General features: G+C 36.2%; 39 protein-coding genes and 1 pseudogene (2 of these 40 running past the window's edge). 6 read left to right on the top strand and 34 right to left on the bottom strand.

Features of this window, described 5'->3' with window-relative positions:
* Window positions 1–127: the beginning of a T9SS type A sorting domain-containing protein gene (locus E1750_RS17115; RefSeq protein ID WP_133277937.1), read on the bottom strand. It extends 2996 nt beyond the left edge of the window; only the first 127 of its 3123 coding nucleotides appear in the window; it begins with the start codon at window positions 125–127; its stop codon lies beyond the left edge, outside the window.
* A 900-nt stretch (window positions 128–1027) separates the two neighbouring features.
* Window positions 1028–2464, bottom strand: coding sequence for an MFS transporter (locus E1750_RS17110; protein WP_133277936.1), 1437 nt, complete (start codon window positions 2462–2464; stop codon window positions 1028–1030).
* A 624-nt stretch (window positions 2465–3088) separates the two neighbouring features.
* Here E1750_RS17110 and E1750_RS17105 point away from each other — a divergent pair.
* A complete protein-coding gene (locus tag E1750_RS17105) occupies window positions 3089–3805 on the top strand; it encodes a hypothetical protein (protein WP_133277935.1) in 717 nt (238 codons plus the stop codon).
* 506 nt (window positions 3806–4311) lie between these two features.
* Here E1750_RS17105 and E1750_RS17100 read toward each other — a convergent pair.
* The 5 genes from E1750_RS17100 to E1750_RS17080 form a co-directional block, all read right to left on the bottom strand.
* Window positions 4312–5214 (bottom strand): CPBP family intramembrane glutamic endopeptidase, encoded by a 903-nt coding sequence (locus tag E1750_RS17100; protein WP_133277934.1) that lies wholly within the window; start codon window positions 5212–5214, stop codon window positions 4312–4314.
* Between the two features lie 10 nt (window positions 5215–5224).
* A complete protein-coding gene (locus E1750_RS17095; RefSeq protein WP_133277933.1) occupies window positions 5225–5989 on the bottom strand; it encodes a DUF3667 domain-containing protein in 765 nt (254 codons plus the stop codon).
* 20 nt (window positions 5990–6009) lie between these two features.
* Window positions 6010–6198, bottom strand: coding sequence for a hypothetical protein (locus E1750_RS17090; RefSeq protein WP_133277932.1), 189 nt, complete (start codon window positions 6196–6198; stop codon window positions 6010–6012).
* A 78-nt stretch (window positions 6199–6276) separates the two neighbouring features.
* Window positions 6277–6759: a hypothetical protein gene (locus E1750_RS17085; RefSeq protein ID WP_133277931.1), complete on the bottom strand. Its 483-nt coding sequence runs from the start codon at window positions 6757–6759 to the stop codon at window positions 6277–6279.
* A gap of 992 nt (window positions 6760–7751) precedes the next feature.
* Entirely contained in the window at window positions 7752–7994 is a 243-nt protein-coding gene (locus E1750_RS17080) for a hypothetical protein (protein ID WP_133277930.1), read from the bottom strand.
* Window positions 7995–8399: 405 nt separating this feature from the next.
* Here E1750_RS17080 and E1750_RS17075 point away from each other — a divergent pair.
* The 3 genes and pseudogenes from E1750_RS17075 (at window position 8400) to E1750_RS17065 (ending at window position 11477) form a co-directional block, all read left to right on the top strand.
* A pseudogene (locus E1750_RS17075) lies at window positions 8400–9563 on the top strand (IS4 family transposase).
* Window positions 9564–10846: 1283 nt separating this feature from the next.
* A complete protein-coding gene (locus E1750_RS17070; RefSeq protein ID WP_133277929.1) occupies window positions 10847–11269 on the top strand; it encodes a DUF6943 family protein in 423 nt (140 codons plus the stop codon).
* 28 nt (window positions 11270–11297) lie between these two features.
* Entirely contained in the window at window positions 11298–11477 is a 180-nt protein-coding gene (locus tag E1750_RS17065) for a hypothetical protein (protein ID WP_133277928.1), read from the top strand.
* Window positions 11478–11563: 86 nt separating this feature from the next.
* Here E1750_RS17065 and E1750_RS17060 read toward each other — a convergent pair whose 3' ends face one another.
* From E1750_RS17060 to E1750_RS16955, 21 genes are all read right to left on the bottom strand, one after another.
* Window positions 11564–11740, bottom strand: coding sequence for a hypothetical protein (locus E1750_RS17060; RefSeq protein WP_165698068.1), 177 nt, complete (start codon window positions 11738–11740; stop codon window positions 11564–11566).
* Window positions 11733–11993 carry a hypothetical protein gene (locus E1750_RS17055; RefSeq protein WP_133277927.1) on the bottom strand — a complete coding sequence of 87 codons (261 nt, stop codon included), beginning with the start codon at window positions 11991–11993 and terminating at the stop codon, window positions 11733–11735. Before E1750_RS17055 ends, E1750_RS17060 begins: the two co-directional genes overlap by 8 nt.
* A 35-nt stretch (window positions 11994–12028) precedes the next feature.
* Window positions 12029–12451 carry a DUF5675 family protein gene (locus E1750_RS17050; RefSeq protein WP_133277926.1) on the bottom strand — a complete coding sequence of 141 codons (423 nt, stop codon included), beginning with the start codon at window positions 12449–12451 and terminating at the stop codon, window positions 12029–12031.
* Window positions 12452–12486: 35 nt separating this feature from the next.
* Window positions 12487–13245, bottom strand: coding sequence for a hypothetical protein (locus tag E1750_RS17045; RefSeq protein ID WP_133277925.1), 759 nt, complete (start codon window positions 13243–13245; stop codon window positions 12487–12489).
* Between the two features lie 889 nt (window positions 13246–14134).
* Window positions 14135–15019 carry an IS982 family transposase gene (locus tag E1750_RS17035; RefSeq protein ID WP_133277923.1) on the bottom strand — a complete coding sequence of 295 codons (885 nt, stop codon included), beginning with the start codon at window positions 15017–15019 and terminating at the stop codon, window positions 14135–14137.
* A gap of 202 nt (window positions 15020–15221) precedes the next feature.
* Window positions 15222–16589 carry a 3-keto-disaccharide hydrolase gene (locus tag E1750_RS17030; RefSeq protein WP_133277922.1) on the bottom strand — a complete coding sequence of 456 codons (1368 nt, stop codon included), beginning with the start codon at window positions 16587–16589 and terminating at the stop codon, window positions 15222–15224.
* A 53-nt stretch (window positions 16590–16642) separates the two neighbouring features.
* Window positions 16643–18841, bottom strand: a complete 2199-nt coding sequence (locus E1750_RS17025) for a glycoside hydrolase family 3 N-terminal domain-containing protein (RefSeq protein ID WP_133277921.1) — start codon at window positions 18839–18841, stop codon at window positions 16643–16645.
* A 62-nt stretch (window positions 18842–18903) separates the two neighbouring features.
* Complete coding sequence (locus E1750_RS17020; RefSeq protein WP_133277920.1) at window positions 18904–20253, bottom strand: SUMF1/EgtB/PvdO family nonheme iron enzyme; 1350 nt, start codon at window positions 20251–20253, stop codon at window positions 18904–18906.
* Window positions 20254–20270: 17 nt separating this feature from the next.
* A complete protein-coding gene (locus E1750_RS17015; protein ID WP_133277919.1) occupies window positions 20271–22598 on the bottom strand; it encodes a glycoside hydrolase family 3 N-terminal domain-containing protein in 2328 nt (775 codons plus the stop codon).
* A gap of 7 nt (window positions 22599–22605) precedes the next feature.
* Window positions 22606–25128: a glycoside hydrolase family 3 C-terminal domain-containing protein gene (locus E1750_RS17010; RefSeq protein ID WP_133277918.1), complete on the bottom strand. Its 2523-nt coding sequence runs from the start codon at window positions 25126–25128 to the stop codon at window positions 22606–22608.
* 53 nt (window positions 25129–25181) lie between these two features.
* Window positions 25182–26489: a Gfo/Idh/MocA family protein gene (locus E1750_RS17005; RefSeq protein ID WP_133277917.1), complete on the bottom strand. Its 1308-nt coding sequence runs from the start codon at window positions 26487–26489 to the stop codon at window positions 25182–25184.
* A gap of 15 nt (window positions 26490–26504) precedes the next feature.
* Entirely contained in the window at window positions 26505–28064 is a 1560-nt protein-coding gene (locus E1750_RS17000) for a TolB family protein (RefSeq protein ID WP_133277916.1), read from the bottom strand.
* 12 nt (window positions 28065–28076) lie between these two features.
* A complete protein-coding gene (locus E1750_RS16995; RefSeq protein WP_133277915.1) occupies window positions 28077–30545 on the bottom strand; it encodes a CBM96 family carbohydrate-binding protein in 2469 nt (822 codons plus the stop codon).
* A gap of 52 nt (window positions 30546–30597) precedes the next feature.
* The gene (locus tag E1750_RS16990) at window positions 30598–31998 is read right to left on the bottom strand and encodes an agarase (RefSeq protein WP_133277914.1); all 1401 of its coding nucleotides are present in this window, start codon (window positions 31996–31998) and stop codon (window positions 30598–30600) included.
* A 95-nt stretch (window positions 31999–32093) separates the two neighbouring features.
* A complete protein-coding gene (locus tag E1750_RS16985; protein ID WP_133277913.1) occupies window positions 32094–33848 on the bottom strand; it encodes a substrate-binding domain-containing protein in 1755 nt (584 codons plus the stop codon).
* A 28-nt stretch (window positions 33849–33876) separates the two neighbouring features.
* Complete coding sequence (locus E1750_RS16980) at window positions 33877–35196, bottom strand: MFS transporter (protein ID WP_133277912.1); 1320 nt, start codon at window positions 35194–35196, stop codon at window positions 33877–33879.
* A gap of 72 nt (window positions 35197–35268) precedes the next feature.
* Window positions 35269–36450: a Gfo/Idh/MocA family protein gene (locus tag E1750_RS16975; RefSeq protein ID WP_133277911.1), complete on the bottom strand. Its 1182-nt coding sequence runs from the start codon at window positions 36448–36450 to the stop codon at window positions 35269–35271.
* A gap of 1 nt (window position 36451) precedes the next feature.
* Window positions 36452–37489, bottom strand: a complete 1038-nt coding sequence (locus E1750_RS16970; protein ID WP_133277910.1) for a glycoside hydrolase family 5 protein — start codon at window positions 37487–37489, stop codon at window positions 36452–36454.
* A 225-nt stretch (window positions 37490–37714) separates the two neighbouring features.
* On the bottom strand, window positions 37715–38656 hold the full coding sequence (locus E1750_RS16965; RefSeq protein WP_133277909.1) for a sugar phosphate isomerase/epimerase family protein: 942 nt from the start codon (window positions 38654–38656) through the stop codon (window positions 37715–37717).
* A gap of 171 nt (window positions 38657–38827) precedes the next feature.
* Window positions 38828–39049: a hypothetical protein gene (locus E1750_RS16960; RefSeq protein WP_133277908.1), complete on the bottom strand. Its 222-nt coding sequence runs from the start codon at window positions 39047–39049 to the stop codon at window positions 38828–38830.
* A gap of 15 nt (window positions 39050–39064) precedes the next feature.
* The gene (locus E1750_RS16955; protein WP_133277907.1) at window positions 39065–42925 is read right to left on the bottom strand and encodes a T9SS type A sorting domain-containing protein; all 3861 of its coding nucleotides are present in this window, start codon (window positions 42923–42925) and stop codon (window positions 39065–39067) included.
* Between the two features lie 440 nt (window positions 42926–43365).
* Between E1750_RS16955 and E1750_RS16950 the strand changes: the two genes are divergently transcribed.
* Complete coding sequence (locus E1750_RS16950; protein ID WP_133277906.1) at window positions 43366–46179, top strand: Ig-like domain-containing protein; 2814 nt, start codon at window positions 43366–43368, stop codon at window positions 46177–46179.
* Between the two features lie 605 nt (window positions 46180–46784).
* On the opposite strand, the gene E1750_RS16945 is transcribed toward E1750_RS16950, so the two are convergent.
* Complete coding sequence (locus E1750_RS16945) at window positions 46785–47963, bottom strand: T9SS type A sorting domain-containing protein (protein WP_133277905.1); 1179 nt, start codon at window positions 47961–47963, stop codon at window positions 46785–46787.
* 333 nt (window positions 47964–48296) lie between these two features.
* On the opposite strand from E1750_RS16945, the gene E1750_RS16940 reads away from it, so the two are divergent.
* Complete coding sequence (locus E1750_RS16940; protein ID WP_133277904.1) at window positions 48297–50384, top strand: TonB-dependent receptor; 2088 nt, start codon at window positions 48297–48299, stop codon at window positions 50382–50384.
* Window positions 50385–50532: 148 nt separating this feature from the next.
* Here E1750_RS16940 and E1750_RS16935 read toward each other — a convergent pair whose 3' ends face one another.
* The 5 genes from E1750_RS16935 to E1750_RS16915 all read right to left on the bottom strand — a co-directional run.
* Window positions 50533–52671, bottom strand: coding sequence for a glycoside hydrolase family 2 protein (locus E1750_RS16935; RefSeq protein WP_133277903.1), 2139 nt, complete (start codon window positions 52669–52671; stop codon window positions 50533–50535).
* A 126-nt stretch (window positions 52672–52797) separates the two neighbouring features.
* Window positions 52798–53265 (bottom strand): c-type cytochrome, encoded by a 468-nt coding sequence (locus tag E1750_RS16930; protein ID WP_133277902.1) that lies wholly within the window; start codon window positions 53263–53265, stop codon window positions 52798–52800.
* Between the two features lie 3 nt (window positions 53266–53268).
* Entirely contained in the window at window positions 53269–54387 is a 1119-nt protein-coding gene (locus tag E1750_RS16925) for a PQQ-dependent sugar dehydrogenase (RefSeq protein ID WP_133277901.1), read from the bottom strand.
* A 107-nt stretch (window positions 54388–54494) separates the two neighbouring features.
* Window positions 54495–56927 carry a glycoside hydrolase family 3 N-terminal domain-containing protein gene (locus tag E1750_RS16920; RefSeq protein ID WP_133277900.1) on the bottom strand — a complete coding sequence of 811 codons (2433 nt, stop codon included), beginning with the start codon at window positions 56925–56927 and terminating at the stop codon, window positions 54495–54497.
* A gap of 50 nt (window positions 56928–56977) precedes the next feature.
* Window positions 56978–57671: the 3' portion of a glycoside hydrolase family 2 protein gene (locus E1750_RS16915; RefSeq protein ID WP_133277899.1), read on the bottom strand. 1106 nt of this gene lie beyond the right edge of the window; the window shows 694 of its 1800 coding nt (coding positions 1107–1800); the start codon falls outside the window, past its right edge; the stop codon is at window positions 56978–56980.

The raw sequence follows: 57671 nt of genomic DNA, 5'->3' as shown, positions 1-57671 counted from the left end.
AACTTTGAATATCTGTTGGAAAATTCCATGGTCCTTGCGCGAATCCCACATTAGCACACAGCAGCATCAAGCACAAGCTGTACAAGAAGGTGGTTCGTTTTTTCCGATTGTGTAATCGTTTTTTCATAATAATTGTTTTTTGGTTAATAAAATATTGAATTAGTAATTAATAATAGTATTCTCTTTTGGTTTGTGTTTTTGGTTCAGGGGCAGTTTAAAATCTATAAAATAATCTGCCTTCTGCCTTGTACCCTTTATGCTATTATCACAATCAGGACCTCTTTTATCCCCACTATTCTTTATAGTTTTAGGGTAAAAAAATACGATTCTGTTTTTCGAGTCCAAATCAGTAAACAAATCGTTTTTATGATTTTAAGAACTTTAGGCTAATAAATAAACCATATCACTAAAATTATAATGCCAAAATTAGCGTTACTACAATTGTATCGGGTTTCATAATAATCATAAAGAGTATAATTTAAGTCCAATTAAAAAATTCCTCTTTTTCTTTTTTTAAACCCAGAATCCGCGTTAAACTCCGTGAGTAAGCCGTATTGTTAGCAATACCGAAAGCCTCACGGACTATTTTTGAAGATATAATTCAATGGTATGTGGAATTGAAAAATTGAAGAATCAAACGAAGCCTATCTTGACCTCCATAAAATAACTCGTTAGGTGTAAATTATTTTTGATGAAGGTTATTGTTAATTATACCCACCTGCTTAAAATAGCCATTTGAACTAGGTCCTGAATTTTACAAATTGCAAGGCAACCTAAATCGAAATCCTGCATAAAAAATGGTTTTACTAGAAATGTTGTGAAGTTTTTTTACCACATAGTTTTTAGTATGGTTCCGATAGCTAGCAGAATGTAGATTTCATTTATAGAAAGCATTGCTTTTGCATACTATTCATTGCACTATGGCAAAAAGAATTTTCTAGGTCAATCTTTTCAACAATTTCGACCACTTTTCTATGTGGTTTAAATTAATTTCAAATTTATTCAAAACCCGGTAGAACCTAAAAAATTAGTGTCCTCCACTAATTTTGGTATCAAAATCAATCCCTTGATTTCTTAGAATACCACTCACTTTCCAAGCATAAAATGCCAAATAAGCAAAACATATTACCCCGACAATATAACTATTCTGGATTCCTATGCTATCCGAAACAAAACCTTGCAACCAACTTACAATTCCACCACCCATAATCATCATAATCAAAAAACTACTACCTTGACTGGTATGTTTTCCTAATCCACTTACCGCCAAAGTAAAGATACAAGGCCAAAGCGTGCTGCAAAATAATCCAACACTTGTAAAAGCATAAACACTTACCATTCCGCTTGTTGCCATTCCTATAAATAAGGCTACAATTCCCAATGAAGCAAAAATCAGTAACATTCTGGCAGGATTCCCTTTACTAGCCATATCGGCAGCAATTAACACCAAAATAATCAATCCATATACGTAGAAAGGAGTCAAGTCGTGTTTTGCAATGGCATTAACAAGCAAGAAAATACCAAAAGCCAAATACGGTGCCAAGAAACGCAGAATTTTTTGAGTGGTCATATTATCGGTAAAAGCTTCGACAGCTCCAGTCCAACGACCAATCATTAAACTTGCCCAATACAAGGAGATATAAGGAGCAATATCACCGATGGCAAAACCCAATTTGGTTTCCATATAAGCCGGTAAGTTGCTTGCCGTAGAAACTTCGACACCTACATACAGAAAAATGCCAATCATCCCCATAACCAATTGAGGATATTGTAAAGCAGAGCTTTTTGCTGTAGCTGCTTCTTCTGAAGATTCTTCTATGGTTTGAGGATGTTCTGGCAAAGAAGAAAATTTCAACAATACAGCAACTAACAAAAAAGCCAATCCTAAAATTAAATATGGAATTTTTACACTTTCGATACTCATATTCGTGTTTCCGGTAGCAGCAGCTCCAAAAATGGCAAAACTTACAATTAGAGGACCAATAGTAGTTCCAAAATTGTTGATTCCTCCAGCCAACGTCAATCGTTGCGAACCTGTTTTTATTGGCCCCAAAGCAATCGCTAGTGGATTGGCAACCGTTTGTTGTAACGAAAATCCTAACCCAACAGTGAATAATCCAGCCAACATCAACGGATAAGAACCTGTATTGGCAGCTGGATAAAATAATAAAGTTCCAAGAGCAGAAATTACTAATCCTAATGCCAAACCGTTCTTATAGCCTATTTTGTTGACTAAATCTTGTTTCATCAATAAAGAAACTCCCATATATATCAAGGAACCCACGGTATAAGAAATGTAAAAAGCGATGGAAACGAACTGGCTTTGACCTTGTGTCAAATCAAAGGCTTTTTTGAAAACGGGGATTAAAATGTCGTTACTCGCGGCAACAAATCCCCAAAAGAAGAATACGGTTACTAGGGGAATAAATTGTCCCCAATTGGTTTTTGAACTTTCTGAAGTCATAATTGCAAAATGGTTAATGGTTTAATAAAATAAGTTGGATGGAATAGAGCTCAAAAGATGTTTTAATGGCTAAGAAAATTGTAGTTCATAAATGGTAGCATCAAAATAGCTGTGACAAAATTATCCATATCGAGTACTCAATGGGTTTCAAAATAATCACAATAGGTATGATTTAAAACATATTGCTAGTAACCCAAGTTCGATTAGTAGCTTTTAATTAGATCGTTTATGGAAAAATAGGACTTTCAAAATTTTTAGTAGGAGTCTTAATGACTAAGACCTAGTGGGTACAAATTAATTTCAAGGCTAGTTTTTCACATAAGTCAGAAAACAAAAAATATAAATCCATCAAGGCTACTTATTAAAAAATAAAATCCGCAATACCATCCAAAGCAACCCTTAACAATTCTATATCAACCAAACCCTTAAAAAAAAACCGCTCCAGCGCCTGAAACGGTTCAGGTGGCTAGCTTATCCAATAATGTAAACGTAAAATTTCGTTGACTGCTTATTTATAATATGGTATTAAACAAAGTTAAACATTGTGTTAATTTTTTATTTAAGATAAATATAATTTTAGTTTTTTTTATAAATTTGAGTTAATAACCGTTAAAACAACTTATTATGAAAAAATGTTTAAAAAGAATGGGCTTATTTGTAGCAATTCTGGCGTTGTTTCCAGTTGCCACCTCAGCTCAAATTATTACAAAAAAAGTTTCCTTCCCAACGGGTAAATCATCAACAGTAATCAATGGTACTATCGTTGGTGAACAAACTATTGATTACACAGTAGGAGCCAATGCAGGCCAAACTTTAAAAGTAACCTTAAAACCAACCTCTAAAAGCAGTTATTTTAATGTGCTTCCGCCTGGATCTGAAGGGGCAGCTGATTTCATCGGGCAAAATGAGGGCAACACTTGCAGTCTTAATTTGACTAAAAGTGGTACCTATAAAATCAGAGTGTATCAAATGAGAAGCTCTGCCAGACGCGGTGAAAAAGCAACCTATAGTTTAAGTATCAGTATTCCTGCGAGCAGCAACAGTGGTGACGCTAAAGTTTCAGGAACCAATTATAATGCAACAGGCGATTTAAGAGCTGCAAACGGTTCTAAACCTACCTCGGCTAAATTTGGAGTTATTCGCTCTAATGGCGGTGCAGAAGTACACGCTACTATGCCTGGTAAAAGCAAACGAGTATTTGTGTTTTCGCAAGGAGAATGGACTTGCAAATCAACCAACTGTAAATTATCTTTTGCAAAAATCAGCTCAGATGAGTGGGAAATTATCTGCAATGGAACTGAAAAATATTATATTCCAGATGCTGTAATTTACGGTGGATAGTAGGTTGTAAAACATTCTTAAGTTCAACTTACGAATTCATAAAAAAGACCGATACAAAAATTTTGTATCGGTCTTTTTTTTTGGTTTTACTGGAAATGTTGTGAATTTTTTTTACCACATAGTTTCTATTTTTAGAAAGCTATGCTTTTGCATAGTATTCACAGCACTATGTGCAAAAAGAATTTTCTATGTCAATCTTTTTTAACAATTTCGACTACTTTTCTCCTATGTGGTTTAATTTTTTATAATCCATTAATTGAAATTTTGGTTCTACCGAAAATGTTGTGAACATTCATTTTATTTCAAATCATTAAGAACATTAAGTTAGCTTCGCTAGTTTCATTAAGCATACTCAAAACCTTAATTTTCTCAAACCCTTAATGGTTTCAAGAGAAAAGGAACATTGTTTATTATAAACTAACTAAATTGCATAATTTGGTATTAGTTAAGGATAGTCAAATATTATTATTTATACACAAAAAGGCTGCGATTTGATTTCTCCCAAATCAATCTTTTTTGACTAACATCGTCCAAATGGAACGTGATGGATAGCGGTTTTTATACACGATTTCTAAAAAAATTACTAAGAGTATTATTTCGATTGTACTGAATACAATCAAACGATTCACACTTGCTATTTCAGCGGCAAAAGGAGCAATCGAGGTCACTGCATCGCCTTTCGAAGCCACAAACAATGCCAAAAAGGAATTATTGCCAAAATGAAGACCCCAAGCAAAAAATAAAGAACCCGTGCGCCAAGCAGCATAAGCAAAAGCACTTGCGTGCAAAAAATACGGAACTCCTGCCATAAAAGTATCGCCCCAAGCTTTGACGTTGCCAATATGCAACTGACCAAAAAGAAGCGCTTGAAGCCCAATTACTACCGGCAAAAAAGGAATTATTCTGTAGGTAGCTTGCATCAAATAACCTCTGAAGTAGAGTTCTTCACAAGAAGTTTGTATCAAATAACCTACAATGGTTATCATCAAAATAGGAATCTCATTTCCTAAATTTTCTTTAAAACCAATGTAAGAAACTACCTTTTCCGGCATAACGATTACAATTAAAACAATAAAAGTAGCCGAAATTAACCATTGAAATAAAACGCCAAGGCCAAAATCCTTCCAAAGCATTTTTTTAGAGGGACCATAAATACTGAAATAAGGTCTTCCGAAAACGAGCCAACCAAAAAACAGTAAAAAAAATAGTGGAAAAATAAAAGAATACAAAACACCGATTGTGGATAAAGGGTCTATGTTCAAATATTGATAAATAATCATCGAAGGAATGCTTCCCAGCTGTAGAAACAAATACCCTAAAACCACCATAAACAAATAGATCAATACCGAATGTCTACCTAGTTTTGACCAATCTAAATAATGTGCTACTTCTTTTATGGAATCTTTCATTTGCTATTTTTTAAAATATTTTTTGACCTGTAATGGCAAATTCAATTAGCCAATAAATAAACATAAAAATGGTTGAAAACAGCATCCCCAACAGCACGGACAATGCGGTTCTTGAAAAAATACTCAGCTTACTATAGATTTTGTTATCATAAAAGAATTGGTATAAAAACCACACAGAATAACCAAAAACAACGTAGCCAAAAAGATCATTTACTATCTTTAAGAAGGTTAAATTTGAAGTTAGTATAGAAAGCAAAGTCACGATTTTAGTAATAACCAAAACTGCCGATGCTTTATAGACATTCATAATTAAATGCTCCGAAAAATTGAATTTACTTTTCTTAAAAAATAGAAAGGTAAAAACTGAAACCACTGGTATTGTTATAAAAATAAAGGTTTTAGGATTGTCACGAACAAATTCGTAATATTTACTTATTGCCTTAGCACTATCATCATCATTTGTATTTAAAACAGCTTCAGTTACCTTGGCATATTTGTCCAAAAATATTCCAGCAGCCGACAGCAACAAATACAAACTCATATAGTTCATATGATTTACTCGCTTTCCTTCGATATATTCTCGAACAGAAAAACCAGGTCTAGTGGCCAATTCTTTTAAGGTAAAAAAGAGGTCATTTTTGAAAAAGGAATAAAATTTATTGGCAATATCGGTTTTGAAAATGTGCTTAAAAGAAAAACGCGTGGTACTAGTTTTTTGTCCACAATTATAGCAATAAGAACCCGTAGTTTCGGAATTACAATTCAAACAATTCATAAGTGATACTTTTTTAATTATTATTTTTTTCTAAAAATTTGAACTACCGATATGAGTATAAAAATGAGGAGTATTGGGTAAATTAAAGCGAGATCGGCTCTGATGACAGCTGTTTTCTCGGTGGTAGCCCAATATTGAACCACAATTTCCCAAATTAGGTACATTACCAATAATACGACTGTAATCTTCTGTACTGTAGTTAGTTTCATTTGTTTTATAATTAAAGTTAACGATGAAATTATATAAATATTCTAATTAATACTGCTATCTCCGGGAAAAACGACGATTTACTTACACAATGCAGTGGTCCAATTTTCATTATTGGGATTTCTCCAACATTTGTAAGCTTCTTTGATCGAAATTATTTTTTTTCCATTACTGGCATTTTCCAAAACCATTACCACTTTTTGTGCTTTGAGCGCATCGTCCATTAGGCCTTCTTCTATCAAAGTAAGTTGTTTTTTGTTGGCATCAATTTCTTTTGTCTCAATTTCATAACTGTAATTGCCCTCGGCATAAATGTCTTTGGGTTTGTACAACCCCATAATTTCGGATTCCGTTTTGATGTTTTCTTCAATGATTTCTCGATTGAGTCGAGTGACTACAGAATCAGCAACGACTTTGAAATTTTCATCCTGGCTTGCTAAATTTTCCTTAATTTCAGTTGGAGCTTCCTTATTTTCTAGAGGTTGAGTACTGTCTTGTTTGTCTTTGCAAGAACCCAAAAAAAGCAACAATAGAACGGTAATTTTCAAACTGTTTTGCATCATAATACCTTATTTATTACATTATAATTAAAAGCTATTTGGTCTATTTATTCTAATTTACTTAAAGTGTATTTTATGTGTAGTTTTTTTTTAGCCCTAGAATATTCTAAAAATATAGTTTGGTACTACTGCAACTTAATAAAACCGATTGCTAATATAAAAAAATATTCATAAACGGCATTGAAAACCAGTGATTTCTATTGAAAACCCTAACCAGAATTACTCTACTGATAATTAATCCGGTTCATTATTGGTAAAAGTTAGTCCGATACTAAATACAAAATGATAAAAATGATTAAGCATTATTAGATTTTGATAAAAATCAGAATGATAAAAAAAGAAGCCGTCCTCAATGGAACGGCTTCTTCGTATTTTATCAATCTCGAGAGATCTGAAGTTGAATCAATTTTCCTTCGCTATGGAATCTATGAATAATAGTGCTGCCGCTTCCTTTCTGGCTATTGCAATATTATGAAATTCGCAAACGCAACAACTTAATCACATCCTACTCGTGTACTTGACTTTATAAAGATTCTTTTGAAAAACAAGACCATTTTAGTTTTTTCTTCGAAAAATTCTGTCTCATTTTTTTTAATAAATCCAATGGATTACTCTTAAATACTTATCAATAATTTACAATTGGATGTATTGATAAAATTAAATCTTTTCCTTAAGAAAGTACAAGGGCACAATAAAAACACTATTAGTAGTCATTCAAAATAGACCTTGAAGCGCAACAAAATAAAATGTTAAAAAAAACTCCATTTATTTTATAAATCATTGGAAATTAATTAAGTTAATGGGGTTTTAGTTATGAAAAGGAACTGAAATAAAAAAGTTACCACTTAACCCATTGGGTGTAATTAATATACTTTTAATTAATCGATTGAATAAAAAATTAACCACATTGTTCCGATCGCTATGTGAAGTAAGTGGTTAAAAAACTTTACAAATTGAATGCCACCCAGAGGTTTAAGTTGTTGCTATTCAATATTTTATTCAAAAAAATTCAATGGTAGCGCCCGCGAAGGGAGAAGGGCAATTACTTTTCCAATAACGACCATATCTTTTTTCGTTCGGTGGTAAAAAGGACGTTTTACACTTTGATTGGCACTCCTGGCCAACGCTCCTAAAAAAATTGCTGTCACGGTTTTTGCCCAAAAACACGTACACTGCGTGACTCGCGCCAGCAATTTTTTCCCCAAAGCTGTTTTACATAATTGAGTATTATAGTTCATCACAAAGCGTTTTTATTGTTTTTTGGTTTTTGCAATGAAGCTATAATATCAATTATGTAAAACAGCCGCACGGCCAACGCTCCGGTGGTTTGCTCCAGGACAGCTTTTTGAGCAACTCAAAAAAATAATCCAATCTTCAAGCATTCGTTGTGAGCTGCTCAAAAAGCCGCCCTTCACAAACCACTACTATTCCCCCCGATGAATGCATATCTTAATGTAACGATGTTCTCTCGCTGTTTACTTATAATGGTCTTAGCAACTTTGTCGTTATATAGGAAGTCACTAGTGTCCACTATAGATTAAAAAAAGTTCTTTGAAATTATTGTAAATCTGTATTTTAAGTATCATTTTAGAGCGTGACGATTTGAAATGAATCTATTATGTTCGTAAATTAACTTTACGAATATGAATCACGGAAAATATGTCTTTTCTCAATTAGTTGAATTTCTGCCCCAACGTGTTTTTGATAGATTTGTAACAAAGTATGATGGTAACAAAAAGGTTAGACATTTTACTTGTTGGAACCAACTTTTATGTATGATTTTTGGTCAATTATCTTCTCGGGATAGCTTGAGAGATTTGATAATTGTTATTGAAGCACATCAATCAAAATCGTATCATTTAGGTTTTGGAAAAAATGTAACTCGAAGTAACTTAGCCAAGGCAAATGAGAATCGCAATTATAAAATATTCGAAGACTTTGCTAATCATTTAATATTGATTGCTCAAGAAAAAAACAGCAATGATAGTTTTGAGATAAAAGGCAATATTTATGCTTTTGATTCTTCAACAATTGATTTGTGTTTGAGTGTGTTTTGGTGGGCTCATTTTAGAACAACCAAGGCAGGAATAAAACTTCACACACTTTTTGATATTAATACACAAATCCCCGTATTTATTCACATCACCGAGGCAAACGTTCACGATGTTAATGCAATGGACTTAATCAATTACGAACGTTTTGCTTATTATATTTTTGACCGTGCTTATGTTGATTACTTAAGACTTTATCGAATTACAAAATCTTCTGCATATTTTGTTGTTAGAACAAAATCAAATTTAAAATTTAAAAGAATGTATTCCAAGAAGACCGATAAATCCTCAGGAGTTATTTATGACCAAACAGGAAAAATAGATGGCTTTTATACTTCCAAAGATTATCCTTAAAAGATAAGAAAAGTCAAGTTCTTTGATGATGAAAACAAAAAAATGCTAATCTTTTTGACGAACAATTTTGATTTATCAGCCCAACAAATCGCCTTACTTTATAAACAGCGTTGGCAGATTGAATTATTCTTCAAATGGATTAAACAACATTTGAAAGTTAAGACCTTTTGGGGAACAACAGAAAATGCTGTTCGCATACAAATTAACATCGCAATAATAACTTATTGCTTGGTATCAATCATTGCGAAAGATTTAAAAATCAATCGTTCAATCTACGAAATTCTACAAATTTTATCAGCATCATTACTCGATAAAACACCTGTAAATGAATTACTTATGAAATCAGATTACAATAATGTCAATGAACATATTACTAACCAGCTGGTTTTCAACTTATTTTAAGTGGACACTAGTGATAGGAAGTATTTGCATTGATTTTGTAAGTAGCAAAAATGGCTTTGGAGTGCTGTTGATTTGCCTATGGTAAAACCCATTTTTGCTACCCACAAAATCAAAAAGCCAGCAAGAGTATCGTTTTTTTATTTGCCATAAAATCCCCACTAATTGCTTTTCCTGAAAAAGCAGTTGCCACGCCGTTTAATAGGACAATTTTCTGCAAACTGTTCAACTGCAAACTGAACACTTCTTCAGGCACCAGCTTTTCCAAAAAAGCAATCAGAAAACCCCAATAAACAAATAAAAAAAACAATACCCTTGCCTGCGCTACTGCCCCATCGCACTAGGTAAGATAATGCATTGTTTTTGTGAGTGCAGCCCATTACCACCACGTGGATTGATAAATTTAAAATTCCAATAAAGTAATGACCTGCACCCACAAAATCAAATCTAGGAAAGAGTATAAATTTTTAAAACAGAAAAAGATTTGGAATGGCAGTTATAGTGTTTTTCAGTTTTAAAAATTCATACCCTTTCCACAACTATCCGACTAAAAAAAACACTCTTGAATAGGAAAAACATAGGAAGTATTTTCATTGTTTTTGTGAGTGCAGACCATCACTATCACGTTGCTTCCTAAACTTCACTTCCAATAAAGCAATGTCCTGCACCCACAAAATCAAACGAACAGCAAGAGTATCGTTTTTTCATTTGCCACAAAATCCCCACTAATTGCATTTGCGAAAAAGCGGATGCCAAAACGTTCTATAATACGATTTTCTGCAAACTAAACAACTGCAAACTGAACACTACTTCTGGCATCCACTTTTTCACAAACACAATCAGAAACACCCCAGTAAGCAAATAAAAAAAACATTACACTTGCCAATACCACCCGACCTTGAAACAACTTTTTGAATAGAATAAAAAAGAATTTTTGTTAACGAAAGAAAAATAAAAAAAATAAAAAAAAAGAAAGTAAAGGTAAGCTCCAGTTTCAAGAAAGTAAAGTTCGAGCCTCCTGTTTTTATAAAAAAATCTCCACCCTCATCATTTCACAACAGCTTTTGATTATAGAATCGCTCCTCCGTTACAGCAGACGCGTGGGGTAGTATTTTTTTATAAAAAAACTTGACTTTCTTGAAACCTCCGCTTGGGAGATCACTTTCTTTTTTTTCCTTTTTTTTCTTTGAAAAAATTTTATGGTGCGAAGCGCAGCGAAGCAAACCAGTAGTGCAAAGGAAAATTAGCTAAAAATGGAAAAGCCAATCAATTTTAAATCCTAAGCTATGACCAATTTTATCATCAAAACCCACCGAAAAGACACCCTGTACACCAAACCCCATTTATTCATCCTTAACAAAGGGATGAACAGCGGCAAGCCCCAAAAAGAGCCATTTACGAACAGTTTTGTCATCATTTTTTCAAACGAGGAGGACCTTGAAAACATCTTTCTGATCGCTTACAGCTTGTGGCAAACCAAATTTTGGCACCCATTTTTAATCGGTTCCGTGATTCCCTTTTTACGCCTCCCGGACTTCATCAAAGAATTCAACCCCCAATCCAGTCTGATGATGGTCGAACACGAGCAGCACCTTAAAAATGTGGCAGCCCTCAAACTGCTGGAGCAAAAAGAAAACCAACGCAGGGAAGAATTAATGCTTATAAACGACCTCCGCAAGGCTATTTTATACCGCTATTGCAGGAAATAATTTCTTTTTTAACCTAATCACGTCAACTATGAAACTGTTTATCCTTTACCAAACCGACATCTGGAAAACCAAAATCTCCAGAGTCTTTTACGGAATCTTCGACAGCCGCCCAAAAGCCCTGGATTGTGCCAAATACAATGGATTATATTCCAGAAATGCAAAAGTGGTTATTGAGGAAGTGACTTTGAATATTTTCGAAGAAATCTAAAACGAAAAAAGCCCAAACCGCACGGTTTGGGCTCATTTTGTCTAATCCAAAGGTCACCACTCCCGAAACTTCGGGATAGAATTAGACTATTTTTTGTGCTTCTTGATGAGGTATTTGAGTAGCATTGATATTACAAAACTGACAATCGCTCCAAGAGCAGCTAATAGCATCGTTTTTAAAACATCTTCCGAATGTAAATTCGGCAATACACTCAAAAAAGTACCTCCGGCTGTCCCCATTAGAGTATGATTACCGTTAGTCATCTTCTTTGGTTATTCCCTCTTCGGGAATCTGTCCCGATTTTTCGGGAGTTTCCGGATTGGTGGTCAGCTGGCTCACCGCCGAGACCACTCCACCCGCAACAGCCAGATAACCGCCAACAGTTGTCAAAACAACTGGCAAAGCTACTGGCGCAGCCAGAATCGTTCCGCCAATGGCAGCCATAGCCAATCCAATATTTCGAAGCACTTTAAAAAATTTAGGCGTGGGAGCTTTCACTCGTTTTATAATAGTCATCTTTTCTCTTTTTTTCATTCCCGCGAAAGCGGGAATCATTCCTCTCTGTCATTCCCTCGAAGGAGCGAATCTACAATCAATTCCACACTTTCTTGTCTGTCCAACACTTTATAAACCAAGCCTTTCAGCTTGGTAAAAGCTTTTCGAGACATCAGACCCAATCCGGGCCCAGAAAGTTTTGTTACTGGAGCAATACATCCATTCAATTCTCTTAGTGCATTATTGGCTGGGTGAAACAGAATCAAACTTCTGTTTTTTACATCTACTATTTCCAAATGCCATTGGAACTTCTTGCTGTACCGCTTTCTGATAAAATATTTCCCCTCCGGAATACAGGAAACCTTCGTTTCGTTATTCTTCCAAGGCAATTCAATCGTGTTACAGATGAATTTGCCCTCGCATTCGAGTTTACCATTGCACCCTTCAGGGAAATAAGTTCTAGTTAAAAATAGGATCATTACTGAACACTAAAAACTGATCACTGATGACTTTCTTAAACTCCGCCATCCACTTGCACCAACGCCAATGGATTGTAAGCACCATTTTTCAACGGGTACATTTGACCGTTCACTTCTTGGTAAAACTCAATTCCCAAAGCCATAAACAAAGGCTTTGTGCTTGCTGGAGTAACAGTATTCACCTGATTGATGGGTACTGTATCCACTGCATCCCAAGGAAGAATGTCACTTTGTGAATGAGCTTCAACGAAAGTTTCATTCTCAAAATCAATCTCTGCTCCCGCAGATATGATTTTGTAATGCGTGGTTCCAGATGGAGCCGCAATCATATTGATCGGAACAAACGAATCCAAATCAACAGTGATATCACCAGATACTCGGTCAATTCCCGCCACAAATGGCGCAAATAAACTGGTGCCCAGTTTCCCTCTGATATTGAATTCAAAGCCAGCTAACAATTCAGCTTCGCCATCAATCACATTTCGTAATCCTCGAACGCTAGTAACGTCAGCTTGAATTACTTTAACCATTTGTTGAGTCAAGCGGCTCACCATTCTACCGTCAGCAGAATTCAAGAGTAAACCTCTCAAAGCCGTTCTCAAAATCTTGCCAGCGTTCCCTGCTCTTCCAAACTCAGACCCATTCTCACGAGTTCTCTGAAACGCAGGATCATTTTTGATTCTGCTGGCGTCGATGCCTCCTTTTTCGCGAGCCAAATGCCCGTCCTGGGTTTTGTAAAAGGTAATATCCCCGATAGTACCTTTCAACTTAATTATGCCTTTTTGCCTTGCCATAATTCCTAAAATTTAAATTATTAAATCATTTTCTCTCCCTCATTCCGACTCTTCGTTGCAACTAAACCTCGTATGATTTGAACACAAAGTTTAACCGATTTAACAGAATAAAAAAGCGTGCACAGTTCCATATGTCTGAAAACGACCCAAATGACTTAAATCGACACAAATGCGCATAAAAAAACACCCCAGAGAGGTGTAACTTGCATTTATAAATTGTAATCTAAAAACAGTTATATTTGTATATCCACGGTAGGATTAATTTATTAATTTGTATAGTTATTTTAGGATCAGGCCTCTGGCACTTTAGTGCTAGTCAAAGCCTAGTCAAAGGCATAGATAGTGTATGAAAAATGAAAAACAGAGGGTTTGCATTTACCCGAAGGACATACAGCGCATCACAGGCAAAAGTTACCGCCAAAGTACCAGATTAATGCAAAAGGTGAAAACCGACCTCAACAAGCTCGAAAATGAGTTCTTAACGATAGATGAGTTTTGCTTGTACACAGGAATAAAATATGAACAAGTAGCTCACTTGATTTTTGGATAAAATTAGAAAATACTTGTTCAAATTTTAAACCATCGTAGATAAAAATGGTTTTTAATAACTAGTTCATTTTTTAGTATTCTTTACACTTTAAGTTATGATTTATCTAGTTAATTTTGTATTTTTACACTTCACAAGTTAATGGAATTCTAAACGATAAAAAAGGGGGCAAATTCGGTTACCCAATTTTCAATTCAATTATATAATACTGCAATTCAACACCTTATAAACAAGAGCCTAGACCCTCTTTCTCCGCTGAATTAAAACCCTAACAATTGAAAAGCAATTAGTTAGGGTTTTTTATTTGTGATATATCTTAATCAATTAACCCGTTGGGTGTAATTAAATTGTTTGATTCTTAATATTATTTATTGGTCTATCAAAAATAAATTTATTGATGAATTGAACCAATGTTAATGCCGTTATTTTTGCTAAAATCCGTGTTTTAAATCCTTCAAAAGATTTAGCATAATTGTTTCTAATTTTGAACTGGTCACACAATTGTGAAAATAATGTTTCAATTCTTTTTCTTGATTTTCTAAAGACAGAAGGTTGAGGCGTATAGTCTTTTTGATTTGTTCTTTTTGGCGTTTCCAATTTGATATTTACTGTTTGAAATAAATCTAACTGAATTGATTCAGATAAATATCCTCTATCGCCAAGAACCACACAATCAGACATTTGTTCTTTTATATTTTTTAAAAAATTGACATCGTGAACTTCAGCTTTTGTAATATCTAATGAATGAAAAACACCATTTATTGAACAAACACCGTGAAGTTTATAACCATAAAACCAATTGTTTTGTGAGGCACAAAATCCTTTAGACGGAGCAGTTTCAAAATCTTTTTTACAGATTTTAATTCTGTTATGACGAGCAAATTTGCATATCTCCAATGGCATACTATCAACAATAAAATAATTTTCAAATTCTAAAAAATGAGAAGCAAGTTTTACTCTAACTTCCTCTAAAAAGAAAAATAATTTTCTCCTTCTTTTATTGAACTGACTTCGGTCAATTAAGTTAGGAATTTGTTGTTTATTTATCTCTTTAAATAAAGAATTTTCACTGTCAATTGACATAAATTCCGCAGTTAAACTCAATGCAACTATCTCTAAATCAGACATTTTTTGTTTTCTTCCGACGCCAGACTTAAATTCTAATTCACAATTTAAAGAACTTATAACTTCTAAAACTCTTAAATATTTTTTTACTATATTTGACATAAATATTGGTTTGTTTGGCGACTTCAAGATACTGAAATTCAGTATCTTGACCAATATTTATTCAATTTATTTTACTTCAAATAATTACACCCAACGGGTTCAATTATTAATTTTTAAACAAAAAACCACCTTTTATGGTGGTTTTGAAATATGAAATAGATAGAATTTATTCAATATAAAATTTCTAATACAGAAACTTTAATTACGGCAACTCTTTTATTTTAATATTTTTAAAGAACACTTCATTTCCGTGGTCTTGCAATAAAATATTTCCTTCGGCGGCATTGCCAAATTTAGGCCAAACACTATATTTACTGTAGTTTACCAATGCATTCCACATTTGTGTGCCTCGTTCATATTCAACAGTTATCTTGTCGTTCAAATAATGCGTTACTTTATTTCCTTTTACCACAATTCGGGCCGTATTAAAATCCGATTTACGGAAAAACTTGTCTGTTGGAGCCGGAATTAAATCATAAAGTGAGCCTAACATACGGTTTCCTTTGACGCCCAATTTGGCATCGGGATGCAGTTTGTCGTCCAAAATTTGAAACTCACAACCTATGGAAGAACCTTCGCCTTTGTTCAATTCGGTGTCCACAAAATACTTGATACCGCTATTGGCACCGTCGGTAATTTTAAAATCTACCGTCAATTCGAAGTTTTTATATTTTTTTATGGTAACAATGTCACCACCATTAGTTGACTCGGCTCCGTTTGAATTCAAAACTCTCAAAACTCCATTTTCCATAGCCCAACCACCAGTAGGGAAAGTAGTCAGCTTGGCACCTCTCCAACCGTCAGTGGTTTTTCCGTCCCACAACAATTTCCATCCTTCTTTTTGTTCGAAAGACGAAATGGTATTGTCGTTGCAATTGGCTTGATACACCTTTCCATTGTCAGGAGTTTTGGCTTTTTGAAGATTCGCAGTGCAAATTTTTATATTTTTCCATTGCACGGTTTTTCCTTCGTCTTCCGGTTTGTAGATTTCGTGAACTTGCAAGGCGATAAAACCATTGGCAGCTTCTGGTAAATCATCGATTATATTGGCACAAGGAACACCGTTCAACCAAGTTCTCACGGTAGAACCAAAAGCTTCAATACGAATATGATTCCAAGCCGAAGCTTTGTAAGCTGACTTGGCAACTGGATTTTTTTCCATAGTATAAAGCCATCCTCGTCGTTGCTCGTCATAAATTCCGCCGCTCCAAGCTCTCGCAGAAGGATCGAATTCGAATTGGTATCCGTGTACACGACCGTTTTTGTATTCTGCTTTAGATTGGCTACGAAACTGAACTCCAGAATTTAGTCCGTCTTCTATTTTATAATCCAATTCCAGAATAAAGTCTCCATAATTTTTATTGGTTGCCAAAAAAGTGTTGGGCGTACCCGACTTAGACGTGCCGATAATTGCGCCGTCTTTTATGGCATATTCTGCATTTCCAGCAATCTTGGTCCAGCCATTAAAATCTTTTCCATTAAAAAGCATTTCCCATTTTTCTTGTGAAGAAACGGGAGAAAAAACTAGGGAAAGCAACAGTAAAGTAAAAACTTTTTTCTTGGTACTCATTTTTGTATGTATTAATCGTTAATTTAAAAGGGGTTTTAAAGACAAGTTCGTGATTATTCTGTCAGTTCAAACTTAAGGCGTTGATCGTTTATGGTTACATAAAAATCGCCACTTTCCAGGCGCATCATCCCATTTGAATCGGGAAAACTCAGGTCTCGTTCTGGATCAATTTCAAATTTAAATGTCTTTTTTTCTCCTGCCTTCAATTCCAATTTTTCGAAATATTTCAACTCTTTCATAGGTCTCGTAATCGAGGCAACAGGGTCCGAAATGTACCAAAAAGCAATTTCTTTTCCAGTTCGTGTTCCGGTATTAGTAACTTCGACTTCTGCCACTAATTTAGATTTTTTGTTGATTGTATTGGAAGATAATTTTACCGTTCCATAAGAGAAATTCGTATAGCTCAAACCGTGTCCAAACCAATATTTAGGTTCATTAGAAACATCTTTATACCCTCCTATTTTAGGTCTTGCCGGTTGACGCATACTATAATAAATTGGTATTTGTCCAGTTACTAAAGGAAAAGTAATCGCCAATTTTCCAGATGGATTTAAACGCCCCGAAACTAAGCCTGCCAATGGCGTACCTCCAGCAATTCCGGGTTGCCATATTTCTAAAATAGCATCCGAAAGTGATTCCATATCTCCCAATTCAACGGGTCTTCCATTGGATAAAACAAGAATTATTTTTTTGCCTGTTTTTTTCAATTCCGCCAACAATTTATGTTGAATGGCAGGCAACCCAATCGAGGAACGTGAGGTGTTTTCGCCACTCCATTTTTTCATTTCTCCCATACATAAAACAACTACATCCGATTTTTGGGACATCTGAACCGCTGCTGCAAAACCACTTTCATCGGTACCATCAAATTCACTTCCTTTAGCATAATTTATTGTAGCCTTTCCAGAAAATTCTTTGGAAAAACCTTCAAAAATAGTTTCAACAGCGGTGGCAACTCCTTGTCCTTCCCAAGATCCCATCATATTGATGCTGTCTTTTACCATAGGCCCGATTAATGCAATTTGTTTTATATCGTTCGAAAATGGCAAAGTTTGATTGTTGTTTTTAAGCAATACCATCGATTCCTCGGCCATTTGCTGCGCTACAGCCATACTTTCTGGTTGGTAATACCTGTCTTTTTCTGAAAGTTCCTGAACGTAAGGATTATCAAACAAGCCTAATCTAAATTTCAAACGTAAAATTCTTCGAACGGCATCATCAATTTTACTTTCCGGAATTTTTTTCTCCTGAACTAACTGAGCCAGATTTTCAACATACACATTATCGACCATATCCATTTCGACCCCTGATAAAAAAGATTTTAGCCCTGACTCTTTTCGGTCCTTTGCAAATCCTTGGGCAATTAAATTTTCGACAGACCCCCAATCCGAAACTACAAAGCCATCGTGTTTCCATCGTTCTTTCAATATTTCGGTAAGCGTATAATGATTTGCCGATGCAGGAACACCACTAATGTCATTGAAAGCACTCATCAAAGTCGCCGCACCTGCTTTGACACCGGCGTGAAATGGTGGCATAAAAGTTTCCCAAAGTGTTTGTGCTGACACATCACTAGAATGATAATCACGTCCGCCTTCGGATAAACTATAGCCAATATAATGTTTCAAACAGGCTGCAATCGAAAAAGGATCGGACAAATTTTTACCTTGATACCCATTTACAGAAGCCACGCAAAAAACAGAATTAGCATAAGGATCTTCACCAAAACCTTCGGCTACTCTACCCCAACGCGGGTCACGAGCCACATCTACCATCGGTGCAAAAGTCCAATCCACACCTGATAATCGAGATTCTTTTGCGGCAACTGCACAAGCTTTTGTTACCAAATCAGTATTCCAGGAACAGGCTTGCGCCAACGGGATTGGATACACTGTTCGATAGCCGTGAATGACATCAAAACCCATTAATATTGGAATTCCAAGACGGGATTCTTCCATTGCTTTTCGCATAATTTGGTTGCGATACACTGGACTAATGCTGCGATAAATGAGTGAACCTATTTCGGCACGCACTCCTTTTTGAATGGATTCGATATTGTTTTCATTGGCGTTTTTACCGTAGGTCCATTGATTGGTTTGAAGAATTTTTTCTTCCAATGTCATTCTTTTGAGCAAATCGTCAATTCGTTTTTCGATGGGGGCTTTTTTATTTTTATATATTGGTGTCGATTGCTGTGCCAACAGAAGAATTGGCATCAATAAACTTAAAAAAATTGCTGATAATTTATTCATAATGGTAATTTAAAATATATTTATTGGTTACAAAAATCTTTATTCCTTGACCTTAACTTGGTTTACTCTTTCAATTTAAAATCCAAATAATCGTAATTCATATTTCCGTTGTAAACAGTTTTGAGTGTCAAAACGTGAGTTCCTTTCTCTAATTTGAATGAAGCCAAGTTATCGATACGGTTCCAGTGATGCCATTGTCTCCAAGCAACGGTTTCTTTGTTGTGTCTCGTTGAAGGAACCACTATATCTGTAGCCAATTCTTTTCCATCCAATAACAAAGAAATTGCTCCGTCTCCACTTGCCGTAAACATCAAGCCAACAGTATATGTTCCCGATGTATTTACATTTACAGTATAATTAATCCATTCGCCCGGAATCATCCAACCGGCATACAATTCGTCCATAACTGGCTCGACAACATTGTAAGGACTGTTGTCTATATCCCTCGATTTTGTGTAGGAGATATCAACGGCTTCATTAATTCTAAATTCATTAAGAAAAGTACCGTTTGCAGGATTCAGATTTCCGCTTCCGCTGTTGCTGTTGTCGCTGTCGTGATAAGCAATTCCTTCCCCTCCCAAATCGTACCATTCGCATTGAACCTTTCCTGGGATTTGTTGCACTTGATCGTTGTATGGTTTTCCCTTATAATTTTTAAAAAAATTCACATCGCTAGTCAAAGTTGTGGCTGCAAAAATCACTCTGAAACCAACGCTGTTACTAAAATGCTTTGGCTTATTTCCGTAATGTGCCAAAATTTGCGAAGGTTGCTCTCCCGCAAACCAACTTCCGCCCATGTGCACACAAAAATCATCAGCTGTTTTTAATTCGTCATTTCGGCACCATTCCCAAGCATTACCGCTCATATCATAAATTCCTAATGCATTGGGTTTCTTCTCTCCTACTTTATGGGAACGACTATCGCTATTGCCTTTGAACCATCCTACTTTTTTTAGGGTATTGGCACCTGAATATTTAAAATTTTTATTTTTTATTCCGCCATTTGCAGCATAAATCCATTCCATTTCTGAAGGCAAATTGCTGCCTGTCCATTTACAAAATTGTAGTGCTCCATAGTAATTGACCATAACCATCGGATGATTCTCGAATCCTTTTTTAGGTTGCCATTTCCCGTTTGTGAATTCCAATTGCAAATCATTGGAAGCCACATTAATCAATTGGATTTCTTTGAAAATTCCATTGGCACCAACCTCAATTCCATTCAGAAAAAAAGCATATTGGGCATTGGTAATCTCGTATTTTGAAATTTCGAAACTGTTTACGCTAACCGGCTTTTCTTTGTATTGCATCGTTCCGCCTTGAACCCAAATTTTTTCAATGGGAGTGGCTTTAACATTGAAACACATCAATAGCAAACACGCAATCAGGCAAAAAGAAAACTTTTTCAACATTATACCTACTTTTAAAATTAATTTTGCGCAACTACTTCAAATACATCCGACAGGTAGTCTTTTGAACTTTTTCCTATCTGTACTTCAAATTCTCCCGGCTCGACAATACGTTTCATATCAAGACCGTAAAACTGTAATTTATCTGGCGTAATTACAAATGAAACTGTTTTTGTTTCTCCTTTTTTGATAGCTATGCGGGCAAAATCTTTTAATTCGTGAATAGGACGTGTCACGGAACTTACCTTATCACGAATGTACAACTGAACGATTTCTTCGCCATCTCTTTCACCTGCATTAGTCACCTCAACAGATGCTGTAACGGATTGATTTGGATCTATTTTTTTAGTATCCAATTTCAAGTTGGCATACTTGTATTCAGTGTAACTTAATCCGAAACCAAAAGGATACAAAGGTGAATAAGGTCCATCAATGTAAGGACTTTCATGTACATAGGGTTTGCTGTTGTAATAGACTGGCAATTGCCCCACGTGACGCGGAATGGTTACAGCAAGTTTACCTGTTGGATTCACATTCCCGAACACGACATTGGCTACAGCCTCACCTTGTTCTTGTCCTAAATACCAACCTTCGATAATTGCCGGGGCTTTTTCGGCTAAATAATTCACTGACAAAGGTCTTCCGTTGATTAACAGAACAGCGGTTTGTTTGTTGAGTCCCAAAATGGCTTTTGCCAAATCGTCTTGTCGTCCCATCAGGTTTAAATCGTAATAATCTCCAGAATGATTTTTCCAATCTTCGCGGCAGGTCAATTCGTTGCCACCCATTACCATTAATACAGCGTCGCAAGTACTTGCCAAAGCCACGGCATCTTGAATGCGCTTGTTCTCTGCTTCGGTAGTTTTCTCGGCTGCCGTTATGGTGCTGTCATTTTCATAAATTTTATATCCTTCGGAGAAAACGACTTCAAATTTTCCTTTTCCAAAGTCGGTCAATCCTTTCAAGATACTTGTTCCCGGAGTTTTATCGTTCGAATACGTTCCGTAATGCACCTCATCGGCATTGGGACCAATTATCGCCAAACGTTTGATTTTATTTTCATTGAAAGGTAAGGTTTTATTGTCGTTCTTCAACAAAATCATTCCTTGTTCTGCTGCTTTCAAGGCGATTTTTTTGTGTTTGATTTGGTCTTCAAATTTGATTTTATCCGAAACTGATTTGATGTACGGTTGTTCAAACAAACCCATCATAAATTTATTTCTCAATACACGAGTTACAGAAGAATCCAAGTCGGCTACTTTCACTTCACCAGATTTTATTAAGGCTGGCAAAGCACTAAAACAATAGTTTTTCCAATTGCTTGGGCATTCAAAATCCATCCCTGCAGATATGGCTCTTTTTCCGGCTTCTGTTTTGTCCAGACAAGCATGTTGACGCGTTACCATTCTATTTACGGCATCATAATCAGAAATTACATAACCTGTAAATCCCCATTCTCCGCGAAGTACATCTTGGAGCAACCATTTGTTGGCGTGATTGGGAATCCCATCAATTTCGTTATACGAAGCCATCACGGTGCGTACATTTGCTTTTTTTACCGCCATTTCAAACGGATAAAAATGATTTTCGCGAAGAATTCTTTCGGAAAAATTGGCTGGAGCCAGATTGGTTCCCGCTTCAGGTTGCCCGTGTCCCGAAAAATGTTTGGCGCAAGCAATCACGTGATTTTCATCAATAAATGGAGTTCGTCCTTGCAAACCAAAAATAGCTCCCACACCCATTTGAGCCACGTGATATGGGTCTTCGCCCAACATTTCGTCCGTTCTTCCAAAACGGGGATCTCGCATTAAATCGATTACTGGAGTTGCTGCATGAGTGATGCCATAACTGCGCATTTCTTTGGCCACAGCCCCAAAAACAGATTCAATTAATTCCGTATTCCAAGTGCTTCCCAAAGATGCTGAAACAGGAAAAACAGTTGATTTATTTTCGTTACCCACAAAACCATGACAGCCTTCACCATTAGAAATAGCTGGAATTCTGAGTCGAGTATTCTCAACAAAATATTTTTGGACAGCATTAAAACGGGCGCGATAATCATCTCTATTCATTTCGACTTTAAACTGCAAAAAACCAATGCCATTTTTCACAGTATCACCTAAAGCCATAATTATTTTATTCAATTCTTCTGGTTTGCTTAAATCCACTTTGGGATGCCAAACATCAATTTGACGGCATTTGTCTTCCAATGTCATTCTGGACAATAAGTCTTTGATGCGCGATTCGATGGGCGCTTTAGGATCTTTGTACAATGGTTTTGCAATTTGCTGCGCATTGGACGATACGCTGATAAGAAAAAAAGAAAAAAGGAAAAAATACTGTCTCATAAACTTACTATTGAATGAATTTTGCAATTTCTGTTGGAATCACTTTGCCATTTGGAATGGTCAACTGTCCTTCACAACTATTGTTTTCTTTGATAAGATCATCACTTTTTGCCACTTCAACCTTGGCCGTAATATTGAATTTTCCGGCAGTTGCAGTCCAGTTCACATTATTTGATCCTTGTGCGCAAGCTTGTTCCATTCCGCCAACAGGTATTGTAATTGATTTTGAATAATAGTGCGCCACTTCTTTGCCATCTACATAAAAACGAATGATGTGATCGTCTCCTATTTTTGTTTCGCCGGTTCCGTTATTAATCAAAGATACCATAAAAACCAATGGTTCTCCTACTTCTGGAAAAACAGGCATTGTGCGGATATTGACCACTTGTAAATCGGGTTTTGGGCTTGCTGCTGCCAATGAAAATGAAGCTTTAAGCAGCAATTTATCAGATGCTCCACCCACTTGAACGATATAATCTCCTTGTGGAACTTGGTAAGAATTCGTTTGTTCGTTATAGACATACAATTCTTCTGGAGTCAGTTTCAAGGTAATTCTTTTTGACTCTCCGGGGTTTAAAGCTGTTTTTTGAAAACCACGCAATTGTTTAATTGGCATTGCCAAAGCAGGAAGAATGGTTCCTGTGGAAAGATAGAGTTGTGCCACTTCTTCTCCAGCTATTTTTCCGGTATTTTTTAAATCGAAAGATACTTCGATTAATTCGCCAACTTTAGCTTTTGGTTTATTGATTTTAATATTCGAATACTCAAAAGTAGTGTAACTGATTCCTGCTCCAAATGCAAATTCAGGAGTTAATTTTTGGCTGTCAAACCAGCGATAGCCAACGCCTTTGGACACCATATTTTTAAAATCGGTACTGATAGGGATAATTTGGCTGTCATCTTTTGGTATCGTAGCTGGTAATTTCCCCGATGGATTGTAATTGCCAAATAGCACATCTGCAATGGCTCTTCCGCCTTCTTGTCCCGGGTAAAAAGCATACAGTAATCCTTTTACGTTTTTTAGAACAGGTGTAACGCTACAGGTTCCACCCGAAATTACTACCAAAATAATATTAGGATTTACTTTTGCAATTTCGTTGATTAATTCGTTTTGCATTCCCGGCAACAATACCGTTTGTGAAGGTCTGTCGGGACGGCTTAAAACTCCTCCTCCGTTTTCGTCGGCTTCTTTATTGATAAAATAACCTTCGCCTTCGACCGTTTTGTCAAGTCCGGCAACAAATACCACATATTCCGATTTTTTTGCAGCTTCGATAGCGGCGCTAAATTGGGTTTTATCGGTATCATTGATGTTGCAACCTCTGGCATAAACCACTTTCTCTTCGCCTAGAATGGTTTTGATTCCTTTTTCTACCGATATTTGATAGGAAGGAATTACTTTGGAACTACTGTTTCCGTCCAATGGCAATTCGGCTACGTTGGGTCCAATAAGCGCTATAGATTTTACCTGATTTTTATTTAAAGGCAAAATGTTTTTTTCATTTTTCAGCAAAACCAAGCCTTTCAAACCACTTTCATACACTAACTCTCTGTGTTCTTTACTGTCAATCATCGACTGCGGAACAACAGGAACTCCGTCCATCATTCCTGAAATAATTTTGGTACGTAAAATATTTCTGGTAGCGCGATCTACCAAATTGATATCGTAAAGACCGTTTTTAACTCCGTCTGGAAGTTCTTTGATATACAAATCGTTTCCTTCACAAAAATCAAGTTCCGCAATTAATGCTTTTCCGGTTTCTTTAAATCCTCCCCAGTCGCTCATAGTGTAATAATCAAATCCCCAATGATCGCGCAACAGCGTTTTAATCATATATTTATTTTCGGCACATTTGTCACCATTCACCCAGTTATAAGCGCACATAACAGACATAGCACCGCCAAATTGAATGGCTCTTTTCCAATGCAGTCCCCATAATTCCACCAAACTTCTTTGGTCACTTAGGTAATCATTGGTTCTACGATTGATTTCATAAGTATTTAAATTATAATGCTTAACAGACCCAAAAACCGAAGTGGTATTTTGTCCCAATATAAAAGCAGCCGAAATTCTTCCGCCCAAAAAAGGATCTTCTCCAATGGTTTCTGGCGCACGACCAATTCTGGGATCGATAAGCATATCGAGTGTTGGTCCCGCAATTCTGTCTTTGCCACGAGCAGCTTGTTCTTCGCTTATAGCTCTACCCACTCTTGTAATTAAATTAGGATCCCAAGTAGCTGCCATAGCGATAGTAACTGGAAAAGAAGAAAATCCTTTGGCGTTATTCCCGATTCCGTGAGGGCCGTCACTTCCTGTAAACTGCGGAATATTCAATCGTTTGTTGCCGTCGGTTAGGTAATATAATTGTTCTATTTTTTCTTGGGTAGTCATTTTGGCGAGCATTTCATCCAATCTTTTTTCTAATGGATTGATAGTTTCAACGGATTGGGCAAATGAAACATAACTTTGCAACGATAAAATGGTTAAAACGAATACTTGAAGATATAAAGAACAAAATATTTTTTTCATAATGCTTTGAAAATTTGATTTGGTTGGTTGAAATTCTATGTTTAAAGCTCCTGCTAAATTTCTCGGTAACCCTTTCGATAATCGTAGTGAAGCTTTTTATTAAGCTTTCTTTTACCGACAAAAGTTTGAGAAACTGGATTCCATTTTAATTCTTGTTGCAATTCATTGGCAATATTCCCCAAGGTACACACTGTACCTGAACTGTGTCCAATTTCTACAGGAACAAGAGGTTTATTTCGTGAAATGATTGAATCCAAAAAATTCTTGTGATGACCAACCCAAGTTTTAGAGCTGTTGGCATCCTTTACGTAGGAAGATTTCAATGCTTCAGTCGAGGCGTCAAAATGACCTCTGGCCACTTCTATCCAGCCGTTTTTTCCCCAGAATTTCACGCCTCTCATGTCTGCTTTTATGGGTTCGAGAACCATTTTTATTCCGTCGTCATATACGTAAGTCAAATATTGATTTCCTTCGAATCCGGCAGGTTGAATTTTTACTGGACCACTTTTGTCCCGCTTCAATCCCCATTGGGCAATATCAATCATATGGGCACCCCAATCGGTCATCAATCCGCCACTCATTTGCTTGTACCAGCGCCAAGCTCCCCATACATTTTCATTCACAGGCGGATCAATAGAAATAGGCGGATTGAGTTGATTATTGAATGCTACTAAGGGTACTGGACCAATCCATTTTTCCCAATTTAAACCATCGGGAAGAGTTTCAGCTGGTAAATCATAGGCTTTTGGATGAGGATCTTCTCCTACCCAAACGCTCACTTTTTCGATTTGACCTATTCGCCCATCTTGAACCAATTGTACAGCGTGTTGGAAAATTGCTTCGGAACGCTGCATACTTCCCACGGCCAAAATCACTTTGTTTTTTCGAACTGCCTTCACTAATTCCTGTCCTTCATGAATGGTAAAAGTGAGTGGTTTTTCGAGGTAAATATCTTTTTTGGCGTTACAAGCATCTATAGCCATTAACGCGTGCCAATGGTCTGGACTGGCAATTACAACAGCATCAATAGTAGGGTCTTTCAAAATATCTTGATACTCTTCAAAAACTTTTACACCCGTAGTTATGCCTTTGCTTTGATTGAATGTGTTTATCTTTTTCTCAAAACGAGTGCGTTTGGATTTATAAACATCGCAACCAGCCACAATATTGACATTTTCAAATTTCAAAAACGAACTGACCAAATAAATTCCTTGTCTACCCAATCCAATAAAAGCAACGTTTATCACCTTGTCCTGACTTTTCAGCACGAACGAAGGCAATACCATCATTCCCGCAACTCCAATGGCTGACATTCTAAGAAACTCTCTTCTTGAATGGGTATTCGGTTTTTGATTTTCCATTATAATGAAATTAAATTAATAACATTTTGTAAAATAGTCCGTCAAAGCAGTATTGGTGATAAATGCAATTTGTTTTCCGTCAGGAGACCAACTTGGGACATTGATTGTGCCTTGTCCTCCATATAAATGAGCCAAGATTTTCACTTCACGAGTTTCAATATCCATCAAACGAAGCGAAACATGTTTGTAGAAAGGGTGATCACCAGGCAAAACATCATCTCCAAAAGCAAGGTACACTATCATTTTTCCGTTTGGAGAAACATGTGGAAACCAGTTATTTGATTCATCATTTGTGATTCTTTCCGGATTGCTTCCATCTGGGTTCATACGCCAAATTTGCATTTTTCCGGAACGAACTGAATTGAAATAGATATACTTTCCATCAGGAGAATATTCGGAACCATCATCTAAACCTGGGGAACTAGTCAAACGTGTCTCCTCCTTGGTTTTGATGTTGATGGAATAGATGTCGAAATTGTTTTTTTCTTCTCGACCGCCGGTAAAAATCATGCTTTTCCCGTCAGGTGAAAATCCATGAAGATAAGAAGGTCCTTTTTCGGTGATCAATTTTGGGGTTCCTCCTTTGGTGGGAACAATAAATATTTGTGATTGTCTGTCTTTGTCATCTTTATGATTACTCAGTCCCAACATTTTCCCATCAAATGAAAGGACGTGGTCGTTGTTGTTTTTGATAGCAAATTTTGTATCGAGTACAGAAGGTTGTCCTTTTTTCAAATCAAAATTATAAATCTTCCCTTCACTATTATAAATCAAGGTTTTACCATCCTTAGTCCAATTGGGTGCTTGAATAGAATTGGGCGCTGTGTAAATTATTTTTCGGTTACCACTAGCAATATCCATAATTTCAAGGTTGCTACCAATGTAGTCTTTGTATGGTTTGTAATCTGCTTTGGCAGGAATTGTAATTCGAACGTTTTTGATTACAGCTGTTTGCAGATCTGAATTGTCGTGAGAACAAATAAACATTCCAACCAATGCGTTGTCGTTGATGACTTTATCGTTATCTACCCATTCAATTGTTTTGAAATCTTCCCCTTTAATGGCAGCCGAAAAAATATAACGGTTTCCACGACGCTCTAATTGAATGATGGTATTATTTTCCAATTTTTTCATTTTCAATTCCATCGTATTGGCTCCTTTTGTCAATCGGTATTGAATTGAAGTCAATCCATCATTATGAATGGTTCCGTTTACGTGAGGTGAATCGAATGAATTGTCATTTCGCACCATCCAACCCACTTTGCGATGCGCCGCTTTAACTGGTGATGTAAATTTGAATTCAAACTGTAGGATAAAATCACCTTTCATTTTTTTGTACAAAAACTGAAAAGCATCTTTTCCATACCACATATTATCTCCAGAACCTGACATAGTATATTCTTGTTTATCAGAATTGTAAACAGACGAACCTTTTACAAGACAGGTTCCTATATCTTCACTTTTGTCGAAGATGCCAAGATTTGAATTTTGCGAGGAAGCCGTTTTGGAAACTCCTAAAATCACAATGAGAGAGAAAATTTGAAAAACAATCTTTTTTGAAGGATTAAGTTTCATTTTGCTTGATTTTTATTTTACAATTAGTTTTTTGGTACTTCGCCCGTTGCTATTATTCACTGATATAAAATACATCCCCGGTTGAAGTGACTCATTGATGGTCAATTGGAGTTTTATATCTTTTGTCGATTTAAAAAACACTATTTTTCCGTTGGTATCGTAAATACTAATTTCATTATTTTCATAATTAGCATTCGGTATATCTATATTGACAACACGGTTCAAATTTGTTGGATTGGGATAAATGGTAAAGTCATTGGCTTTAAACCTGTCTAATACAGATAAGTTATCACCCACTTTAAATTGCAGTGTGTACGTTTTTGTGTTAGAACCATCTGCCGAGGTAGTTTTAATCGTTGCCACTCTGTCTGAATCCAAGGCTGACAAAACATTCACTGGGTTTGTAACCAAAACTTGCATCGCAGCGTTTGGCTTAACAAAGAGAATCGAAGGATTTGCGGTTGTTGTTAAAGGCAACGTAATGTTATACGATAAAATATCTGGATGAAATGCCGCCACTCTTTTATCTTGCACAATTAATTCCGATAATTTATCCAAATCTGCCGGACCATCAGGAGCATTTTGCGAGATTTCAATTCTTGGTCGTAAACTTACCGTTGGATTTTCTCTTGAAGCGTATTCCAATTGTGAAACAATTTCACTCACCGCTGAAAGCTTGATGGATAATTTTTTATCTGAATTTACGGTCTCTACGAAGGGTGTTTTTACATCCAACTTAACATCTAATCCATCTGCCCATCTTCCAATTTCGTTATCATTGGTAGGATGATTCGCCATCGTGATTCCACCTTCTGTCCAAGAGTCATCCATTAGAAAATCGGCTTTGTAGACTTTTCCGGGATCTCCGGCTCTTAGAACAGACAAATACAAATTCACGTCACCAACATTCGTACCTTGACCGGTTAAATCAAATCGTAAAAAAGCTTCGCGCATATTTCCATAAGGACTATTCTTGATTCCCAATCGGTCATCAAAACCATAATTTACTTGGTCTTTGTAGTAGGCATCGGCCTCAGGATAAATAATTAGCGGCGGAAATTGAGATTTATAATCAAAGTAGTCAATCAAATTATAGGTACTTAGATTAATTTCTTTCATTTTTTGAACCAAATCAGTGTAGGGTTCGTAATCTATTTTAAAAATTCCTTTGTTTCCATCAATGTTAGATGGATCGCCGGGCATTGTTGGATCATTGTCAAAATATTTAAACCAATGCCAACCCACACAATATTTTGATTCCAGCAAAGCCAAAGTGTAATTTTGATATTCATACCCTCGGTCTAATTGTGTTTTTACAACCCAACCTGCTCCAGAGGTATTCCCTAAACCTGAGTCTTCTCCTTTGGTATAAAATTTAGTAACCATAAATGGTTTATTAAGATTTGTTCCCCAAGCGGTCATAAAAGCACTATTTGGCGTCCATTCTCTGTAATAATTTATGGCAAGAATATCGACGTAAGGACCAACGGCTTGCATAAAATAACTATTGGCACGCGCTTCTTCTTTATCGACTCTTGGTCCCAAACTCATATGATTAGGATCGTACTTTTTGATGGCATTGTACACAATAGAAAAATAGGTTTTTCCAACAAAGCCTAAGAATTTTTTTTGGACTTCCGTGTTTGTAGCATCGGCAGTAGTGTAGCCATTATCGGAAAGCCATTTCACTGCAGCCAAATAATTTTCATTAGTTGGTTCTGTAGTTCCTAAACCCAAGTAACCTGTTAAATTAGCATTTTTGAACGGCAATTCATTATCAGTAAAATAACCAAAAAGGTTTTTATCATATTTATTGGCCGCCAAAGCTTGTGCTTTAGTTTCGCAATAATTGACAAATCCTTGTTCAAAAACAAAGATACAATCATTGGGATATCCCATATGACCGGATTGTTGCACCGTACGACCAGCACCATAGCCACTCATCCAATTCAGGATAATAGTGTACGCCAACGGATTTGAACCTTGTGTAGGATTTGAAGTTATGGATGAGGTAGTTGACCAAGCTCCTGCCGTATTAAAACCAATTCCTTTGAGAAACACCTTAGTGTCTGTCATCCATTTCGTATCACTGTTTAAAAATTTAGTAGCAAAAGCATTCGTTGATGTCGTGCCCGTTCCTTTTGATATGGCGTTTACCGCTCTACAAATGTTTAAATACCCATCTGGATCCACAACCCACCAACGACCATCAATCATTTTGGAATAGAAATAGCCTGTGGCCGTTGTTCGTTTATCGGTTCTACTGCCATAAATATTGGTTGCAATTACAGGAGCATTTTCGTAAAATTCCGGTAATTGACAGATCGTTCTGGTGCTTTTTGCAACATAAGTTCCTGAAGGCGTGGTTTTATAATCCACTTTAAATCCAGTGATAGAACAATCGTCTTGCGCTTTTACGGTCAATGCCACAAAGAAGATTGAAAGAAAAATTATTTGTAATTTTAAATCGTGTTTCATCATTTTTAATTATTATTTTTTGGATATTTGAATATCATTTTCGGAAAGAATGTGATTATTTATCAAAATAATCAATCAGGTTATACACGTTTAGATTGAGTTCCTTCATTTTTTCAGTCATTGGTGTATAAGGCTCATAGTCAATTTTCAAAAGACCTTTATTGCCATCAATATTTGAAGGATCACCGGGCATCGAAGGGTCGTTGTCCATATATTTAAACCAATGCCAACCCACGCAATATTTTGATTCTAACAATGCCAAAGTATAGTTTTGATATTCATAGCCTCTTTCTAATTGGGTTCTAACAATCCAGCCAGCGCCAGAAGTGTTGGCTAAACCCGAATCTTCTCCCTTGGTATAAAATTCGGTAACCATAAAAGGCTTGTTTAAATTAGTTCCCCAAGTGGTCATAAAAGTGCTGTTTGGTGTCCATTCACGGTAGTAATTTATGGCAAGAATATCCACGTAAGGGCCAATGGCTTTCATAAAATAATCATTGGCGCGAGCATCTTCTTTATCGACTCTTGGACCTAGATTCATGTGGTTTGGGTCGTACTTTTTTAAGGCTTTGTGCACAATAGAAAAATAGGTTTTCCCAACATGACCTAGAAATCTTTTTTGTACTTCGATGTTTGTAGCATCTGTTTCGGTATAATTATTATCCTTTAGCCATTGTATTGCGGCCAAATAATTTTCGTTTTTTTTAGGCTCTTGTTGTCCTAAAGCCAAATAACCCGTCAGATTAACATCTTTGAAAGGCAATTCGTTGTCCGTAAAATACCCGAAAAGGTTTTTGTCGTTTTTATTGGCGGCCAATTCTTTTGCTTTGTTTTCGCAATATTCTGCAAAACCTTTTTCAAACACAAAAATACAATCGTTGGGATAGCCCATATGGCCTGATTGTTGCACTGTGCGACCTCTTCCGTATCCACTCATCCAATTCAGTATAATAGTATAAGCCATTGGTTTTTTTTGCTGTATAGGGTTGGATATAATCATATCATTTGATGACCAAGCACCCGCTCCGAAAAACCCGATCTCATTCAAATATTCCATAGTTTTGGTCATCCAAGTTTGGGAACTACTTCCAAATTTTGAGGCCGAAGCAGTAATAGAAATCTTCCCTCTTCCTTGTTGAATGTTGTTAACGGCTCTGCAAATATTCAGATAGCCTTCTGGATCGACAACCCACCAACGACCATCAATAAATTCGGTGCGAAAAAAACCGGTTGCCTTAGTTTTTTTGTCTAAACGGCTTCCATAAATATTAGTAGCAATCACTTTGTCCGCCTTAAAATTGGGCAGTTTGCTTACGATTCTGGTATCGTAAGAAATGTACGCTGAAGTGGGTTTCTTTTTAGCTTCAACTTTAATAGTGGCCTCTTGTGCAGTTACTAAAATTGGCAGAAGAATCATTGAAAGTGAGATACAAAAGCATCGGAATTGTGTTTTCATAATGGTTATATTATAAATTTATTTGAATGTAAACGCAGCATCAAAACCTGTTTTTGATGGCTGATTTTTTCCTCTAAAAAGGTTCATTTTTTTATCTATTCTTTACTTAACAAAGTGGCGACCCGATTAAAATATTCAACCGACTCTTTTACTTCCTCGAGAGAATTCTCGAAATGGTATTCGTATTCAACCGTAATTGTACCTCGATAACCTTGACGTTTCAACTCGTGCATCATGCCTGAAAAATTGCTAATTCCGGTTCCCCAAGGAACATCGCGATATCCATTGAAACCCTCTTTTGAAGGAATCAAATCTTTAGCGTGAATATCGAAAATTCGTCCTTCGTATTTTTTCAAAGATTCTAATGGATTGAGACCTGAACGCAACCAATGCCCAAGGTCAGCGCAAACACCTATGTATTTATTCCGATTTGCAACCTGTTTCATTGCAAATTCAGGGTTCCAATATATAGAAGGTTTTGGGTGATTGTGCAATGCGATTTTGATTTGGTATTTTTCGCACATTGGCTCAATGAAATCGAGTTGTGAAGCAGTGGCTTCGGTAACTATTGTCTGAATTCCCATATCTTTAGCAAATTCAAAAATCTTAGTCCATTGTTCTGGAGATTTGGCATCAACTACTCCATAATTTAGAAGTTTCATGTTCTTGGATTTGATCAGTTCCAACACTTTTTTGCGAGTAGCTGAATCCATCACAAAAGAAGTATTACCTTCTATTCCGCCACCAATTTTCTGATTTGGAAACATTTCGATATTGTTGATTCCTGCTGCTTTCATTTTGTCAATTGCCTCGGCGAAAGTGAACTTATTGAAAGTCCATGCTTGTGCTGAAAGTTGCCAACCTAATTGCTCTGCGGCATTATTATGGGCAAGAAATCCAGCCTTTGTAACCGCCATTTGACCTTCATTGGATAGAAGAAAATCAACAAAAGTTTTTGTTATCCCTTCTGGTTGACCATTTGTAATGGCATTCAATCTTCTATGAATAAAATAAGTTCCGTTGGCAATGGTTTCTTTTGTAGGTTGAACTCCGTCGAAAGACAAACTTTTTACCGCCACATTTTTTTCTCTATAATTATTCAAAATTTGAAGTGGAAAATAGGATATTGCGCCAGGAGTTTTTAATAAAATTTCCAAAGCTAAATCATCGGTTTCAAGAGCTGTAACGACAGTTGGAACCCAATTTTCTTTTCCTTTTTCACGATAAACAAGTCCGCCTTGATCCTCTTTGGATTCTAATTTCATGAAATCGCAAAAAAGCATAATGGAATCATAGGCTTTAGTTCTCCCAATTAATACAATAGGTAAATCAGGTCCTCCGAGTTCTTTCCAATTGATAATTTTTCTGGTCCAAATCGCTGAAATTTGTTCAAACGTGAGATTGGTAATAGGGTTTGAATTGGAAACCACTATGGCAAGTCCGTCTAATCCAATGGGAGTTCCGACCAATGTTGGACATTTTACTTTTTCATAATCTTTCAAATTGCGAGTTGTAATGGCAACCTTAGATTTGCCTGACATCACTAACTCTACCATATCTCCTGTTGGGCCAACAGTTGAAGTTATTTTTGTGTTACTCATTGAAGTTTCAAAAGCAGGTTCAACCAGTCTCATAAGTAATTTCGTAGTAGTGGCCACAGCAACTTTCAGCGAATCTTTACTTTCGACTAACTCACTTCCCTTTTTATTTTGGCAAAGGTTCGAATCGGTTTTTACAGAAGATGTTGTAACCATTCCAGACGATTCCAAAGGGCCTAAATTTGCACTTATCAATGCAAGAAACAGAACCGAGCGCAAATCAGGCAGTATTTTTTTGTTGAATTTTTTCATTTATTTATTTTCATTTTATATAAAATTACTAGATTGCTGCTTTTGGCATTTTAGGCACCAACAAACTAAAGAATGTCCAAGCAATAAGATAAGCTAGTGCGCAAATGATGAACATGATGTAATATCCGGTCTCAATACTTCCAATGGCGTCATAATGATCCAATAACAAACCAGCCGTTTTTGCAATAATAATTCCGCCGAAAGAACCAATCATTCCTCCAATTCCTACCACTGAGGCAACAGCTCTTTTTGGAAACATATCCGAAACGGTTGTAAAAATAGTAGCGGACCAGGCCTGATGAGCCGATGCGGCCAAACCGATAATTAATACAGCATACCAATAATTGAAAGTTCCTAACCATTGTGCTGCAAGCATTGGTAAAGCGCAAATAGCAAAAATTAGCAAGGCTGTTCTACGAGCTTTATACAAAGGCCAACCCTTTTGTATAAAATATCCTGAAAGCCAACCTCCTCCAATGCTACCAAACATTGCCATTGTATACACAACTGCGATAGGAAATGCGAGTTCCATCTTGGTCATTCCATATTGTTTGTTTAAAAAGGAAGGTAACCAAAACAATAAAAACCACCATACTGGATCACTGAAAAATTTTAATGAAGCAAAAGCCCAGGTCTGTTTATAGCCCAATAATTTAATCCAAGCTATTTTTTCAGACTTATTTTCTGTAATTACTTCGTCAGCATCATCCGAGTGAATGTAATCGTACTCTGCTTTTGATATTTTTTTATGTTTTTGAGGACTTTCATAAAACAGCCACCAAAATAGTAACCAAATAAGTCCAATAGCACCTGTAATAATAAAAGCCCATTCCCAACCCATTACTCCGGCGATTAACGGAACTGTAAGTGGTGCTAAAATGGCACCAATATTTGTCCCTGAATTAAAAATCCCTGCCGCTAATGCGCGCTCTTTTTTAGGAAACCATTCGGCTACCGTTTTTATAGCTGCCGGAAAATTTCCTGCCTCACTAAAACCTAAAACTCCTCTGGCAGCCATAAATCCAAAAGTAGATGTTGCAAAGGCATGTCCGATTGAGGCTATACTCCAAATCGTTAACGAAAGTGCATATCCTAATTTTGTTCCAATCTTGTCAATAATAATACCCGAACCCACCATACCCAATGCGTACGCAATTTGGAAAGCGATTACAATATTGGCATAATCCGTTTCGTTCCATCCAAATAATGGCTGTAGATAATCATCTTTTAACAAACTGATAACCTGACGATCAAGATAATTGATGGTTGTCGCAAAAAATACTAATGACAGTATTATCCATCTGTATTTTTTCCCTTTAGCCGTATCAGATTCCTTGTTTAATTCCATTTTTATGGTTTGGTTTAGTGGATTTTATTAGTTCAATCAACTGCAGTGTCAATACTACTTAGATGATTTTCTTTACGTATTAAATATTGCAATCGGGATTTCAACACCATTTTGCTCTGCAGATAAATATGCGGTGTAGATTGTAGCAATAACATCCGAAGCCAATTTACTGTTGCTCTCTATCGGTTCACCAAAAACTAAGGATCTATAAAACGCATCCATCTCGTGTTGATACCCATTGAACCAAGCTTCGTCAGGAGATATAAACGACCAGCCTTGTTTGGTTCCCGTTTTTTCGACCACATAAATATCGTTGAAGTTTTCTTCTATTGGATTATAAGTCATCATAGCATCATTAGGTGCTATGTTACAAAGGGTTCTGTGATTGTTGGCGTGAACTTCGACAAAGTTTTTGACTCCGCCTTGCAGCAATTCACTGGCAACGATATCTGCAATGGTTCCGTCTTCAAAAACGATATGAACCGTTGCATAATCTTCAACATCAGTGTAGGTATTTCTTAGGTGTCCTTCGTTTTTAAAGCTCGGCATTCTGGTGATGGCATGTGTTCTTGCCGATATACTTTTAGGTCGAATGGGCTGACCATTTCTAGCTCTTCCCTCGACATGTTTTAAATAAATAGAGGCCGTCAATGGATGACTTCCTTTACCCATTAGTGACCCTCCGCCTGAGAGATGCCACTTTCCATAATCCATTGAATGGGAACCGGAATGGGATTGTTGGGCTTGAATCCAAAGGATTTGCGCACCCGTTTTTTCTATGATTTCGCGCTCTTTTTGAATGGCGGGAGCATAAACCCAATTTTCGGCATACAGAATTGAACCCTCACTTTCTGCTTCTGCTTTCAGCATTCGTTCAATACTTTCCATAGCCAACTTCAATCCTTTTTCCCTTGGAAAAGTATCGCCATTAAATTCAGATGAACCGTCACCAAAATACCCTGTGAATGGTTTTTCGACAATCACGTGTTTTCCGCGTTTTAAGACTTCTATCACCAATTGTTCGTGTGTTGATGGTGGAGTACAAACATGCAACATATCCGATGCATCGATTAATTCCTCCAGACTATCAAAATTTTTGATGTTCCTAGGAACTGTAAAATCAAGTAATCCATTGGTTGAAAACGCTCCTGCAATTTCTACTTTCGTACTAAATATTCTTTTGATGGCTTCATAATGAAAATTGGCCGCAAAACCAGAGCCTATAATCCCTGCACGTACTATTTTCTCCTTCATTTTATTTTTTCTTAGATGGGATTAATGCGTTTAATATTTCGGTTTTCCATTCGTCCTTTTCTATATCGTAAACAATAAAATCGGAATCGAACTGCCAATAACTCCAGCTCCAATTTCTAATTTCGGCTTGTCTGGCAATATAATTGGTCCAACAAATTCGAGAGGCCATATCCGCTTTTTCATAGGCACCAAATTCGCCCAAAGTAAGTGGTCGGTTATGCAATTTTGACCAATCTTGAGCTATATTAAAATCCTGGTTCACCGCTTCTTGTTCACTTTTGGACTCTGTCCATTCAATACCGCTTAAATCCTTATTTTTTTTAGACCAAGGAGCACCTTGATGTGTAAATTGAATTGGACTGTAATAATGAATTGCGACAATAATATTTCTATCCTCTTCAGGTAGCGTAAGATCATTCAAATGTTTGATCTGATTACCATTTATGGTTCCAATAAGTAATGTTCTATTAGGATTTGACTTTCTTAAAATGGCATAAGCTTCTTTGTGCATTTGATTCCATATTTCAGGTTTCATATTTGGTTCGTTACATATTTCAAACAAGACATCATTCGAATAGTCTTTGCAATGGTCAGCTATTTGTTTCCACATAGATAAAAACTTCGCTCTTGTTCCTATCGGATCTTTTTCGATTGTGTTGTGTTCGTGAAAATCAACAATTACCATCAAATTATTTTTCAAAGATTCCTTTATAGCATAATCAAGGGTTTTAAAAAAACTTGGGTTAACGGTATGGTTGGCGTCATTCATTGAAAATTTGAATGGACCAATAACAATTCGGACATTATCAAAACCAGCTTCCTTAATTAACTTGAAATGTTTGTCTTTGATTCGGGCTTTGGAGGCATCTTTCCAAATAGGGTCATATCCGATAATATTTATACCACGACCCAGACGTTTATTTTGTTCAAAGGCATAGTCTTTCGACATTTTTTCCTGAGCTGAAATTAAAAAAGTACTTATTAAAAAAAACAGCATTACATATATCATACTGCTTGTTGTGGTTGTGTATTTCATCATTTTATATTTAAAAAAACCCGTTGGGTGTAATTATTAAATTATTAGAAATAAAAAAATTGAAACGCATAGAATCATAGAAAAAAGAGTTGGATAGCCCAATTCTTGGGTTAGCATAGCTATGATTTACTAAAATCAAGCGGAGCGTCTTGTTAAAAATCAATAAAAAACTATGATTCTATGCGTTTAAAAAAATCAAACTTGAATTACACCCAACGGGCTAAAAAACTATTTATATACTTTATCTCTAGCAACAGTAAGTTCCCCTATCAATTCAGGAACAAGAGCAAACGGATCGTATGGTGTGTCTTTAATAAGAATAGTTTCTATTGGAAAATAACCTTTAACTCCTGTTTTCTTAAAAATTTTCATCAACCTTTCAGAATCGGTTCTTATGGGACTTCCAATGCCAAATGAACTCTCTTTAATTTGCCAGTTTACAGCAAATGGAGCCGTAATTTCGATATCGACATACGGATCTGCAGTTTTAAAATTACCAGTATCTACAATTAAACCAGCCCATTTGCTATCTACTCCTTTTAGCACTTTTAGACACTGATCAGCCGTTTGAAGCATATCGCCGTGGTTTTGAATACCAATCTTAACGCCATATTTTTCTCCTTCAACAGCACATTGTTTATAACAATCTATCATCCACCCGGCTACTTCGTCCCACTTATTTTCATATCCTTTAGGAATTTCACCTGCAAAAGTTCTTAAAACCGGAGCGCCTAATTTTGAAGCAACTACTACCCATTTTTTGGCCAAAGCCACATCGGCGGCTCTTACTGCTGGATCAGGCGAAGCAAAATTGTTGCGAATTCCTGTCCCTGTTATAACGATGCCCAATTGTTTGGCTTTGTTTTTTAATTTTAAAATATAGTCATCTGAAGGAACTTCAGGATACCCTGGGAAATAATACCCCGTTAAATCTATTCCCTGAATCTTTTGGGTGGCACACCAATCCATCAAATTGAGTAAAGAATATAAAGTCTGCTTATCTTTTGAGTGTTTTGCTGATAATAAGTCGTTAAATGAATACGCATTTAAAGTTACAATTACATCTGGCTGTTTTGGTTGCGACTTTTGCGCCAAAGAGGCATTATTTATAAGAAGAAGTGTTGCAACTACGAATAGTAGTGAACGATGCAGATTTAGATTTTTTTTCATAATTTTTAAAATTTTAATTTAATGTACTACAAATGTCAAAAATCTATGGCCTAATAAGGGGGGCAATAATTTCTCTTTAGGGGTACGTTTGTGCTCCTTTGAATAGAATTCAAAAAAAACCCTGTCCAATTAGACAGGGTTTGCAAAATAGTGGACAAAACCATTTTTACTTTAACTTCTTATGCTTCCTTGTTTGCTAAATGTTCTTAGTCTATAGTAAACAAAAAACAAACCTATCAATGCCAAAACCCAAATAGAACCGTCTATTGGTGCTGCAGCAGTATCATCTGGTGCGTCTGGTAAATCAGTTTGAGCATGTACCACAGTTGAGAACAGCATCCAAACCAATACTGTAATTTTCACTAAAGAAGCCGTGTTTATATATTTTTTCATTTTTATGTGTTTAAATTATTCTACAATCCATTTTGTTGTTGTTGTTTTTCCTTCTGAGGTCAAGCTCACCAGGTAAACTCCTGTAGTTTTTACATTGCTGGCGATTACATTTACTGTGGTTCCCGATTGTAAATCATTTTGTGAATACAATTGTTGTCCCAGCATATTGCTTACCGTTAGTGAGGATTTACTCATACTTTGTGGAACCGTAACACTAAAGGAATTTGTTTTGGAAGGGTTTGGATACAAAGCAAAATTTGTAACAGCATTGTCAATTGTTTTCAATGTCTTGGCATAAATCAATTTGAAACGATCCGCCGCTATCGAAGCTGGAATAGCTGCATCCACAGTATAGGCATAATCCACGCTTCCGTCTTGTGGAATTTCTATAGTCTTGTTGGCAAATTGATCAAACAAATAAGAAGTTGATCCTGTTAAGCCAGCGGCTTCTGCTTTGATGGAATACGATGTTCCTCTGTATTTAGTGATATTCAGTGGAATTTCATCTGAATCGGTTGGCATCGCTCTTTTCTCGATGGCCAATAATTTTCCACTATTTGATGAAGCTAAACTTTCGTCAAAATTTGTCATTTTTGAAGCATCGTTTTGATTTACATCATTGGTTTCGCTAGCATCAAAAGCTATTTTTAAAACATCCAAACGATTCGAAGCAGCGTCATAAAGTGATAAACCTATGCTAGGCATTGCTGTGTTTTTAGTTTTGAATATCGTAGTTTGTGCAGCAGCTTCCGATTTATTGGCTTCAGTAAAAGTAAGTGAAGCAGGTCCTGCAGCTACAGTATTAACAAAACAAGCTTGCCCTGGCTGAAGATACTGGCTGATATGTGCTGAAGCTGGAGCAGTAACATCTACTGTCAAATAAGCTCCTTTCGTCCCCAATGACGGGTCAACAACATAATAAAATCCTGAGTTTAAGTTTGTGCTTGCAGCTAATACAGCTTGCATATCTACTTGAGCTTGGTAAGGATTTCCAACCGCGCTAAATCCATTGGCTGTTTCATTTAAACCACTTACAAGAACATTTCCGGTTGTTAGCGTACCCGTTGCACTCAAAGTGGCGGCATCACTAGGTATAGAACCTATTGGAGCAATAGCTAGAGATGCTGCTCTGCTTCCTCTGATGTAGGTCAAATATGGAACACCTGATGCAAGAACTGTAGCATTTGTATTGGTTACAGCATTCCAAGCTGGAGTTGTATTATTATAGGTAAACATCGATGGATTATTGCCTGTTGTAGCATCAAAACCATTAGTTGCGCCTCCTGCTCCCGTAATATGTGTTCCAGCTTGCCAGTTGGTATCGATAAAAGTTGTAGTAGTTACTGGAGAACTTAAAAAACGATAGGCTCTTTGTCCCGCAGGAATGTAACGCTCTGTAGTAGCATTTCCTGAAATATTACCTGTAACGACACCAACAACTGCTGTTTTTGTAGCGTTTGATTTTAAGGTAAGAAAACCTCCTGTTGTCAATGTTCCAGCAGTCAACGATAATTTGTTGTTTACAGCTGTAGCGGCTGTTAAAGTAACTCCAGCTGCATTATTAATTGTTAAATTATTCAATACCGATGCATCTACCGGAATTTCTTGACCTGAGCTAATAGCGGTTGTGCCATTATAAGTAACATTTACAGAGCTACCAAATGCAGGAGCTGCATCGAAACTACCAGAAGTTCTTAATATAGTAGCACCACTAGCTAGTGCAATATTTGCTGAACCTGTTATTGTACTTCCAAATAAGTGATTAAGGGTTAGTACTCCTGAAACGGATGTAGGTCCAGAAATTATTTTGTTTCCTGCCGCAGGGCCAAAATCAGAAATAGTAAGATTGTTATAGTCCGTTCTTGGAGCTATAGTTTGAGTTGTACCGCTATTTCCTCTGGAAAACTCAATGGTACTTCCTGTCAATACAAGACTCGCACCTGGTGTTTCCGCATCAAAGAATTGCAAAGCTGGACTTAAATTACCATCAGCTATAGGAATTGCTCCTATACTAAACCCAACTAAGCCAGCTGGTTTAGATGTTTTTAAGGTACCATTTACAGTAACAGTTCCTCCAGCGTTGATATAAAAATAGGAATTACTACCATTACTAAAATTGATAAACGCACCAGTAGCAATCGTCAATGAAGTTTGTATTGTAGCCTTAATATAATTTGTTCCAGCTGAACCAACAGATACATTGGATGTTGCTTCGAAATATAATTTTCCAAAAGTAGCTGTTAAAGCTAATACATTAGTACTTGTAAATTGAAAATGCACTTCAGAACTACTATGTAAAGTCCCAAAAGTAGGTATTGTTGCATTTTGACATACAACACTATTCGAACCTGAACTTGCAGCAGTAATATCTACTGTCCCCGTAATTCCATAACCACTTACAATGGTTAGTGCAACTGCAGCTGATGATGCCTCTCCTACAATAATTTTAGAACCAGAACCTAAAGTCCAAGCAGCGTCAGTACTCACTGCTGTTGTGTTTCTGATTACAAATGTTGCATTTGCACTAGCTAAACTTGAAGGATTAGTTCCCGTTCCATCCGTATTGGTTCCCCAATTAGTTAAAGTTGATAATGGGCCTGAACCATTGTAATAATACGTTCCTGAAATACTACCCGTACAAGAAACTGGCAAATTAGTTGCTCCTGTTGATGATAATTGCAATGTTTCTGCGTAAGTCCCGTTTGACAATCCTGCTTTCAATCGGGTATAAACAGTACTTCCTGAAGCTACAGTTAGAATTGTAGATTGAAATGTTAAATTATCTGCTGAAACTTCAAAATTTGCCGATGGAGTTACCCCAATATCAGCAGTTAAGTTACTACCACCTACTACAAATGATTGAACTGTTGACGGACCACTGCCAACATTGTAATTAAATCCTGTTAATGTTGCCGGAGTAGATGTAATAATTGGAGCGGAAGCATTCATTTTTGCAGTTATTTCATCCGAGTAATTGAATGCTTTATCAACTGCATACACTTTATAATAATCGTTTCCTGATGAAGATCCTGCAACAGCATCAGTAAAAGATGTTGCTGTACCTACGTAAACCACAGTTCCAACTAGAGAACCCGTTCCGTTAGTAATCGTGTTACTTGAAGCATAAATCCCGTTTTGATTAGGATCATTGTCCAGGTTTGGATTTGTTGCATAACGCACCACTACATAACCCCCACCATCTACTCCACCCGCAGGTGCAGTCCAACTTACACCTAAACCACTTACAGATAGTGCGGTTGGTGAACTAGGCGCAGTTGCATCTAAAGCTCCGGCATAAATTACAAAGTCGTCAATAGATATATCCCCTATTGTTGAACCGGCACTTAATCGGACCGCTCCATAGGTAGGAATCGATGCTGCTGTTACAGTTACATTAACTTTGAACCAATCAGTAGCATTTATCCAAGTAGTAGGATTTTGACTTGAAGATACAACTAAAGTAGATGCACCACTGTATAATGCACCTCCTAAAGTGGCTAAGGGAGACGCTGCAGCTCTTGCCCAATATTGAACTGTATATTGAGTGGCAGCAAATGTAGTTGCCACAGTTGGACTAGTAAACCTAGAATTCAAGGTTGTACTTGCTGTAAATGTTGCAAATTTTGACCCTGAACGTGAGCCACCAACGGTATTTAAAATTGCTTTCGTAGTACCACAGTTAGTTGCAGTCCAAGCTGTGGTGCTTGTAGTACTAATAGCTACCGTACCTAAAGTTTGTCCCTCCATTCCACCATCCATTGTGGGAAATGTACCAATGGTTTGTTGTCCCCATCCTACATTAGCACACAGAAAAAGTATGCATAGGCTGTAGAAAAGCCCTGTTAGTCTTTTTAGACTAGGTAATTGTCTTTCCATAGTAATTGTTTTTTGGTAATGTGTTAGAATTAAATTATTTATGGCAAATATTATTATTTTGTTTACTAAAATGGGGGGTAATAATTCTTGTTTAGGGGTTTGTATGTGTTGTTAATTAATTGTAGTCCAATAATAAATCTCCTATTTAATTTTAATTTTTTTTTTAGATATTCAAATCAAGTAGTAAAATACCAAGTTCGCAAAAACAGAAACAATTTTGCAGAAAATAGGAATCACTTGTCTTTGGCAGACCTACCTTCACTTACTCTTTGAATATCTATTTTTTAAATTAGCCTATTTAGATGTTTTTCTTTTGTAATTAAGAATATGCTTGAGCTATAAACGTCCTAATTTAGTGGGTCAAACATCCCTATTTTACTATTTAAAATATTGACTTAGAAGTTCTATTTATATTTGTTTGTAATTAAAATATAGAACTAATGAAAAACAAATTACTTAACAAAACTGCCGGTTTTAATGCCAATTATAAAGGTGCTTACAAACTTTTACTTTTAACTTTTTTAGGTCTTTCTTTTACCAGTTCGCTAGCCCAAAGCACGGACAAATTTTTCGGAATGAATTATTGGGAATATGCCGAATGGTCGCCTGGAGTTATTACTGATAAATTCAAGGATTATATGCCGGAAACCACTACTTGGAATTTGAAAATGATTCGTATTGGTGGAAATTATAATAACACTACCAAGAAAAATGATACAGATAAAGATTGGTATGTAACTGCTATAAACAATGCTAAAGCAATTGGCGGTACACCTTTAGTTCAATTGCCTATCACACTTACAGCAACTCAAGTAGGAGAATGGATGGATTATTTTAATGTAACCAAGAACTTAGGTGTTATTTATTGGTGTATTGGTAATGAGCCAGATCCCTCAAATAATTATGATGCTTGGTATGCTGGGACGGCTACCGCGGACGGTTACACTTTTCAACAATGGGCTGCACAATTTAAAATTATAGCTACAAAAATTAAACAAAAAGACCCAAACAGTATTGTATGCGGTCCAGATTATAGACATTGGTGGGGCTCAGCTACAACAGGTCCGTTTGGGACTTGGTATAAAGATTTTCTTTATAACGGTCTAAATGCTGTTTGTACATCCTCCTACAATGGGGATCAATTGGTCGATATTTTTGTTTTCCATTTTTATGGTGACGGAGGTTCAGGTAATTTTGATGAGGGTGAACTTAGCGCAAAGTACGCAACTATGATGACCCTTATAAACACTACAAATGCATCAAGACCTGCCGATCAGCAACTTAAAATAGCCGTTGGTGAGTACGGAGATAATTTTAATTACACTGGATTTAGAGTAGGACAACGAATGGCAATTATGGCCAAACAGTCGTTGAAAAATAATGCCGTGTTTTTTACCCCTTGGGCATTATGTGAAGGTGATGCCTGGTCTATGATTAATAAGACTACTGGAGCGTTTTATTCAGCTGCTCACCATTACAAAATGCTTGCACAGAACCAAAGAGGGAATTATATGAGCGGACAAATAAATGATAATCAATCCAATGACTTAGTTGATTTTGGTATGCAGGATAGTAATGGATATACTATTATGTTGATAAATGAAAACACTACAACAGATTTTACCTATTCTGTAAAATTTTCAACTACTGCAAATGATTATTCTGCGAAAGCTTCAACCATAAAATTCAGGTTTAATGCTACGGAAAACATTGATTTTGATGGTACTATTTTAAAAGCTTCAACTTTAGTATTCACCTTTGATGCCGATGGAAATTTGATTAAACAAATGGAGTATAAATCAACCGATACTAATGGACCTGTTACCATTCTTAATAATGTTCAGGCTTTAAGCATTAGTTCGCCGCTAACAGGAACAAATATAAATCAAGGAACTACCTTAACTATAAATGCTACAGCCACGGATATTGCCCCAGTTACTGTAACTTCAGTATCTTTTTATGATGGAGCAACTCTGTTAGGTACAGATACTACTAGTCCTTATTCTTTTAATTGGTCTGGAGCTTCAGTTGGTTCTCACTCTTTAACAGTAAAATCAATAAACAGTAATAATGTTGAACTTACATCGGCTGCTGTTACTGTTACTGTAAATGCCGCACCTGATGGGACAATAGGAGAATTTTCAGGTATGGATGGCGGTTTCGAAAATCAAGCACTTGGAGCAGTAGCCTCAAGTGTTGTAAGTGCTACTGCTTGGACAGCTACAAACACTGGTACAGCCGGAAATGCGTTAAAAAATATTTTTGACACTGTTGGCGGAGCTCGTTCTGGAAGTAAATTTGCAACTTTTACTTCAAATAGCACAGGAGGTACATCGGGAACTTCGAGGTTTACAAGTCCAACCACTACTAATTTAGTAGCTTCTACTCAATATACTATTCAGTTTTATGCAAAAGCAGCAACGGATCCTACCAACAAACTTGCAGGTGCTTTGTACACAAATGCTACTACATTTAATGTCACGGGAAATGCATCACCTACGCCAATATTCACTGATAGTAGCTCTTGGATAAAAATAACAACAACATTAACATCATCAACAACAGCTCCCACTTTTGCGGCAGTTAGATACGGTAGTTCATCATACGTAGGGGATGTAAGTATCGATGATTTTGTAGTTTATGCTGGGCCTTTAGATGTTACTGCTCCCGATGCACCATCATCCCCAGCAGTAAATGGGTTGAACATAGGATGGACAGCACCAGCATCTGGTGTAGATGGAGGTGGATATATGGTAGTTCGTTACGCTACAAATCCAAATGCAGATAATGATCCTAAACAAAATGGTATTTATAAAATAGGAAATACTTTGACTGATGGTACAGGTTCTTTATTAGGGACGGTTGTATATGTAGGTGCTTCCACATCATTTACAGATGGGGTTGCAGGAGCTGTTGTTGGCAGTGATTACTATAAAGTTTACACCATGGACAAGGCATATAATTATTCTGCAGAAGCTATTTTGAGTACTAGTCCTTACAAACTGCATAGCATTTCATTGTATCCAAACCCTTCTAAAACGAATTCCTTTAATCTCATTCTTCCAGATGGTATAGATGATTTAAATGTTGCAATATACAATATGGTAGGCCAAAAAGTCTATTCAGAAAGCGAATTGACATCAGGAAGTTCTAAAAAGATATGTCCAAGTAATATATTGCCGACAGGGCTGTATTTTGTCAAACTCAGTTCAAATGAAGAATCTACAATAAAGAAATGGAAAGTAGAATATTAAAAAAATATTGACTAATCTATCAACATTTGGAGATTAATGCCATTACAAAAAAAAAGCGGATAGAAATTAGATTAATTTTTATCCGCTTTTTTAATCATATCTGCTGAAATTTCGAAAAATTGGAAGAAATCCTTTGACTTTAATCTCATTTATAATAGGTGTTTACAATGGACTAGGACTATTTTTAGTATAACTTTTTTATAATAAAGTGGCTGCAATTTTGTCAAAAATATAAATCAATATCACTAAGACAAAACTCCATTTACTAGCACTTTATTTTTTTTTTTGAATTAGCCTAAAGACTGATTCTAGAATAGATTATATAACAATGACTATGCCTTAAAACAGCTTGTAAAACACCTAAAACCAAATAATACAAACTTGTACGACGGTAAGCATAAGATAGATAGATTAAAAATAAAACCCTAGAATATTAGCATACAAAATGTATTTATAGGTAATGCAAAAAGTAAGTTTATTAAACACTTCAACTGAATAACTCATAGAATAAAACTAAAACAGCATCAAAAATAATTTTGATGCTGTTTTATAATGGATATTATCTTATCCAAAGAATATTAGGACTTAAATTAATTTTAATCAAATTAGTTTTTCATTAATTTTTGAGTCATTGAATTTCCGTCAGCATCTACTTGAATTAAATACAAACCATTTGCGAATGAAGATACATCAACAGAAGCTTCCACTTTGTTTGGTCTTGATTCGAGCATTTTTTGTCCTAATGTATTGAAGATAGTAATTTTGTCTATATTGTGAACTGATGTTACTTTAAATTCTCTCGAAGCAGGATTTGGATACAAACTCACTTTATTTGTATTAAATTTTGCAGTTCCCAAAGTTCCTCCTTCAGCAGAATAATTGAACGCTTTATCTACAGTATACACTTTATAGTAAGTCCCAGCCGCAGTATCAGTAAAAGAAGTTGCGGTACCTACATAAGCTACAGTTCCCACTAAAGAACCTGTTCCGTTTGTTATTGTATTACCCACGGCATATATTCCGTTTTGATTTGGGTCATTATCTGCATTTGGATTTGTAGCATAACGAACCACTATGTACCCACCGCCATCAACACCAGTTCCCGGTGCTGTCCAACTTATACTTGAACCACTAACTGTAGCAGCAGACGGAGCTTCTGGAGCAGTAACATCAGCGTCACCTGCGTAGACAACAAAATCATCTACAGATAAATCCCCTAATCCTAATGTAGCATTGTTAGCACTAAATCGAACTGCTGCAAAAGTAGGAGTTGTAGCCGTAGCAGTAATTGTTACACTCACCTTAAACCAAGTGTCAGCAGTCCAAATAGAAGTTGTTGGTGTTGCACTGACGTTTATTGTAGTCGCATTAGAATACAAAGCACCACCCAATATTGTTGTAGGGTTCAAAGTAGATTTTGCATAATACTGTACCGTATATTTAGTACTTGCAAGAAGTGCTGTTGTTGTAGGACTTGTCAATCTAGCGTTTTGATTTGTAGCTGGAGAAAAGGTAGCAAAGTTATTTCCTGAACGCGCTCCACCAACAGTATTAAGAATATCTTTTATACCACTACCCGTACTACCCGCAAGGCCCGTATTTGTTGCTGTCCAATTTACAGAACTAACAGCACTAGAAGTCACCGGTCCTAATATTTGACCTTCAAAACCTCCATCCATAACAGAGAATTCACCTATAACCTGTTGTCCAAAGCTAAAGTTGGAGCATAGTAATACCATTGTAATACCTGCTAAAATTGTTTGACTAAGTAAGTTTTTTTTCATTTGTAATTGTTTTTAAAATTGTTATTATAAGGTTGTTTATAATTACAAATTTGGGTGAATTTGCACACTAAAAAGGGGGACAATAATTCCTATTTAGGGGTTTGTATGTATCACTTTGATTAGTAAAATTAGACCAAAAGAAGTTTTTCAAAAAATACTCTAATCTCCCAATTCAAGTAGAACAAGCAATAAACAAAAAACTATAAAAAAAATATAAAAGAACTGCTTTCGATCAATGTTCAAAAGCTGACCTCTTTGAGGTTTTGAAATTGCAAAAAAACGGACTAGATTTGCCTGAATACATTGCTAGATTTAGTATAAAAATTAAAAAAAATGTTAAAAATTAACTCCTTCTTTTTTGTTTGTATTTTGTTCTTTTTGTGTTCTCATCCTATTTTGGCACAGGTAAAAAATGACACAATTGGACTTTCGGAATTGATTGTAAAAAGTTTACCCATCCAAAGTTCCATTCAAAATTCGGCGTCCTCCGTTTCCATCATCACCGAAAAGGAAATCAAACAAGCCGATGGCGTCATTCTTACCCCAATTCTCAACAAAATCCCGGGGGTATATATGCAACAAGGTTCTTTGAATACCAACAAGATTACCATTAGAGGCATTGGTTCAAGATCACAATACAGTACTACTCGAATCAAAGCCTATTTTGAAGAAATTCCGCTGACTAGTGCCGAAGGAGAAACCACATTGGAAGACATCGATTTAGAAGCCATAGGAAGTATCGAAATAATAAAAGGTCCCAATTCAACCAGTTTTGGAGCCGGACTTGGTGGCGTAATTAATGTATTGGCAACTAAAACTCCCAATGAAAATGCATTTGTAAAAACCGGAACAACCTTAGGCAGTTTTGAGTTGTTAAAACAGACCATTACTGCCGGATATAGTGATGAAAAATCTAATCTTTACGCCAATTACAATCTGCTACAAAATGAAGGTTATCGGTCAAATAGCAATTATGATCGTCAGTCATTCAACTTGTTCGGAAAATATCAAATTTCTAAAAATGGTACTTTGTCCCTTTTTGCTATTGGCACAAAACTTAAAGCATATATTCCGAGTTCTATAAACGAAACAGACTACAACACTACTCCCGAAATAGCCGCTCCAACTTGGGAAGCTGCCCAAGGATACGAATCTTACGACAAAGCATTGATTGGATTGGGATACCAACATCTTTTTTCAAAAAATTGGGCTCTGAATACTAGTGTATTTTCTGCTACCAAAAACGGATATGAAGCACGCCCTTTTGATATTTTGGAAGACAAAAGTAGTGCTCTTGGCTTTCGAACCAAAGTCAATCATACAACTAGCCTATTTTCATTTCCTACCACTTTTAGTATGGGAATAGAATATATGTCTGAAAATTATGATTATGCTCTTTATAAAAATCTATACAAATCACAACCGGGGCAAGGAAGTATTCAAGGAGATCAATTTAGTGCAATCGACCAAAAAAGAAGCAACTCGAATGTATTTGTGCAAATGAATATGCAACTACTAAAAAAATTATATTTAGAATCTGGACTTTCCTATAATACTACTAATTATGAACTTAATGATGTTTTTAATGCCAATATTACGGAGGAAAAGAGTTATACTTTCGGCACTATTTGGTCGCCACGCTTGGGTCTTTCTTACCAATTATCGAAAGGGAAAAACATATTTGCCTCCATCAGCAAAGGTTTTTCGACCCCAACCGTTGCCGAAACATTAACACCCGAAGGACAAATCAACACCAATTTAAAACCAGAAATAGGCATTAATTATGAATTGGGTTTCAAAGGTAATTTTCTAAATTCCAAACTTTATACCGAGCTGGTATTTTACAAAATGTTTGTCGAAAACTTATTAGTAGCTCGCAGGATTGCAGAGGATCAATATATGGGAATAAATGCTGGCGAAAGTTCCCATCAAGGGATTGAATTTTTGGTGAATTACAAATGGAATCCAAATACATACCTCCAAATGCAGCCGTATTGTTCCGGAACAATAAATAATTTTATGTTTACCGAGTTTGTTGATAAAAGCAACGACTTTTCTGGAAACGAACTTCCCGCCGTACCCAATGTTCAATGGAATTCAGGGTTTGATTTGAGCACTAATTTTGGTTTGAACTTCAATGCCAATTATGGTTTCTTTGGTAAAATGCCTATGAATGATCCCAACTCAAAATACACCAAAAGTTACCAATTATTGGATGCAAAAGTGGCTTATACTTTTACATTCCTAAAAAAGTTAAAAACAGAAATAAATACTGGAATGCAAAACATCTTGAACGAAAAATATTCATCTAGTATTTTGCCTAATGCGGTTGCTTTTGGAACTGCTTTACCACGATATTACTATCCTGGAAACCCCAGAAATTTTTACGGGGGAATAACGTTTACTTACCTTTTAAAATAAATACCAAAAACCTTTCTAAAATAGTAATTTCGACTGCTTTTTTAAATACAAAAGAAATAGCAGCAATACTACTATGTGATTTAAAATAACTTCTGATAGCTGTACATTGAATCACAACGATCCTAGCATCGATTCTAGTTTATTCACATCATTTGAGGTTCAAATTACGATACGATGTAACTTCTTCACCATTATAATTTAAGCTAACTCGAAGCTGGTATTTACCAATAGTATTGGGCAATTCTATAATTGTGTTTTCAATTTTAACGGTATTGTTTAGCACTTCTGAGGACATATTCCAGTCCTTGATTTGTGTTTCATTACTAAATAAGGCAATTTTTAAATTCCCTTTCCAAGTTTTAGAATCATCATTAATTATATAAATAGGAAGGTCTAATTTTTGTCCAACTTTGTATTCTTTCTCCGAAGTATCTACCATAATCGCCACTTTGCTAAAGGCTGGCTTCACATATTTCAAGAAATTTTCATTGAATTCGAGACTTTGTAAATCTTTAAAACAGTCACTTGTTTCGCCTCTTGGCTCATGAGGCCTTGAATAGGTCAATCCGGCAAAATGCAAAATTCCTGCTACTTTTTTATGTGCTCTCCAATATTCGGTTAAAGCTGCCATAGTTTGGGAATAGACCACAAAATGATCCTCGGCGGTTTTTGCTTCTTTGAATACTAATTTATATACATTTTCTGAAAGAGTCGTTGGACTACCATCCCTGTTGAGCCATAACCAACCGTATTCATTCAATAAAACCGCATTTTCATATCGTTTGCCATCTGCTGAAGGGTCTTGTTCGTTCGGGTCATTTGAGGGCATTCTGACTTTTCCAAGAAGGGCTTTCATAATTCCTTCTTCGGGAACTTTGGCATCTTTTAAATGGTAGGGATAAAAAAGATATGGATGAGCCTCAATAATATCTGTTTCACGCATTGGCTTTGTATACCCATTATCCCAAGGTCTGTTCGAATGATCTAATCCTCGTACTTTTTCTATCGCTGGCCCCGTAATTCTTGAAAGCGTTTCATTTTGAGCATCAAAAATTACAATGGATGGATGATTCCAACGGTCACGCATCCAATGCTCGTATTCAAGAGCAAGTTGATCGGTTGTAATTTTTTTATCCAATGACGAAAGCCCTCCTTTTCCGTACCATACGGCGTATTCGTCTTGAATTAACAACCCCATTTCGTCTGCCAAATCATACCAAAAATCGGGCGCTGGTCCAACGTGAAAACGAAATGAATTCCAATTCATAGATTTGAATTGTGTAAATAATTTTCGAACCCAGGCTTCGTCCCAAGGCAAATAACCTCTGTTTTCATCTTCAAAAAAACGGTAGGTGGCCACATTGGTCCCTAACATAAAGTACGGTTTGTTATTCAGTAAAAATTGTTTGTTTTTATTATCGACAGAAAAACTTCGCATACCAAATCTTGTGGTTTCGGTATCAGCATCTGAAGATAATTTTAATTCGTACAGAAATGGATTTTCGGGACTCCAAAGTTCAAAATTTTCGAAAGGGATTTCTAATTCGAAAGTGTTATTAGCTATCAAATCGTTTGAAATTTTAGCATTTCCGCTTTTTACAATTTTATGCGTTTTATGTTCAACTATTTGATAGTTGATGCTAATTGGCGCTGTGTTGTTCCGTTTTATTTCTACATAAGCACGCACTTGATTCTTATCAATATCGGGTACAATTTGTACGTTTTCGATATACGGGGAGTTTTTAAGCAAAAGACTAACATCATCAAATATACCCGGAAAAAAGGTCTTTTTTTCAAAATCTGCTCCACTAATTACAGTGCTAGGTAAATTTTCACGTGTTCCAATTCTGATTATTAGTTCGTTTTTTTCATTACCCTTATTTAAAAATTCTTTAATATTCATTCGAATAGAGGAAAAACAAATATTTTGAACTCCTACTTTCTTGCCATTGACAAATACATGAGCGCCGTATTTTACTTTGCGCAATTCAAGTTCAACACGTTCTGCATTTTTATGGTCAACTGTAAACTCTTTACGATACCAAAAATAACGAGAACTATCTTTTGGGAAGTTTAATTTTGGAAATGCGGGTTGAGCCAAATCTATAAAAGAGGGAACTTGAATTGTACTTGGAAATGATTTTGGAATTTCTTCGCCCGAAGCAGTTTCAGTTATCTGCCATTGACCATTTAAGGATTGATTGCTTAGCACTATTTTTTTGGTGGTTGAACAGCCACACAAAAAAAACAAAGACAGAATACTTAATACAATTAATTTGTTTTTCATTCAGTTGGTTATTAGAATCTTAGACCATAGTTGTAATTTGGATAGCATTCCAAAATGCAGTTTCTGGATTTTTACTGCAATTCGCATACGTAGAGTATTCAATTTGAAGTTCAAAATTAATGTTTACTAATTAGCAACAGCTTTAACTTCTTCTACTGTTACCATTTTCTTTTGCTTATTGCTCCACGAATTCATAACAAAATTTAAAACATCGGCTACTTCCTGATCTGAAAGTCCTAATAGAGGCATTATGTTGTTGAACTTTTTGCCTTTAACAATGACTTCTCCCGTTTGTCCATATTTGACTGCATGAATGCTTTGTTTTCGCTTTTTGACAAGCCAATCTGAACCGTCAAGTGGGGGGAAATTAACCAAATCGCCTTTCCCTGTTGCCAAATGACATTGCATACAGAAATCGGTGTAAACCTCTTTGCCTCTAGTGATGCTTTTTTGTAAATTTGATTTTTCCTGGGGAACTACAACTGCTGTATATTTATTATCAATACTTCGGCTTGAAACCGAATCAGATATACCTACATAAAGAAACCCGATTAAAAATGGGCTAATCAAAAAATATAATTTATTTAAAACCATGCATTAATTAGGTATAATTTTAAAGATTCCTTTTTGTTCTACAGCTATATAAATGTAACCGTCATTAGCTTGGATTACGTTTCGCAATCGGCCTATTTCTGTTGCTATTTTTTGTCTGCCGATTACTTTATTGTCTTTCAATTTCAGTAATTCCAGGTATTTGAATTTCATAGCTCCCACAAGCAAATTCCCCTTCCAATCAGGGTAGCGATTACTTGTCACAAAAACCATCCCACCTGGAGCAATTGATGGAAGCCAATAATGGATGGGTTGTTCCATGCCTTCTTTTTCAGTGATGTCACTTATGATTTTGCCATCATAATCAATTCCGTAAGTGATTACTGGCCAGCCATAATTGGCCCCTTTTTTAATAATATTGATTTCATCGCCACCTTGTGGTCCGTGTTCGTGTTCCCAAATTGCACCAGTTACAGGATGTTTTGCCAATCCCTGCGGATTGCGATGTCCATAAGAAAAAATAGCTTCTTTTGCTCCAGGTTTACCAACAAATGGATTATCTGCCGGAATTCGACCATCATCATACAAACGATATATTTTTCCTCCGTCACGGGTTATATCTTGAGGATTTTCGAATTTTTTATCTCTTTCACCAATACTAAAATAAAGATAGCCCTCATTATCAAAGGCGATGCGCGAACCAAAATGATTCGGACCAGTCGTGTTGGGTGTTGCTTTGTATAATTCTTGAATTTCGGTCAAACCTTCGTCAACTAATTTTGCCCGGATTATCTTTGTATTTCCTCCCTCTCCCTCAACATCTTCTGATGAAAAGCTGATGTAAATCCAACCGTTTTTTTCGTAATTGGGATGCAAGGCAATATCCAACAATCCTCCTTGTCCTCTTTTGTAGACTTTCGGAACATTTTTAACTGCTGTATTTACACCATTTTTGACATGAAAAAGAGTGCCGCTTTTTTCTGTCACCAATAAAGTGCCATCAGGTAACATTGCCATTCCCCACGGAATAATGATTCCAGAAGCGACCTGCTCGATTTTGTAATTTACAACTTCATCTGCAATAGGTAAAGGGCTAGGCTTATCTTGAGCATTACAGATAGTAACGATAACAAACAGCATAAAAAAAGGACGAATTTTAAACATAGTTTTATTTTTTTTTACAATATTAATTCATTCAATTGAATTAGTGTTTTGGGAATTTAAATATTTCAAATATTTAGTAATTTGTAGCGTTCAATAACTTCATTTTTTTAAGGCAAAATCGTAATGCGCTCTTTCAATTTTATATCTTCAGAAGATGCTCCAATCTTGATTTCAAAATCTCCATGTTCTACTGTCCATTTCATATTTTTATCCAATAACATCAAGTCAGATGGCTGTAATGTGAAATTGACTGTTTTAGTTTCTCCGGCTTGAAGCGTCACTCGTTCGAATCCTCTCAATACAGAATCATAAGTTACCACACTAGCAATCTTGTCGCTGATGTACAATTGTACTACCTCATCACCAGTGCGTTTTCCGGTATTGGTAACATTTACTGAAACTTTTATTTCAGCTTGGGAATTCAATTTAGTAGGCGTTACTTTTAAATCGGAATAGCCAAAAGTAGTATAACTCAATCCAAATCCAAATGGATACAATGCACCATTTACACTTGTTTTTCCAAAACCGTTGGGTCCTTCATTTCCTTGCGTGTTATGAGAACCTAGTTTGTAAGGGAAATTTAATTCAATTTGCCCCATTGATTTTGGGAAGGTAACGGTCAATTTTCCTCCCGGATTATAATCTCCAAATAATGTGTCGGCAATAGCTTTACCTCCTAAATGACTTGGAAACCAAGCTTCCAAGATTGAAGGAACGAATTTTTGCGCCCAATTAATGGTCAAAGGTTGTCCGTTTATTAGTACCAAAACCACTGGTTTTCCAGTAGCATACAAGGCTTCCAATAATTGTTGTTGACGTCCTGGCAAATCAAGACCAGTTCTGGATTTACTCTCGCCTGTGGTTTTTTCGTCTTCGCCAAGAGCCACAATAATGATGTCATTTTGTTTGGCCAATTGCACGGCTTGATCAATATCACTTTTTTCTGTAGTGGTCAAAGGAAAATTTATCAGTTCGCTTTCGGGAAAATTAGCATCAACGGCATCACAACCTTTGGCATAATCTACGGCAACATCCTTACCCAAATATTCTTTGATTCCGTCAAGAACGGTTGTATTTTTGAGCTCTTGAGGTCCGTAACGGCTCACCATATAATTTTCTTCGGCAGCTAGAGGACCGGTAACTAATACTTTTTTGATTTTAGTTTTATCCAATGGCAATAAATTACCCTCATTTTTAAGCAAAACCAAAGATTGTTTTTGGATGTCCAATACAAAGTCTTTATTTTTATCGGCGCCAACTATTGCATCGGCAGCTTTTGGATCTGCTACATAAGGAGTATCGAAGAGTCCTAGTCTGAATTTCACTCTCAAGACTTCGGCAACTCTTTCATCTATAAGTTTCATAGACAACTTTCCTTCATTGACAAGATTTCGCAAAGGAAGAATATAATCTTTGGGTGGGGTGAAATGGGTTCTAACATTCAATCCCGCTTCAACAACTTGTCGTACCCCATCTTGATAGGTTGGAGCGATTTGGTGTTTGGTATAAATAAATTCAACCGCTTCACTATCACTCACTACATAGCCTTTGAAACCATATTCCCAACGTAATAGTTGTGTCAGGAAATAATGACTTGCAGTTATTGGTTCTCCATTCCAATCGTTGTAACTACTCATCACACCCATAGGTTGTGCATTTTGTATCACTTTTTTGAACGGATAAAGATGTATTTCGTGCAATTCACGCGGATTAACATGCGGATCGGTTCTGGCATTTCCGTCACGACCTCCTTTTGGCATGCTGTAAATAGCATAATGTTTTAATGTGGAAGCTACACCTTGACTTTGAATTCCTTTGACCATTTGGGTACCCAAAGCCCCTACTAAAAAAGGATCTTCTCCGTAGGTTTCTAAAACACGACCCCATCTTGGATCTCTGGCCAAATCTAAAATTGGTGCATAAACATTGGTATAACCCAAAGCCTTTGCTTCACGACCCACAATTTGGCCCGCTTTCAAAACCAAATCTTTATTCCAGGTGGAACCAATTCCTATCGGTGCCGGAAGTGGTGTAGCTTTGGTATGATTCAAACCGTGAATGCCTTCGTTTGTAAAATCTACTGGGATGCCCAATCGCGTTTCTTCGATAAACCAACGTTGGGTTTTGTTGATAGCTTCGGCGTGGTTGCTGAATGGATAAATAAGATTTTTTGAAACAACTGCATTTCTACCTTTCGATGTCAAAAGTCCAACACCGTTTAATTGTTCGTCGATATTGGCAATTCCGTCTTTCCAGATTTCATTTTTCCAATTTGGTGTTGGCAACGAATCTTTTAAAACCCTTTTATATCCATACAAGGTCGCCATTTGACAGGTTTTTTCGTCCACGTTCATTTGGGAAATCAAATCCTCGACTCTTTTTTCTAAAGTCGCTTTTGGATTTTCATAGACATCCATAATTCCATTTTTATTGAAATCTATCCAACCTTTTTTATAGATATTATCTTTTTGTTGCGCATTAGACAATTGACCTGCAAACGCGATTGTCAGTGCTATATATTTTATTATTTTTTGTTCCATTATGATTTTGTTAGTTGTAAGATATCATGAAAATTCTTTTAAAAATTGAACTATTTATATTCCATTTCCTTTTTTTTATACCAATCTTTCATTACATAAAAAGCTTTCTTTTTTATTCCCGAACTGGAAATTAACCCTTTACGATTAAAGAAATCTTGGATTCTAGGTAATTGACGTCTGGGCGATTTAAAATCAACCAATATCCACGGAGAAATACCCGCCAATCCATCTATACGATCAAACATTTGTGTGTTTTGTATGTATAATTCTTCCTGATATTCTTCTGTCCAACGTTTCGTTTTGTCTCCATGCAATCCTTGTAAAGCCTCCCCGCCAAACTCACTAATAATAACTGGTTTGTTGTAAGGAATAACCCATTGCATCAATTTACAAGATTCATTGGTTCCTCTGTACCAACCTAAATAGGAGTTAAAACTTATGACATCTACAAAATCGCTCATGTTATCCTTAAGTGTATTGATATTATTATTGCTTTTTGTTACTTCCATCGCCATACTTATCAAGCGAGTACTGTCCTGTGTGCGGGCATATTTTGCCAATTTACTCAAGAATATATCACGGTCATCGCCATGTGGAGTTTCATTAGCAATAGACCAAATCACAACTGCGCAACGATTTTTATCTCTATAAATCATGTCGTGCAATTGGCGTTCAGCATTATTATAAGTATCTGTATTTGTCCAAGAAATAGTCCAATAAACAGGAACTTCCGACCAAACCATC

Source organism: Flavobacterium nackdongense, from assembly GCF_004355225.1.
Lineage (GTDB): Bacteria > Bacteroidota > Bacteroidia > Flavobacteriales > Flavobacteriaceae > Flavobacterium > Flavobacterium nackdongense.
This window is presented reverse-complemented; position numbering and strand designations above follow the sequence as displayed.

Coding starts and splice junctions, on each gene's coding strand:
- E1750_RS16945 (WP_133277905.1), bottom strand. CDS start 47,963: ATGAAAAAAAACTTACTTAGTCAAACAATTTTAGCAGGTATTACAATG.
- E1750_RS17035 (WP_133277923.1), bottom strand. CDS start 15,019: ATGTCAAATATAGTAAAAAAATATTTAAGAGTTTTAGAAGTTATAAGT.
- E1750_RS16920 (WP_133277900.1), bottom strand. CDS start 56,927: ATGGAACAAAAAATAATAAAATATATAGCACTGACAATCGCGTTTGCA.
- E1750_RS17105 (WP_133277935.1), top strand. CDS start 3,089: ATGAAAAAATGTTTAAAAAGAATGGGCTTATTTGTAGCAATTCTGGCG.
- E1750_RS16995 (WP_133277915.1), bottom strand. CDS start 30,545: ATGATGAAACACGATTTAAAATTACAAATAATTTTTCTTTCAATCTTC.
- E1750_RS17065 (WP_133277928.1), top strand. CDS start 11,298: ATGAAACTGTTTATCCTTTACCAAACCGACATCTGGAAAACCAAAATC.
- E1750_RS17000 (WP_133277916.1), bottom strand. CDS start 28,064: ATGAAACTTAATCCTTCAAAAAAGATTGTTTTTCAAATTTTCTCTCTC.
- E1750_RS17045 (WP_133277925.1), bottom strand. CDS start 13,245: ATGGCAAGGCAAAAAGGCATAATTAAGTTGAAAGGTACTATCGGGGAT.
- E1750_RS17100 (WP_133277934.1), bottom strand. CDS start 5,214: ATGAAAGATTCCATAAAAGAAGTAGCACATTATTTAGATTGGTCAAAA.
- E1750_RS16925 (WP_133277901.1), bottom strand. CDS start 54,387: ATGTTTAAAATTCGTCCTTTTTTTATGCTGTTTGTTATCGTTACTATC.
- E1750_RS17015 (WP_133277919.1), bottom strand. CDS start 22,598: ATGAGACAGTATTTTTTCCTTTTTTCTTTTTTTCTTATCAGCGTATCG.
- E1750_RS17070 (WP_133277929.1), top strand. CDS start 10,847: ATGACCAATTTTATCATCAAAACCCACCGAAAAGACACCCTGTACACC.
- E1750_RS17095 (WP_133277933.1), bottom strand. CDS start 5,989: ATGAATTGTTTGAATTGTAATTCCGAAACTACGGGTTCTTATTGCTAT.
- E1750_RS16980 (WP_133277912.1), bottom strand. CDS start 35,196: ATGGAATTAAACAAGGAATCTGATACGGCTAAAGGGAAAAAATACAGA.
- E1750_RS16930 (WP_133277902.1), bottom strand. CDS start 53,265: ATGGTTTTAAATAAATTATATTTTTTGATTAGCCCATTTTTAATCGGG.
- E1750_RS16975 (WP_133277911.1), bottom strand. CDS start 36,450: ATGAAGGAGAAAATAGTACGTGCAGGGATTATAGGCTCTGGTTTTGCG.
- E1750_RS16955 (WP_133277907.1), bottom strand. CDS start 42,925: ATGGAAAGACAATTACCTAGTCTAAAAAGACTAACAGGGCTTTTCTAC.
- E1750_RS16970 (WP_133277910.1), bottom strand. CDS start 37,489: ATGATGAAATACACAACCACAACAAGCAGTATGATATATGTAATGCTG.
- E1750_RS16985 (WP_133277913.1), bottom strand. CDS start 33,848: ATGAAAAAATTCAACAAAAAAATACTGCCTGATTTGCGCTCGGTTCTG.
- E1750_RS17030 (WP_133277922.1), bottom strand. CDS start 16,589: ATGAGTACCAAGAAAAAAGTTTTTACTTTACTGTTGCTTTCCCTAGTT.
- E1750_RS17010 (WP_133277918.1), bottom strand. CDS start 25,128: ATGAAAAAAATATTTTGTTCTTTATATCTTCAAGTATTCGTTTTAACC.
- E1750_RS17080 (WP_133277930.1), bottom strand. CDS start 7,994: ATGAACTATAATACTCAATTATGTAAAACAGCTTTGGGGAAAAAATTG.
- E1750_RS17090 (WP_133277932.1), bottom strand. CDS start 6,198: ATGAAACTAACTACAGTACAGAAGATTACAGTCGTATTATTGGTAATG.
- E1750_RS16960 (WP_133277908.1), bottom strand. CDS start 39,049: ATGAAAAAATATATAAACACGGCTTCTTTAGTGAAAATTACAGTATTG.
- E1750_RS17005 (WP_133277917.1), bottom strand. CDS start 26,489: ATGGAAAATCAAAAACCGAATACCCATTCAAGAAGAGAGTTTCTTAGA.
- E1750_RS17050 (WP_133277926.1), bottom strand. CDS start 12,451: ATGATCCTATTTTTAACTAGAACTTATTTCCCTGAAGGGTGCAATGGT.
- E1750_RS17020 (WP_133277920.1), bottom strand. CDS start 20,253: ATGTTGAAAAAGTTTTCTTTTTGCCTGATTGCGTGTTTGCTATTGATG.
- E1750_RS17085 (WP_133277931.1), bottom strand. CDS start 6,759: ATGATGCAAAACAGTTTGAAAATTACCGTTCTATTGTTGCTTTTTTTG.
- E1750_RS16990 (WP_133277914.1), bottom strand. CDS start 31,998: ATGAAAACACAATTCCGATGCTTTTGTATCTCACTTTCAATGATTCTT.
- E1750_RS17060 (WP_165698068.1), bottom strand. CDS start 11,740: ATGACTAACGGTAATCATACTCTAATGGGGACAGCCGGAGGTACTTTT.
- E1750_RS16950 (WP_133277906.1), top strand. CDS start 43,366: ATGAAAAACAAATTACTTAACAAAACTGCCGGTTTTAATGCCAATTAT.
- E1750_RS16935 (WP_133277903.1), bottom strand. CDS start 52,671: ATGAAAAACAAATTAATTGTATTAAGTATTCTGTCTTTGTTTTTTTTG.
- E1750_RS16940 (WP_133277904.1), top strand. CDS start 48,297: ATGTTAAAAATTAACTCCTTCTTTTTTGTTTGTATTTTGTTCTTTTTG.
- E1750_RS17055 (WP_133277927.1), bottom strand. CDS start 11,993: ATGACTATTATAAAACGAGTGAAAGCTCCCACGCCTAAATTTTTTAAA.
- E1750_RS17025 (WP_133277921.1), bottom strand. CDS start 18,841: ATGAATAAATTATCAGCAATTTTTTTAAGTTTATTGATGCCAATTCTT.
- E1750_RS17110 (WP_133277936.1), bottom strand. CDS start 2,464: ATGACTTCAGAAAGTTCAAAAACCAATTGGGGACAATTTATTCCCCTA.
- E1750_RS16965 (WP_133277909.1), bottom strand. CDS start 38,656: ATGAAAAAAAATCTAAATCTGCATCGTTCACTACTATTCGTAGTTGCA.